Source organism: Amycolatopsis sp. NPDC049252, from assembly GCF_043197175.1.
Lineage (GTDB): Bacteria > Actinomycetota > Actinomycetes > Mycobacteriales > Pseudonocardiaceae > Amycolatopsis.
On record NZ_JBICSQ010000007.1, the window covers coordinates 114,562 to 169,323 of the forward strand.

The 54,762-nt window shown below is 71.2% G+C and carries 57 protein-coding genes and 1 pseudogene (2 of these 58 cut by a window edge); 28 read left to right on the top strand and 30 right to left on the bottom strand.

From position 1 onward, the window contains the following. Together ACGFMK_RS12485 and ACGFMK_RS12490 are read left to right on the top strand one after the other, a co-directional pair. Positions 1–6, top strand: the end of a protein-coding gene (locus ACGFMK_RS12485; RefSeq protein WP_392761253.1) for a glutathione peroxidase. The gene continues 483 nt to the left of window position 1, outside the view; the window shows 6 of its 489 coding nt (coding positions 484–489); its start codon lies beyond the left edge, outside the window; its stop codon occupies positions 4–6. 215 nt (positions 7–221) lie between these two features. Then, positions 222–434: a hypothetical protein gene (locus ACGFMK_RS12490; RefSeq protein WP_392761256.1), complete on the top strand. Its 213-nt coding sequence runs from the start codon at positions 222–224 to the stop codon at positions 432–434. A 46-nt stretch (positions 435–480) separates the two neighbouring features. Here the strand turns inward: ACGFMK_RS12490 and ACGFMK_RS12495 are convergent, their stop codons facing one another. Continuing rightward, positions 481–1,710, bottom strand: a complete 1,230-nt coding sequence (locus tag ACGFMK_RS12495; protein ID WP_392761259.1) for a YbiU family protein — start codon at positions 1,708–1,710, stop codon at positions 481–483. An 89-nt stretch (positions 1,711–1,799) separates the two neighbouring features. On the opposite strand from ACGFMK_RS12495, the gene ACGFMK_RS12500 reads away from it, so the two are divergent. Beyond that, positions 1,800–2,918 (top strand): ROK family protein, encoded by a 1,119-nt coding sequence (locus ACGFMK_RS12500; protein ID WP_392761261.1) that lies wholly within the window; start codon positions 1,800–1,802, stop codon positions 2,916–2,918. Positions 2,919–3,010: 92 nt separating this feature from the next. Here the strand turns inward: ACGFMK_RS12500 and ACGFMK_RS12505 are convergent, their stop codons facing one another. Continuing rightward, positions 3,011–4,774: a glycoside hydrolase family 2 protein gene (locus ACGFMK_RS12505; RefSeq protein ID WP_392761263.1), complete on the bottom strand. Its 1,764-nt coding sequence runs from the start codon at positions 4,772–4,774 to the stop codon at positions 3,011–3,013. Positions 4,775–4,898: 124 nt separating this feature from the next. Here ACGFMK_RS12505 and ACGFMK_RS12510 point away from each other — a divergent pair, with 124 nt between their 5' ends. Beyond that, positions 4,899–6,176, top strand: a complete 1,278-nt coding sequence (locus ACGFMK_RS12510) for a glycosyltransferase family 4 protein (RefSeq protein ID WP_392761265.1) — start codon at positions 4,899–4,901, stop codon at positions 6,174–6,176. A 13-nt stretch (positions 6,177–6,189) separates the two neighbouring features. Here ACGFMK_RS12510 and ACGFMK_RS12515 read toward each other — a convergent pair whose 3' ends face one another. The 3 genes from ACGFMK_RS12515 to ACGFMK_RS12525 all read right to left on the bottom strand — a co-directional run bounded on the left by ACGFMK_RS12515 (position 6,190) and on the right by ACGFMK_RS12525 (position 7,742). Beyond that, positions 6,190–6,315 carry a hypothetical protein gene (locus ACGFMK_RS12515; protein WP_392761268.1) on the bottom strand — a complete coding sequence of 42 codons (126 nt, stop codon included), beginning with the start codon at positions 6,313–6,315 and terminating at the stop codon, positions 6,190–6,192. A gap of 127 nt (positions 6,316–6,442) precedes the next feature. Further along, positions 6,443–7,222, bottom strand: coding sequence for a class I SAM-dependent methyltransferase (locus ACGFMK_RS12520; protein WP_392761269.1), 780 nt, complete (start codon positions 7,220–7,222; stop codon positions 6,443–6,445). Between the two features lie 61 nt (positions 7,223–7,283). Beyond that, positions 7,284–7,742, bottom strand: coding sequence for a nuclear transport factor 2 family protein (locus ACGFMK_RS12525; protein ID WP_392761272.1), 459 nt, complete (start codon positions 7,740–7,742; stop codon positions 7,284–7,286). Between the two features lie 92 nt (positions 7,743–7,834). On the opposite strand from ACGFMK_RS12525, the gene ACGFMK_RS12530 reads away from it, so the two are divergent. Continuing rightward, positions 7,835–8,368, top strand: coding sequence for a TetR/AcrR family transcriptional regulator (locus tag ACGFMK_RS12530; protein ID WP_392761274.1), 534 nt, complete (start codon positions 7,835–7,837; stop codon positions 8,366–8,368). Positions 8,369–8,875: 507 nt separating this feature from the next. Here ACGFMK_RS12530 and ACGFMK_RS12535 read toward each other — a convergent pair. The 3 genes from ACGFMK_RS12535 to aceA form a co-directional block, all read right to left on the bottom strand. Further along, positions 8,876–9,598, bottom strand: a complete 723-nt coding sequence (locus ACGFMK_RS12535; protein ID WP_392761277.1) for a DUF899 family protein — start codon at positions 9,596–9,598, stop codon at positions 8,876–8,878. A gap of 139 nt (positions 9,599–9,737) precedes the next feature. Beyond that, positions 9,738–11,345, bottom strand: a complete 1,608-nt coding sequence (aceB, locus tag ACGFMK_RS12540) for a malate synthase A (RefSeq protein ID WP_392761280.1) — start codon at positions 11,343–11,345, stop codon at positions 9,738–9,740. An 89-nt stretch (positions 11,346–11,434) separates the two neighbouring features. After that, complete coding sequence (gene aceA, locus ACGFMK_RS12545) at positions 11,435–12,712, bottom strand: isocitrate lyase (RefSeq protein ID WP_392761283.1); 1,278 nt, start codon at positions 12,710–12,712, stop codon at positions 11,435–11,437. Between the two features lie 229 nt (positions 12,713–12,941). Between aceA and ACGFMK_RS12550 the strand changes: the two genes are divergently transcribed. Genes ACGFMK_RS12550 through ACGFMK_RS12560 form a run of 3 tightly spaced genes read left to right on the top strand, consistent with a single transcriptional unit; the run spans position 12,942 to position 16,253 of the window. Then, positions 12,942–14,366, top strand: a complete 1,425-nt coding sequence (locus ACGFMK_RS12550) for a short-chain fatty acyl-CoA regulator family protein (protein WP_392761286.1) — start codon at positions 12,942–12,944, stop codon at positions 14,364–14,366. Positions 14,367–14,405: 39 nt separating this feature from the next. After that, a complete protein-coding gene (ilvA, locus tag ACGFMK_RS12555; protein ID WP_392761288.1) occupies positions 14,406–15,662 on the top strand; it encodes a threonine ammonia-lyase IlvA in 1,257 nt (418 codons plus the stop codon). Between the two features lie 21 nt (positions 15,663–15,683). Further along, positions 15,684–16,253 carry an NADAR family protein gene (locus ACGFMK_RS12560; protein ID WP_392761289.1) on the top strand — a complete coding sequence of 190 codons (570 nt, stop codon included), beginning with the start codon at positions 15,684–15,686 and terminating at the stop codon, positions 16,251–16,253. Positions 16,254–16,405: 152 nt separating this feature from the next. Here the strand turns inward: ACGFMK_RS12560 and ACGFMK_RS12565 are convergent, their stop codons facing one another. Then, on the bottom strand, positions 16,406–17,110 hold the full coding sequence (locus tag ACGFMK_RS12565; RefSeq protein WP_392761292.1) for a FadR/GntR family transcriptional regulator: 705 nt from the start codon (positions 17,108–17,110) through the stop codon (positions 16,406–16,408). A 75-nt stretch (positions 17,111–17,185) separates the two neighbouring features. Between ACGFMK_RS12565 and ACGFMK_RS12570 the strand changes: the two genes are divergently transcribed. Further along, positions 17,186–18,067, top strand: coding sequence for a carbon-nitrogen hydrolase family protein (locus ACGFMK_RS12570; RefSeq protein WP_392761295.1), 882 nt, complete (start codon positions 17,186–17,188; stop codon positions 18,065–18,067). Further along, the gene (locus tag ACGFMK_RS12575; RefSeq protein WP_392761297.1) at positions 18,064–19,389 is read left to right on the top strand and encodes an APC family permease; all 1,326 of its coding nucleotides are present in this window, start codon (positions 18,064–18,066) and stop codon (positions 19,387–19,389) included. The genes ACGFMK_RS12570 and ACGFMK_RS12575 overlap by 4 nt, the downstream gene beginning before the upstream one ends. Before the next feature lies 1 nt (position 19,390). Here ACGFMK_RS12575 and ACGFMK_RS12580 read toward each other — a convergent pair whose 3' ends face one another. After that, the gene (locus tag ACGFMK_RS12580; RefSeq protein ID WP_392761300.1) at positions 19,391–19,768 is read right to left on the bottom strand and encodes a hypothetical protein; all 378 of its coding nucleotides are present in this window, start codon (positions 19,766–19,768) and stop codon (positions 19,391–19,393) included. 43 nt (positions 19,769–19,811) lie between these two features. Further along, the gene (locus ACGFMK_RS12585) at positions 19,812–20,567 is read right to left on the bottom strand and encodes an acyltransferase (RefSeq protein ID WP_392761303.1); all 756 of its coding nucleotides are present in this window, start codon (positions 20,565–20,567) and stop codon (positions 19,812–19,814) included. 52 nt (positions 20,568–20,619) lie between these two features. Between ACGFMK_RS12585 and ACGFMK_RS12590 the strand changes: the two genes are divergently transcribed. The 3 genes from ACGFMK_RS12590 (at position 20,620) to rox (ending at position 24,394) form a co-directional block, all read left to right on the top strand. Continuing rightward, complete coding sequence (locus ACGFMK_RS12590; RefSeq protein WP_392761305.1) at positions 20,620–21,582, top strand: nucleoside hydrolase; 963 nt, start codon at positions 20,620–20,622, stop codon at positions 21,580–21,582. 56 nt (positions 21,583–21,638) lie between these two features. Next, positions 21,639–22,763, top strand: a complete 1,125-nt coding sequence (locus ACGFMK_RS12595) for an NlpC/P60 family protein (protein ID WP_392761497.1) — start codon at positions 21,639–21,641, stop codon at positions 22,761–22,763. A gap of 191 nt (positions 22,764–22,954) precedes the next feature. Further along, positions 22,955–24,394, top strand: coding sequence for a rifampin monooxygenase (rox, locus tag ACGFMK_RS12600; RefSeq protein WP_392761308.1), 1,440 nt, complete (start codon positions 22,955–22,957; stop codon positions 24,392–24,394). 170 nt (positions 24,395–24,564) lie between these two features. Here the strand turns inward: rox and ACGFMK_RS12605 are convergent, their stop codons facing one another. The 4 genes from ACGFMK_RS12605 to ACGFMK_RS12620 form a co-directional block, all read right to left on the bottom strand. Then, on the bottom strand, positions 24,565–24,714 hold the full coding sequence (locus ACGFMK_RS12605; RefSeq protein WP_392761310.1) for a hypothetical protein: 150 nt from the start codon (positions 24,712–24,714) through the stop codon (positions 24,565–24,567). Positions 24,715–24,758: 44 nt separating this feature from the next. Further along, positions 24,759–25,973 (bottom strand): glycosyltransferase, encoded by a 1,215-nt coding sequence (locus tag ACGFMK_RS12610; RefSeq protein ID WP_392761313.1) that lies wholly within the window; start codon positions 25,971–25,973, stop codon positions 24,759–24,761. 119 nt (positions 25,974–26,092) lie between these two features. After that, on the bottom strand, positions 26,093–26,914 hold the full coding sequence (locus tag ACGFMK_RS12615) for a hydrolase (RefSeq protein ID WP_392761316.1): 822 nt from the start codon (positions 26,912–26,914) through the stop codon (positions 26,093–26,095). Beyond that, complete coding sequence (locus tag ACGFMK_RS12620; protein ID WP_392761319.1) at positions 26,911–27,768, bottom strand: alpha/beta fold hydrolase; 858 nt, start codon at positions 27,766–27,768, stop codon at positions 26,911–26,913. The genes ACGFMK_RS12615 and ACGFMK_RS12620 overlap by 4 nt, the downstream gene beginning before the upstream one ends. 98 nt (positions 27,769–27,866) lie before the next feature. Here ACGFMK_RS12620 and ACGFMK_RS12625 point away from each other — a divergent pair, with 98 nt between their 5' ends. Genes ACGFMK_RS12625 through ACGFMK_RS12635 form a run of 3 tightly spaced genes read left to right on the top strand, consistent with a single transcriptional unit; the run spans position 27,867 to position 29,962 of the window. Then, on the top strand, positions 27,867–28,238 hold the full coding sequence (locus tag ACGFMK_RS12625; protein ID WP_392761322.1) for a winged helix-turn-helix transcriptional regulator: 372 nt from the start codon (positions 27,867–27,869) through the stop codon (positions 28,236–28,238). A gap of 40 nt (positions 28,239–28,278) precedes the next feature. Then, the gene (locus ACGFMK_RS12630) at positions 28,279–29,418 is read left to right on the top strand and encodes a serine hydrolase domain-containing protein (RefSeq protein WP_392761325.1); all 1,140 of its coding nucleotides are present in this window, start codon (positions 28,279–28,281) and stop codon (positions 29,416–29,418) included. Between the two features lie 7 nt (positions 29,419–29,425). After that, positions 29,426–29,962, top strand: coding sequence for a hypothetical protein (locus tag ACGFMK_RS12635; protein ID WP_392761328.1), 537 nt, complete (start codon positions 29,426–29,428; stop codon positions 29,960–29,962). A gap of 7 nt (positions 29,963–29,969) precedes the next feature. Here ACGFMK_RS12635 and ACGFMK_RS12640 read toward each other — a convergent pair whose 3' ends face one another. Beyond that, a complete protein-coding gene (locus ACGFMK_RS12640) occupies positions 29,970–30,338 on the bottom strand; it encodes a VOC family protein (protein WP_392761331.1) in 369 nt (122 codons plus the stop codon). Positions 30,339–30,424: 86 nt separating this feature from the next. Between ACGFMK_RS12640 and ACGFMK_RS12645 the strand changes: the two genes are divergently transcribed. Beyond that, on the top strand, positions 30,425–31,054 hold the full coding sequence (locus ACGFMK_RS12645; protein ID WP_392761334.1) for a winged helix-turn-helix transcriptional regulator: 630 nt from the start codon (positions 30,425–30,427) through the stop codon (positions 31,052–31,054). Positions 31,055–31,058: 4 nt separating this feature from the next. Here ACGFMK_RS12645 and ACGFMK_RS12650 read toward each other — a convergent pair whose 3' ends face one another. Next, positions 31,059–31,910, bottom strand: a complete 852-nt coding sequence (locus ACGFMK_RS12650; protein WP_392761337.1) for an SDR family oxidoreductase — start codon at positions 31,908–31,910, stop codon at positions 31,059–31,061. An 87-nt stretch (positions 31,911–31,997) separates the two neighbouring features. Between ACGFMK_RS12650 and ACGFMK_RS12655 the strand changes: the two are divergent. Continuing rightward, positions 31,998–32,711, top strand: a pseudogene (locus tag ACGFMK_RS12655) (helix-turn-helix transcriptional regulator); the annotation flags it as partial. Between the two features lie 11 nt (positions 32,712–32,722). Here ACGFMK_RS12655 and ACGFMK_RS12660 read toward each other — a convergent pair. Further along, positions 32,723–33,904: an MFS transporter gene (locus tag ACGFMK_RS12660; RefSeq protein WP_392761338.1), complete on the bottom strand. Its 1,182-nt coding sequence runs from the start codon at positions 33,902–33,904 to the stop codon at positions 32,723–32,725. A 30-nt stretch (positions 33,905–33,934) separates the two neighbouring features. Between ACGFMK_RS12660 and ACGFMK_RS12665 the strand changes: the two genes are divergently transcribed. The 4 genes from ACGFMK_RS12665 (at position 33,935) to ACGFMK_RS12680 (ending at position 37,285) form a co-directional block, all read left to right on the top strand. Continuing rightward, positions 33,935–34,321 (top strand): MmcQ/YjbR family DNA-binding protein, encoded by a 387-nt coding sequence (locus ACGFMK_RS12665; RefSeq protein WP_392761341.1) that lies wholly within the window; start codon positions 33,935–33,937, stop codon positions 34,319–34,321. A 42-nt stretch (positions 34,322–34,363) separates the two neighbouring features. Then, positions 34,364–35,185, top strand: coding sequence for a hypothetical protein (locus ACGFMK_RS12670; RefSeq protein ID WP_392761343.1), 822 nt, complete (start codon positions 34,364–34,366; stop codon positions 35,183–35,185). Between the two features lie 83 nt (positions 35,186–35,268). Beyond that, positions 35,269–35,844, top strand: coding sequence for a PadR family transcriptional regulator (locus ACGFMK_RS12675; protein WP_392761345.1), 576 nt, complete (start codon positions 35,269–35,271; stop codon positions 35,842–35,844). Between the two features lie 10 nt (positions 35,845–35,854). Beyond that, entirely contained in the window at positions 35,855–37,285 is a 1,431-nt protein-coding gene (locus tag ACGFMK_RS12680) for an FAD-dependent monooxygenase (protein ID WP_392761348.1), read from the top strand. 6 nt (positions 37,286–37,291) lie between these two features. Here ACGFMK_RS12680 and ACGFMK_RS12685 read toward each other — a convergent pair whose 3' ends face one another. Further along, positions 37,292–37,810, bottom strand: coding sequence for a GNAT family N-acetyltransferase (locus tag ACGFMK_RS12685; protein WP_392761350.1), 519 nt, complete (start codon positions 37,808–37,810; stop codon positions 37,292–37,294). Positions 37,811–37,820: 10 nt separating this feature from the next. Continuing rightward, complete coding sequence (locus ACGFMK_RS12690) at positions 37,821–38,717, bottom strand: TetR/AcrR family transcriptional regulator C-terminal domain-containing protein (RefSeq protein ID WP_392761353.1); 897 nt, start codon at positions 38,715–38,717, stop codon at positions 37,821–37,823. 137 nt (positions 38,718–38,854) lie between these two features. On the opposite strand from ACGFMK_RS12690, the gene ACGFMK_RS12695 reads away from it, so the two are divergent. Both ACGFMK_RS12695 and ACGFMK_RS12700 read left to right on the top strand, forming a co-directional pair. Then, on the top strand, positions 38,855–39,565 hold the full coding sequence (locus ACGFMK_RS12695; protein WP_392761356.1) for a DUF2306 domain-containing protein: 711 nt from the start codon (positions 38,855–38,857) through the stop codon (positions 39,563–39,565). 148 nt (positions 39,566–39,713) lie between these two features. Further along, the gene (locus ACGFMK_RS12700) at positions 39,714–40,688 is read left to right on the top strand and encodes a chitinase (protein ID WP_392761358.1); all 975 of its coding nucleotides are present in this window, start codon (positions 39,714–39,716) and stop codon (positions 40,686–40,688) included. A gap of 1 nt (position 40,689) precedes the next feature. On the opposite strand, the gene ACGFMK_RS12705 is transcribed toward ACGFMK_RS12700, so the two are convergent. The 7 genes from ACGFMK_RS12705 to ACGFMK_RS12735 all read right to left on the bottom strand — a co-directional run bounded on the left by ACGFMK_RS12705 (position 40,690) and on the right by ACGFMK_RS12735 (position 46,617). Then, positions 40,690–41,532 (bottom strand): LysR family transcriptional regulator, encoded by an 843-nt coding sequence (locus ACGFMK_RS12705; protein WP_392761500.1) that lies wholly within the window; start codon positions 41,530–41,532, stop codon positions 40,690–40,692. 1 nt (position 41,533) lies between these two features. Beyond that, positions 41,534–41,914, bottom strand: a complete 381-nt coding sequence (locus ACGFMK_RS12710) for a DUF427 domain-containing protein (RefSeq protein ID WP_392761361.1) — start codon at positions 41,912–41,914, stop codon at positions 41,534–41,536. Positions 41,915–41,975: 61 nt separating this feature from the next. Then, entirely contained in the window at positions 41,976–42,740 is a 765-nt protein-coding gene (locus ACGFMK_RS12715; protein ID WP_392761364.1) for an HAD family acid phosphatase, read from the bottom strand. A gap of 86 nt (positions 42,741–42,826) precedes the next feature. Next, complete coding sequence (locus tag ACGFMK_RS12720) at positions 42,827–43,990, bottom strand: class I SAM-dependent methyltransferase (RefSeq protein WP_392761367.1); 1,164 nt, start codon at positions 43,988–43,990, stop codon at positions 42,827–42,829. Further along, positions 43,991–44,956: a class I SAM-dependent methyltransferase gene (locus tag ACGFMK_RS12725; protein WP_392761370.1), complete on the bottom strand. Its 966-nt coding sequence runs from the start codon at positions 44,954–44,956 to the stop codon at positions 43,991–43,993. 4 nt (positions 44,957–44,960) lie between these two features. Beyond that, a complete protein-coding gene (locus tag ACGFMK_RS12730; protein WP_392761372.1) occupies positions 44,961–45,740 on the bottom strand; it encodes an enoyl-CoA hydratase/isomerase family protein in 780 nt (259 codons plus the stop codon). 55 nt (positions 45,741–45,795) lie between these two features. Then, a complete protein-coding gene (locus tag ACGFMK_RS12735; RefSeq protein WP_323337447.1) occupies positions 45,796–46,617 on the bottom strand; it encodes an ABC transporter ATP-binding protein in 822 nt (273 codons plus the stop codon). A 332-nt stretch (positions 46,618–46,949) separates the two neighbouring features. Here ACGFMK_RS12735 and ACGFMK_RS12740 point away from each other — a divergent pair, with 332 nt between their 5' ends. Next, a complete protein-coding gene (locus ACGFMK_RS12740; RefSeq protein WP_392761375.1) occupies positions 46,950–47,495 on the top strand; it encodes a cysteine dioxygenase in 546 nt (181 codons plus the stop codon). Then, positions 47,492–47,887, top strand: coding sequence for a rhodanese-like domain-containing protein (locus ACGFMK_RS12745; RefSeq protein ID WP_392761378.1), 396 nt, complete (start codon positions 47,492–47,494; stop codon positions 47,885–47,887). The genes ACGFMK_RS12740 and ACGFMK_RS12745 overlap by 4 nt, the downstream gene beginning before the upstream one ends. 9 nt (positions 47,888–47,896) lie before the next feature. Here ACGFMK_RS12745 and ACGFMK_RS12750 read toward each other — a convergent pair whose 3' ends face one another. Both ACGFMK_RS12750 and glgP read right to left on the bottom strand, forming a co-directional pair. Then, positions 47,897–48,883, bottom strand: a complete 987-nt coding sequence (locus ACGFMK_RS12750; protein WP_392761380.1) for an LLM class F420-dependent oxidoreductase — start codon at positions 48,881–48,883, stop codon at positions 47,897–47,899. 171 nt (positions 48,884–49,054) lie between these two features. Next, positions 49,055–51,583 (bottom strand): alpha-glucan family phosphorylase, encoded by a 2,529-nt coding sequence (gene glgP, locus ACGFMK_RS12755; protein ID WP_392761383.1) that lies wholly within the window; start codon positions 51,581–51,583, stop codon positions 49,055–49,057. A gap of 133 nt (positions 51,584–51,716) precedes the next feature. Here glgP and ACGFMK_RS12760 point away from each other — a divergent pair, with 133 nt between their 5' ends. Continuing rightward, positions 51,717–53,141: a neutral zinc metallopeptidase gene (locus tag ACGFMK_RS12760; protein WP_392761503.1), complete on the top strand. Its 1,425-nt coding sequence runs from the start codon at positions 51,717–51,719 to the stop codon at positions 53,139–53,141. Positions 53,142–53,635: 494 nt separating this feature from the next. On the opposite strand, the gene ACGFMK_RS12765 is transcribed toward ACGFMK_RS12760, so the two are convergent. Continuing rightward, entirely contained in the window at positions 53,636–54,622 is a 987-nt protein-coding gene (locus tag ACGFMK_RS12765) for a tetratricopeptide repeat protein (RefSeq protein WP_392761386.1), read from the bottom strand. A gap of 91 nt (positions 54,623–54,713) precedes the next feature. Here ACGFMK_RS12765 and ACGFMK_RS12770 point away from each other — a divergent pair, with 91 nt between their 5' ends. After that, a protein-coding gene (locus ACGFMK_RS12770) for a hypothetical protein (protein ID WP_392761388.1) crosses the window boundary here: on the top strand, positions 54,714–54,762 show its 5' portion. 359 nt of this gene lie beyond the right edge of the window; only the first 49 of its 408 coding nucleotides appear in the window; the start codon lies at positions 54,714–54,716; its stop codon lies beyond the right edge, outside the window.

The window sequence follows — 54,762 nt, forward strand, 5'->3', positions numbered from 1 at the left end:
GCGTAACCACGGCCCGGGGGCGCACTCCCCCGGCGTCCCCGGATTTCACCGGATCGACGGGTTCCAGCGGCCGTTCGGGTATCACGGAAACGCGCCTGAAAACCGTTTTCGTGATCCGGACGGTCGAACCCCGGGTGATCAGCCTGCCGTTTTCCCCGCTCCGCACCGAATACTTTTCACGACGCCATTCCGGCGTCGTCGCGTGCGAGAAGGGATCACCGATGAGCACCTCCAGACGCCGGGCCGCGCTGGCCGCGTTCCCCGTGGCACTCGGGCTGCTGCTGGCCGGACCGGCGGCGGGTACGGCCTCGGCCGCGCCGCAGTCCGACGTGGCCGGCCAGGCTCGACACTGCTTGCTGTGCGTCGGCCACCACCATCACCACGGACACATCAACATCCTGGGTCTCCACCTGGGACTCTGGCTGCACCTGTAGATCCCGCTCCGCCGTGCCGGGGCGGTGGCCTCCCGCCCCGGCACGTTCACAGCCCGAGTTGAGCGCGTCCGACGTCGTTGAGGTCGTCGGCCGTGGCGCGACCGGTCCAGTTCACTTCGTAGTCTTCCGGCGCGAAATCGCCCGGGCTCTTGCCGGCCAGGAATGCCCGGCCGCATTTTTCGGCGTACGCGGCGTTCTTCGCGCAGTGCGGGCTCGCCGGGATGTACATGACGTTTCCCCAGCGGTCCGGATTGGTGCCGTCGGCGACGGCGTGGATGACGTCGCCGTGCCACCAGACCGTGTCGCCCGGTTCGACGGCGGGAATCGAGGTCAGCGCCGGCAGCAGGTCGTCGTGGTACTTGTCGCTGACCGGCAGCGCCTGGCCGTTGGCGGCGCCGCAGAGGTCGTCGTCGGGGATGTCGTCCTGAAGCGCGCGAAGCAGGACGTACGCGATCGCGGACGGGATCGGCACCACCTGCAGGACGCCGTCGCCCGGTCGCATTTCCGACAACGCCGTCCAGCCCTGGAAGGTGCGGAAGGCCGAGCACATGACGGTGGACGGGAATTCGTCCACTTCGGTGCGGTGAGCGCCGTCCCACGGGTCGTACTGTTGCCAGTTTCCGGCGAAGACGTTCCGGAACACCTGCTGGTAGGCGGGCAGCAGCCAGCGTTCGACCGAGCCGGAGTCGGTGTGCGCGGACAGCCCGAGCGACGCCGACCCGGGAGCGCGACGCCGGATGCGGTCGGGGTAGGCCGTGTCGCGGTCGGGGTCGAACCAGACGCGGCCCTCGGACTCGTGCCGCCAGAAGGAGTTGAGGAATCGCCGGACGGCGACCATGTGCTCGTGCTGGCGCGCCTGGATCTGCGGCTTCGACCAGTAGACCGGGTAGATCTGCGGCTGGCCGGACGCGAGCCCGGCGAAGACGTCGTCGGCCGACCCTTGGTAAGTCCCCGCGAAGTCGTTGTCGGCCAGGTAGGCGGCGAGTTCGGCGTCCCAGCCCTCGGCCGTTTCGCGCGCGAAGGTGCCCTTGACGACGGCGCAGCCTCGCCGCCGGACGGCGTCGACGGTCCTCTGGGAAACGGTCCCGTCGGCGATGTCGCGGAATCGGACCACGGGGAAAGCGTCCTGGTCGGCGGCGACGGTGTCGACCTCCCGTCGCATCCAGTCCCGGACTTCGGCGAACGCGCCCGCGACGTCGCCGATCCTGGCCCGCAGCTCGCTCTTGGTCCGCGTGACGGCCTCGGACATGTTCGCCGACAGTTCTGTGGTGGTCATCGGTGTCCTCCGCGATCTTTTGGTTAGGACTCCTTACTAGAATGTCCTCGCTACGGTAACCCCGTCCGTTCCCGGCCACAAGAGGTGCGATGTCCGACCCCGACCGGCCGCTCCCGCGCCTGGCGATGCTGCGGGCCATGACCGACCGCGCGGTGCTCGACCACGTCTTCGTCCACAACCGGACCACACGCGCCGAGCTGGCCGCGACCACCGGGATCTCGAAGCCGACGATTTCCGAGTCCGTCCGGCGGCTCGAGACGGCAGGCGCGCTGAGGGCAACCGGCACCGACCAGACCGGCCGCCGCGGCCGGATCGCCACGTTCTACGAACTGGCCGCGAATGCCGGCCGGGTCGTCGCCGCGGAGGTCAACCAGCAGGGCATCCGCACCGTGACGACGGATCTGACCGGCGCGGTCCTGGCCGCCGATCACCACGCGCCGGATGGTCGCCCGATGACCACAGCGGTCCGTGCCGCCGTCGCCGCTGCGAGCGCCGACGGATCGGGACCGATCCGCGCGACGGCCGTCTCGGTGGCCAACCCGGTCGATTCGGTGACACACGAGGTGGTCGCGCTCCCCGGGTCACCGTTCCCCGAGGGCACGATCCGGGCCGGCGAAATCGGCCGGGACGTCCTGCTCGACAACGACGTCAATCTTTCGGCACTCGCCGAACGCAGGGAAGGCGCGGCGCGGGACGCGAAGAGCTTCGCTTACGTCTACGTCGGCGCCGGGCTCGGCGTGAGTCTCTACGTCGGCGACCAGTTGATCCGCGGTGCGCACGGCCTGGCGGGCGAGATTGGTTATCTCGACAGCTCGGGCGCGACGCTCGCCGAGGCACTGGCAGGCCAGGGTTTCGGCAGGTCGGACGCGCCGTCGCTGGACGTGGACGCGATTCTGACCACGCTCTCACGCGCGGCCGAGGGTGACGCCGTGGCCGCCTCGCGGCTACGGCAGCTGGGCGCGACGCTCGGCCGGGCCGTGGCCGCGATCTGCACCATCGTCGACCCGGACGTGGTCCTGCTGGGCGGCCCGGCCGGGAGCCGTCCGGAGCTGGTGGCCGAAATCCGGCGAACGGTCACTGCGGGGGCGCCGGGCCCGGTCCGGGTGGAGGCAGGCACGGTGACGGACTCGGCGGCCCTGCGAGGCGCGTTGTTGTCGGCACTCGACCACGGCCGCGATGCCCTGCTCACGGCGGTCGCCGAAAGCTAGCCACGGCCCGCCCGGGCCTCCGGAGGTTGCCAACCGGTCGCGAAGTCCGACGACAGCTTGGTGGAGGCACAGCGCGGGGGTGTTGCCGAAAATCAGCCGGAGCCCGCGTCGATCACCGCGCGGACGCACTTCGCCACGATCGCCGGGTCGACTTTCATGACCTCGCGGTCGTACGTCAGCAGGCCGTTGACCTCGTTTTCGACGTCCGTCGTCTGGGTGTAGATCGCGCCGGACAGGCCGCGCTCCACGATCACTCGCTCCAAGCGGGCGCTCACCTCCGCGTAGCGCTCGGTGAGCCGTTCCGACGTCGGGGTCATCTCGTACGCGTTCGGCGGGCCGGGCCAGCGGTGGTCGTCCAGGACCAGGCCGAGACCGCCGTACTCACCGTCGACGATCGCCCTGCCGTCGTGGACAGTCGGTTCGCCGGGGCCGACGTACGTGTGGTCGTCGTAGACGTCACCCGCACCCGTGTCAGGGCGGGAGAAGCAGCAGTTGACGCCACTGTTGGCGATCACCAGCCGCGTCGGGTCGAGCGACTTGACCAGTTCCGCGACACGGGCCGTGTCGTACTCGCCCCACCCCTCGTTGAACGGCACCCAGGCGACGATCGACGGGACCGCCCGAAGTTGGGTGATCATTTTGATCAGTTCGGCTTCGAACCGCTCGCGCGCCTGGGGAACCGGGTCCGGCGCGATGCCGGGCGGGCCGTCGAACGACACCGTCAGGGACGGCATGTCCTGCCAGACGACCAGGCCAAGTGTGTCGGCCCAGAAGTACCAGCGAGCCGGCTCGACCTTGACGTGTTTGCGGACGAAGTTGAAGCCCAGCTCCTTCGTCTTTTCGAGGTCGAACCGCAGGGCGTCGTCGGTCGGCGCGGTCGAGATGCCGTCGGGCCAGTAGCCCTGGTCGAGCGGGCCGTGGAGGAAGGTGATCCGGCCGTTGAGCGCGATCCGCGGACGTCCGTCGGCGTCGGGGATGAGGCCGACGGTCCGGAGGCCCGTGTAACTGCCGACCTCGTCCAGGACCGCGCCGTGGTGGTCGAGCAGCCGGACTTCCAGGGTGTAGAGGTGGGGGTCGTCGGGGGTCCAGAGGTGTGGTTCGGGAACGTCCACGCGCACCGACGTGCCGGCTCCGCCCGAGCCGCGCGCCACCTCGCCGTCGGTGGTCGAAAGCACGACCACGACTTCTTCGCCGCCTGTGACCTGTGGGAACACCGTCACGCCGGCTAGGTCCGGGGTCAGCTCCAGCTGCTCGATGCGGGACTCGGGTACCGGCTCCAGCCAGACCGTCTGCCAGATGCCCGACGACGCCGTGTAGCAAATTCCGTCTGGGGCGTTGCGCTGCTTCCCGACCGGGAAGGGCTCGATGTCGGTGCGGTCCTCGGCGCGGACGGTCAGCTCCTGCGGGCCCGCCGACCGCAGGACGTCGGTGATGTCCGCGCTGAACGCCGTGTAGCCGCCCTCGTGCGTCGCGACCAGCTGGTTGTTGACCCAGACCTGGACCTTCTGGTCGACCGCGCCGAAGTGCAGGACGACGCGGTCGCCGCGCCAGTCGTCCGGGGTCTCGACGAGGCGGCGGTACCAGAGGACCTCGTCGCGTCGTCCGATTCCGGACAACGCCGACTCCGGCGGGAACGGCACCAGGATCCACTCGGCGTAGCCGGACGGCCGGGGCTCGTCCGCGGCCGCCGGCCAGCCCGCGTACTCCCAGACGCCGTTGAGGTTCAGCCAGCGAGGCCGGGTCAGCTGAGGCCGCGGGTACTCGGGCAGCGCGTTGTCCGGGCCGACGTCGGCGGACCACGGGGTGGGCAGGACGGGGTCGAGCCGCCGCCAGCCGGTGTCTTCAGGAGGAGTCATCCCGGCCGATGGTGGCAGAGATCCCGGACCCGGCCAGTGACCGTCGTCACATTAGCGACATCCCTCGTGAGTCGGCTTCCCCGGGTGCCGCCGGGCACTTCCGACTCGCGAGTAACCTCTCCGCATGCGTGTGCTGATGCTGTCCTGGGAGTACCCGCCAGTGGCCATCGGCGGCCTGGCCAGGCACGTGCACGCGCTTGCCGGCCACCTGGTCCGGCAGGGTCACGAGGTTGTCGTCCTGTGCCGGCACGCCGCCGGCACCGACGCCGGGACGCACCCGCGCACCGACCGCGTCGTCGAAGGCGTGCGGATCATCCGGGTTGCCGAGGATCCGATGCACGTGACCTTCGAACGCGACCTCGTCGCCTGGACGCTGGCCATGGGGCACGCCATGGTCCGCGCCGCGCAGGACCTGCTTCGCAGCTGGCAGCCGGACGTCGTCCACGCGCACGACTGGCTGGTCGCGCACCCGGCCATCGCGATCGCCGAGGCCGCGCGGGTGCCGCTCGTCGGCACGATCCACGCCACGGAGGCCGGACGGCACTCCGGCTGGCTGTCGCACCCGCTGAACCAGCAAGTTCACTCGGTCGAGTGGTGGCTGGCCAACCGGGCCGACGCCCTGATCACGTGCTCGCAGGCCATGCGCCGCGAGGTCGCGCACCTCTTCGAGCTCGAGGCCGACGACGTGACGGTGATCCACAACGGCATCGAGGAACGCGGCTGGCAGGTGCCGGCCGACGAAATCGCCCACGCCCGCGAGGTCTACAGCCCGGCCGGTGCGCCGCTGTTGCTCTATTTCGGACGACTCGAGTGGGAGAAGGGTGTCCAGGACCTGCTGGCCGCGCTCCCCCGCATCCGGCGTCGGCACCCCGGCACGCGGGTGGTCGTGGCCGGAAAAGGACGACACTTCGACGAGCTCGTCGAGCAGTCGCGGAAGCTGCGGGTGCGGCGCGCGGTCGACTTCGTCGGGCACCTGTCCGACCGGGACCTGCGCGCGGCGCTGACCGCGGCCGACGCCGTGGTCCTGCCCAGCCGGTACGAGCCGTTCGGGATCGTCGCCCTGGAGGCCGCGGCCGCGAAGGCACCGCTCGTGGCGTCCACCGCCGGCGGGCTGGGTGAGGTCGTCGTCCACGGCGAGACCGGGCTGGCGTTCAGCCCGGGTGACGTCAGTGCCCTGGCCGACGCGGTGACCGCCGTGCTGAACGACGCGGACGCCGCGGCGCGGCGGGCCCAGGCGGCGCAGGCACGGCTGGCCGCCGACTTCGACTGGGGCCGGATCGCCGAGGCGACCGCCGCGGTCTACCGGCGTGCGAAGCCGGGTGAACCGGTGGAACTGCCGCGGCCGAAGATCGCCACCGGCAACGCGTTCGAGCCGGTCGCGGCCGGCATCCCGGAACTGTAGGTACCGGGACGCCTCAGAAGTGGCGGACCTGGACGCGGTCCGGATGCGCCGCCGAGGTGGCCATGGCCGCGGCGACGACGGACGCGCAGGCGAAAAGGGCGACAAGCGCAACAAGCACAGCGCTCAACTTGCTGGTCATCGGAACTCCTCGGGGGGCAGTGGCGCGACGAGCACCACGCAGCGAGCATCCGCGCCCCCTCCCGGCGAAACAATAGGGAGAACACCACGGGCGGCTACGTAATCGCCTACCGTGACCGATTCGCCCGTTAGCGAACCCCGGTCAAAATCCGGACACGGACGTGTTCGTGCAGCGGACCGCAGGGCTCGACCGCGCGCCGGACGCGCTCGGTGAACTCGGGCCTCGCCTCAGGGGCCGGCAGCTGGTCCGGGCTCATGGCCGAAAAGACTCCACCGACGATCTCCTCGACGGTGAGCGTGGCCGAGTATTCGACAACCCTCAGGTCGACGGCGTATCCGGCGGCCGAGAGAGCCTCGCGGTAGCGCTCCTGGCTTGCCGTGTCGGTGCCGCACGTCCGATGCAGCGGGACGCCGAGATGGTCGGACAGGACCTGTCGTAGCGCGGACGACCACGCGGTGTCCTGCAGCCACAGCGGCTCGCCGTTGGTCACCACCGCGACACCGCCGCCGGCGCGCAGGAGCGGGCGCGCCGCCGCGGACAGCTGCTCGTGGTCCATCCAGTGCAACGCCTGCGCCACCGTCACCGCGCCCAGCCGGCCGGGGCCGAGGGCTGTGGTCAGCGCGGGGACATCGGTGTCCGCGCCCAGGAGCCAGGTGACGTTCGGCTCGGTCGTCGCCCGGCGGGCCTCGGACAGCATGTCCGGTTCCGGGTCCATGCCCAGCACGGCGCCGGCCCGCGGCGCCAGGACCCGGGTGAGCTGGCCGGTGCCGCAGCCGAGGTCGAGCACGACGTCGTCGCGTGTGAGACCACACGCGCTGACCAGGGCGTCCGCGACTTCGGGCGGGTAGCCGCGGCGGAACCGCTGGTAGTACTCGCTCACTTCGCCGCCGAACGCCGGTGCCGTCATGCCTCCGAGGGTGCCGACGGAAATACGCGGGCGGGCGAGGTTCCGCTGCAAGCGGAAGCAGCTAGAAGACCGGCAGCAGGACGCCGTGCTCGGACTCGGGGCGCGGGCCGAAGATGCGGCGGTCGGCCTCGGTGATCGCGACGTCGTTGATGCTCGCCTCGCGGCGGCGCATCAGGCCTTCGTCGCTGAACTCCCACAGCTCGTTGCCGTAGCTGCGGAACCACTGGCCGTCGGCGTTGCGGGACTCGTACTGGAAACGGACGCCGATGCGGTTGCCGCGAAAACCCCACAGCTCCTTGCGCAGCGCGTAGTCCAGTTCGCGCTCCCATTTCGCGGTCAGGAACTTGACGATCCGCGTGCGGCCGACGACGTGCTGGTCGCGATTGCGCCACACCGAATCCTCCGTGTAGGCCAGCGAGACCCGCTCCGGATCGCGGGTGTTCCACGCGTCCTCGGCGGCCTGGACCTTCTGGCGGGCGGTGTCCTCGTCGAACGGCGGGAACGGCGGGCGCGGGGTCATGGACGGCTCCTTCCGAACGCCAGAGAACGTTCGTTCTCCAGGTCTGCCGCTAGAGTAGAGAACGCTCATTCTCCGCACTAGAGGCAGGTGACATGAATCCCACGGAGGCGACCGACCGGCTGCTGGAGGCCGCCGAGGAGCTCTTCTACGCCCACGGCGTGCAGGCCGTCGGGATGGACGCCGTCCGCGCGCGGTCCGGCGTCTCGCTCAAACGGCTCTACCAATGCTTCCCGGCCAAGAACGACCTGGTCGAGGCCTACCTCCTGCGCCGCGACGAACGCTGGCGGCGGTCGTTGCGCGAATTCGTCCACGCCCGCGGCGACGACCCGCTGGCCGTGTTCGACTGGCTGCACGACTGGTTCCGCGAGCCCGGCTTCCGCGGCTGCGCGTTCGTCAACTCCTTCGGCGAGTTCGGCGAACCGGCGCCTGGGATCGCCGCCGCGATCCGCAAGCACAAGGACGAGCTGCGGGCCTACCTGCGTGGTCTGGTTCCCGACCACGGCGTCGCCGACCAGCTGTTCTCCCTGGTGGAGGGCGCGACCGTGCTCGCCGCGATCACCGGCGACCCGGGCGAGGCGAGCACGGCCCGTGCGGCCGCGAAGGTCCTCCTGGCCGCTCAGGGGTAGAGCGTCAGCCCCGGGTCGAGCGCCACCTCCGTCAGTTAGGCGAGGCTCAGCGGCGGCGCCGGCCTCTCGGGAGCGCCGTACTGCTTCGCGCTTCCGGCGACGCTCTGCGCTTCCACGATGACGCCGGTGCCGTCCGGCCGTTGACACTGCCGAGCCGGGTCACCGGGGCCCAGACGTTGCCCCTTGCGCGGCCCGTCGGCCGTCGTCGCCGCTGCTGACCGCGCGGTTCGATCCGGACGTCGACCTGCGGAACTCGGCACCGGGCGGCCGGCTGGTTTCCGTTCCTGGCCTACGTCGAGCGACAGGACGGCGGGCCGACGACGGCCACACGTGGCAGCCCGCCGCGGTCACGCGCACGGGTGACCACTGGACGGTCTGCTTGCGGAACCCGACGAAGGGTTTCGCCACGGCGTCCGACGACGGCAGGAATACGGTGCGGCAACCCGTGCTCCGGGCGTACGCGGTGAGCTGACGTCGTGAGCGGTGCGCCCGGACAGGTCGCACCGCTCACTCGTGGCAGTAGCTGAGCTGTTCGTCCCAATCCGGACCACGGCCGTGCGGGGTGAGGTCGAACAGGTTCCACACCGGTTCGATCGTTCCGACGTGGCGCGGGTCCTGGCCTGGTTCGGCCGGCTCGTACAGCAGCTCGGAGCCCCAGAAATGGCGGATCCCGTCGTCGCCGCGGTGGAAGACGTTGAGCATCGGGCGAGGGCTGCCGTCGGTCTCTTCGCCGTGGTAGTCCCGGCTGAACGTGGTGCCCGCGCACGAGAACAGCCGCAGCCGGCGCCAGCCTCGTTCGGCGGCGAACGTCAGCAGGTGCTCGATGGGCGCTCGCGCGACGACGGCGAAATCGGCGTGTGGCGCAAAATGCTCCATCGCGCCGTCGAGCTGATCGAGCAACGCCGTGCAGGACGGGCACGGGCCCTGCGCGAGGGTCAGTCGCGCGCTTTCTCCCGATGCCGGACCGGGCCGGTCGTCGGTGGGATCGCGCGGGAACATGTAGTGGTAGACGACCAGGGTGTCGTTGCCCGGCGAGAACAAATCGGACAGTCGCACTTCGCCGTTGTCGCTCTGGAGGACATAGTCCTCGGGGACGAGACCGCCGGGTGGCAGCTCGCGGCGCTGCTCGGCGGCCGCTTCGAGTTCGCGCCGCAGCCTGACTTCGCGTTCCAGCAGGTTGGCACGCGCGGCGCGGTACTCGGGCGTCTCGCCCGGGAAGCTCAGGCTCATGCCCGGGAAGGTACGCCGAAAAAATGAAACTGGTCCGACGGCGGGGAGCCACCGCCGTCGGACCAGTTCCGGACCACACCATCCCAACAAGGGTGTGGTGCCGACGGTCCCTCGTCAGGTAGGGACCGTCGGAGCCCTGCTACCGGGCGTCTGTGAGGTACCGCGCGTAGGCACCCGTGGTGAGGAAGCTCGGCAGCTTCTCGCCGAGCGCGGTCTCGGTGAAGATCTCGTACGCGTCGCCGAGGCGGTTGCCGTCGCCGAGTTCCGCGCGGACCGACGCCAGTTCGTCGTCCAGGAACTCGACCGTCAGCTCACGGGTCAGCGCGGTGCCGTCCTCGAGCTTCGTGCCGTTGCGGATCCACTGCCAGATCTGGCAGCGCGCGATCTCCGCGGTGGCCGCGTCCTCCATCAGGTTGTGGATCGCCGCCGCGCCGGTGCCGCGCAGCCACGCGTCGACGTAGCGCAGCGCGACGTTGATGTTCGCGCGGACACCCGCCTCGGTGACCTCGCCGCCGGCGCTCGCGACGTCCAGCAGGTCTTCGGCCGTGACGTCGACGTCCTCGCGGAGCTTGCCGAGCTGGTTCGGCCAGCCGCCGAGCACGCCGTCGAAGACCTCGCGGCAGACCGGGACCAGACCGGGGTGCGCGACCCAGGAGCCGTCGAAACCATCGCCGGCCTCGCGTTCCTTGTCGGCACGGACCTTCTCCAGCGCCGTCGCGTTGATCTCGGGGTCCTTGCTCGGGATGAACGCCGCCATGCCGCCGATGGCGTGCGCGCCGCGCTTGTGGCACGTCCGCACCAGCAGCTCGGTGTAGGCGCGCATGAACGGCACGGTCATCGTGACCTGCGCGCGGTCCGGCAGCACGAAGTCGGCGCCGTGCGCGGCGAAGTTCTTGATCATGCTGAAGATGTAGTCCCAGCGACCGGCGTTGAGACCCGCCGCGTGCTCGCGCAGTTCGTAGAGGATCTCGTCCATCTCGAACGCGGCGGTGATCGTCTCGATCAGCACGGTGGCGCGGATCGTGCCGCGCGGGACGCCGAGCTCGCGCTGCGCCAGCAGGAAGACGTCGTTCCACAGCCGCGCTTCGAGGTGGTTCTCGAGCTTCGGCAGGTAGAAGTACGGGCCGACACCGCGGGCGAGCAGCTGGCGGGCGTTGTGGAAGAAGAACAGCCCGAAGTCGACCAGGCTCGCCGACACCGGACGGCCGTCGATGCGGATGTGCTTCTCCACCAGGTGCCAGCCGCGGGGGCGCGCGACGATCGTCGCCGGGTCGTCCCCGATCGTGTACCGCTTGCCGGCCTCGGTGGTGAAGTCGATGTTGCGGCGGATCGCGTCGAACAGGTTGAGCTGGCCGTCGATCACGTTGTGCCACGTCGGCGACGTCGCGTCCTCGAAGTCCGCCAGCCAGACCTTCGCGCCGGAGTTCAACGCGTTGACCGTCATCTTGCGGTCGGTCGGGCCGGTGATCTCGACGCGGCGGTCCTCCAGGCCCGGCGCCGTCGGCGCAACGTTCCAGGACTCGTCGTCGCGGATCCGGCGGGTCTCGGGCAGGAAGCCGAGCGGCTTCTCCCCCGACTGCAGCTCCTCGCGTCGCACGCGGCGGGCGTCGAGCAGCTCGCGCCGGCGGCCGGCGAACGTGTTGTCGAGCTTGGCCAGGAAGTCGAGTGCCGCCGGGGTGAGGATTTCGGCGAACCGGCCCTCGACCGGCCCGGTGACCTCGATGCGGTAGTTCAGTCGATCAACCATGGGGTGCCTCCGCGAGCAGAGCTGTGCAGGGAAGGGAAGTGGGGTCGCGGGCCGGCGGCGCAGGGGTCGCCGCCGGCCCGCGAAGTGCGTCAGAACTGGGCTTCCTCCGTGGAACCCTTCAGCGCCGTGGTGGAGCTGGCCGGGTTCAGCGCGGTCGCGACCTGGTCGAAGAAACCGGTGCCGACCTCGCGCTGGTGCTTCGTGGCGGTGTAACCACGGGCCTCCGACGCGAACTCGCGCTCCTGCAGGTCGACGTAGGCGGTCATGCCCTCGCGGGCGTAACCGTGCGCCAGGTCGAACATCGAGTAGTTCAGGGCGTGGAAGCCGGCCAGCGTGATGAACTGGAACTTGTAACCCATGTGGCCGAGCTCGCGCTGGAACTTCGCGATCGTGGCGTCGTCCAGGTGCTTCTTCCAGTTGAACGACGGCGAGCAGTTGTAGGCGAGCATCTGGTCCGGGAACTTCGCCTTGATCGCCTCGGCGTACTTGCGCGCCACCTCGAGGTCGGGCTCCGAGGTCTCCATCCAGAGGAGGTCGGCGTACTGGGCGTAGGCCAGGCCGCGCTCGATGCACGGGTCGATGCCGTTGGTGACCTCGTAGAAGCCCTCGGCGGTGCGGCCGCCGGTGAGGAACTTCTGGTCGCGCTCGTCGACGTCGCTGGTCAGCAGCGTCGCGGCCTGCGCGTCGGTGCGGGCGACCACGAGGGTCGGCACGTCGAGCACGTCGGAGGCGAGACGCGCGGCGTTCAGCGTGCGCTCGTGCTGCTTGGTCGGGATCAGCACCTTGCCGCCGAGGTGACCGCACTTCTTCTCGGACGCGAGCTGGTCTTCCCAGTGCACACCCGCGGCGCCGGCCGCGATCATGCCCTTCATCAGCTCGAACGCGTTGAGCGGGCCACCGAAGCCGGCCTCCGCGTCGGCGACGATCGGGGCGTACCAGTCGATGTCGGTGTTGCCCTCGGCCCAGTTGATCTGGTCGGCGCGGCCCAGCGCGTTGTTGATCCGGCGGACCACGGCCGGCACGGAGTTGGCCGGGTAGAGGCTCTGGTCGGGGTAGGTCTGGCCGGCCAGGTTCGCGTCGGCCGCGACCTGCCAGCCGGACAGGTAGATCGCTTGCAGGCCCGCGCGGACCTGCTGGACGGCCTGGTTGCCGGTGAGCGCGCCCAGCGCGTGGATGTAGTCCTCGGTGCGCAGGAGGTCCCACAGCTTCTCCGCGCCGCGGCGGGCCAGGGTGTGCTCTTCGACGACGCTGCCGCGCAGCTTGACGACGTCCTCGGCCGAGTAGGAGCGCTGCACGCCCGCCCAGCGGGGATCGTTCGCCCACTTCGCGGTCAGCTCCGCGGCCGCCTGCTTGGCCTGTTCGGTCATCGGACTCTCCCGGTGTTGCGAAGTTTGCGATTGCTCGCCTTGCTTGGCTTGAACCTTGCACGCCAGGGGAAATCCGATCCAGTCGTCCAATTTGCCAATTTGTGCGAAGAGTACGTACGCTCTTTGCAAAGGTTGCGAATCGCCGGTTCGCAACGGCCACGAAAATCCGCGTTCTTGACCGTTCACGTAACCGTTCAGGACCGGAAACCTTCCGGAAAGGCGGGCTCGGATGGAGAAGACTTTCGCCGGAGCGCGGCTGCGGCACCTCCGCGAAAGCCGGGCGATGAGCCAGGCCGACCTCGCCCGTGTGCTGGAGATCTCACCCAGTTACCTCAACCAGATCGAGCACAACTCGCGCCCGCTGACCGTCCCCGTGCTGATGCGGATCACGCAGGCGTTCGGCGTGGACACCGAGTTCTTCGCCAACAACGACACGTCCCGGCTGGTGGCCGACGTCAAGGAGGCGCTGCTCGACGAGGCCCTCGGCGTCGACGTGACGACGAGCGAGCTCAACGAGCTGGCGACGAACCTGCCGGCGATCGCCCAGGCCCTGGTCAAGCTGCACCGCAGCTACCGCCACGCCGTCGAGAACACCGCCGCGCTGACCACCGAAAACGGCCTGGGCCTGCACGGCAGCGCGGCCTCGGCGTTGCCGCACGAGGAGGTCCGCGACTTCTTCTACGAGCGCGAGAACTACGTCGCCGAACTGGACGAGCGCGCCGAGAAGATGGCGGCCGACATCCCACTGCAGCGCGGCCAGGTGCTCGGGGCGTTGAAGGACTGCCTTTCCCAGCGCTACGGCGTCGAAGTGACCAGCGCCGGCATCGACGAAGCCGCAGGTCAGCAGCACCGTTACGAGCCGCTGAGCCGGACGTTGCGGCTCGCGCCGAGCCTGCGCGTCGGGCAGCAGGCGTTCCGGATGGCTTCGCAGATCGCCCTGCTCGAGTACGACGACCTGATCACCGAACTGGCCGACTCGTGGGCGTTTTCCGGCCCCGCGGCGAGGTCCTTGGCCCGCGTCGGCCTGGCGAACTACTTCGCGGGGGCACTGATCCTCCCGTATGGACCGTTCCTGGCCGCGGCCGAGCGCTTCCGCTACGACATCGAGCGGCTGTGCGACCACTACGGCGTCGGCTTCGAGACCGTCTGCCACCGGCTGTCCACCTTGCAACGTCCCAAGCACCGCGCGGTGCCGTTCTCGTTCGTGCGCGTGGACCGGGCCGGGAACATGTCGAAGCGGCAGTCCGCGGCGGGGTTCCACTTCTCCCGAGTCGGCGGCGCCTGTCCATTGTGGAACATCTACGAGGCCTTCACCCAGCCGGGCAAGATCCTGACGCAGATCGCGACGCTGCCCGACGGCAAGAGCTACTTCTGGATCGCGCGGACGGTGTCGCGCAACATCGGCGGTTACGGCAGCCCGGGAAAGACGTTCACGGTCGGCCTGGGCTGCGAACTCCGGCACGCGGGGCGGCTCGTCTATTCGACAGGCCTGGACCTGGACGAGCCCGCGGCGGCCACCCCGATCGGGATGGGCTGCAAAGTCTGCGAACGCCCGGCCTGCTCGCAGCGCGCGTTCCCGACGATCGGCAAGCAGCTCACGGTCGACGAGAACACCAGCACGTTCGTGCCGTACCCGGCGGTGCCCAAGGGGTAGCCGGATCGGGTACGACGCCGGAGTCGTAGATTCACCCAGGTGCACGACATCGACACGGTGACCGCGGCGACCATCGAAACGGCCGCCGAGCGGCTGGCCGGGGTGGTGACCCGCACGCCGCTGGAGCCGAGCGCGCGGCTGTCGTCCCGGGTGGACGCCCAGGTCTGGGTGAAGCGCGAGGACCTGCAGACCGTCCGGTCGTACAAGATCCGCGGCGCCTACAACTTCATCGTCCAGCTCGACGCCCCGACGCGCGCGCTCGGCGTCGTCTGCGCCAGCGCCGGCAACCACGCGCAGGGCGTCGCGTATGCGTGCCGCCGGCTCGGCGCGAACGGGCGCGTGTACGTCCCAGGGACTACGCCGCGGCAGAAGCGTGAGCGCATCGCGGCGCTCGGCGGCGCGCACATCGAGGTCATCGTCGTCGGCGAGACGTACGAAGACGCCTTCGCGGCCGCCAACGAGGACGCCCAGCGCACCGGCGCGACGCTGGTGCCCGCGTTCGACGACGTCCGGACCGTCGCCGGCCAGGGCACGGTCGCGCTGGAGGTGATCGAGCAGCTCGGCTTCGTCCCCGACGTCGTGGTCGTGCCGGTCGGCGGGGGCGGGCTGCTCGCGGGCGTCGGCAGCTTCCTGCGGGAGCGGCACCCCGAAGTCCGGATCGTCGGCGTCGAACCGGCGGGCGCGGCCTGCATGGCGGCGGCGCTTGCCGCCGGGCACCCGGTGCGGCTGCCCGAGCTCGACTCGTTCGTCGACGGCGCCGCCGTGCGCATCGCCGGCAGCGTCACCTACCCGCTGATCCGTGAGAGCGGCGCCGAGCTGACGTCGGTCGTCGAGGGCGCGATCTGCACCGAGATGCTGGCGATGTACCAGTCCGACGGCATCATCGCCGAGCCGGCGGGCGCGCTCGCCGCGGCCGCGCTCGGCACGGTCGTCGACGTCGAGCCCGGCCAGACCGTCGTGGTCGTGGTCTCCGGCGGCAACAACGACGTCAGCCGCTACAGCGAGATCCTCGAACGCTCGCTGATGCACGAAGGGCTGAAGCACTACTTCCTGGTCGGATTCCCGCAAGAGCCGGGCGCGCTGCGGCGGTTCCTGGAGCAGGTGCTCGGCCCGGAGGACGACATCACGCGTTTCGAGTACGTCAAGCGCACCAACCGTGAGATGGGCCCGGCGCTGGTCGGCATCGAAATCCCGCGCGCGGCCGACCTGCCGGGACTGCTCGCCAGGATGGACGCGAGCCCGCTGCAGGTGGAGCGGATCGAGCCCGGGAGCCCCCTCTTCCACTTCCTGCTGTGAGCGCTGTGGTCCACTAGGCGGATGGTTGTGAAGGTCGACGGAGTCCGCAGTGTCGAAGCGTTGCGCGAAAAGGTCCACGAGGGTGCGGAGCCCGAGTACCTGCTGTTCTACGGCCACGCGCCGTCCAAGACGGGTCGGGCGACGGCGAGCTGCCTGAGCCAGTGGTGGGTGGACCCGTTCGAGGTCGACGGTGTCCGCTACCCGTCCGCCGAGCACTACATGATGGCGGGCAAGGCCGAGCTGTTCGGTGACCACGAGAAGGCCGAGCTGATCCGGCAGGCACCCGACCCGAAGACGGCGAAGGTGCTCGGCCGCGAGGTCACCGGGTACGACAACGAGACGTGGGAGCGGCACCGCTACGACATCGTCGTGGACGGCAACCTCGCCAAGTTCGGCGCGCACCGCGACCTGCGCCGGTTCCTGCTCGGCACCGGTGACGCCGTGCTCGTCGAGGCGTCGAAGAAGGACCTGGTCTGGGGCAGCGGCCTCGCCCGCGAAGAGAAGAACGCGGACCGGCCGGACTACTGGCGCGGCTTGAACCTGCTCGGCTTCGCGCTGATGGAGGTTCGCGAGCAGCTGCGCAACCGCTGACCTGTTCTTATGGCGTCGGTGCTCCGGCGCACGGCGCCGACGCCGGTCTTGTCTGTGGGGCTTCGCCCGGATCCGGACCACTCTCGGGTCGGTCGGCTTCGTTTCCAGCCCGGAGCGGTGGTCGAGAACTCGACCACGGGCGAAACCGCAGGTCAGGACAGGGCGACGAACATCGTCTGGTGCAGGCCGCCCACGTGGTCGCGGGTTATGCGGGTCGCCGCGTCTCGGTTTCCGGAGGCCAGGGCCTTCACCAGCTTTGCGTGCTCGCCGTTGGACTCGCGCAGTTTCTGCAACGGGTACGGCAGGTAGAACCGGTACAGCTCCGCCAGCACCGTCTCGTACTGGCGGACCGCGGCCGGTGGGCCGGGTGCGGCTACCGTCCGGTGGAACTCCGCGTCCAGCTCGTGGAACTCCGCCCAGCCCGTTGCCGTGTCCATTCGGGCGACCAGCTCCTTGAGGCGCTCGACGTCCAGGCGGCGTCTGGCCACCAGCTGGACCAAGCCCGTCTCCAGGACCAGGCGGTGGTCGATCAGCTCGCGGACCTCCGCGGCCGACTCGAAGTAGGCGACGACCTCGTTGACTCGCTTGCCCGGGGGGTGCTCGGCGACCAGGGTGCCGCCGCCGCGGCCGCGGCGTCGCTCGATCAGGCCGTCTTCGGCCAGGGTCTCCAGGGCGCGGCGGACCGTGATCTCGGCGACGCCCAGGGCTCGGGCGATGTCGCCGTTCGGTGGCAGGCGCTCCCCCGGCTTCAGCAGGCCCAGCTCGACGGCGAGGGCGATCCGGGCGCGGACCGTGTCCAATGCCGACAGCCGCCGAATGCCGGTTAGGGACGGGGCGTCCAGGTCTGCCGTGGCCATGAACCGACCGTACCGCACAAATTGCTCATCCTGATCACTCTTGTTTAAGTGTTCAAGATGGACTATTTTTCGTCCATGCCGCGACCGCTGCCCATCGCTCTGGTGCAAGCGCCGCCGAGGCCGGCCGGAAGGGCCCTCGCCGAGTATGCGGGTGAGGTCGAGACCGTGCTTCGCCGGTTTCCGGAAACACGTCTGGCTGCTTTCCCGGAGCTGCACCTCTGCGGCGTCGACGGCGAGGGGGACGACCGCACCGAGCAGCTGCGGGCCGCCGCCCAACCGCTGCACGGGCCGCGGACCAAGCAGCTCGGCGAGCTGGCCGGTGACCTGGGGATCTGGCTCGCGCCGGGCACCGTTTGCGAAGAAGGTGACCACGGCGAGCTGTTCAACACGGCCCTGGTCTTTTCCCCGCGAGGCGAGCTGGCGGGCTGGTACCGGAAGGTCTTCCCGTGGCGGCCGCACGAGCCGTACGACCCCGGTACGGAATTCGTCGTCGCCGATCTGGCCGACGCGGGGCGGGTCGGCTTCTCGATCTGCTACGACGCGTGGTTCCCCGAGGTGACACGGCACCTTGCCTGGATGGGCGCCGAGGTCGTGCTCAATCCCGTCCAGACCACCACCCCCGACCGTGTTCAGGAACTGGTGCTGGCCCGGGCGAACGCGATCGTCAACCAGGTGTTCGTCGCCAGCGTGAACACGGCCGGGCCGTTCGGCATGGGCGACAGCCTGCTCGTCGGGCCGGAGGGGGACGTCCTCGGCGCGCTGCCCGGGCCCGGTGAGGGCGTCCTCGCGCACACGATCGACCTCGACGAGGTGGCGCGCGTTCGCCGTGAGGGCACCGCGGGCACCAACCGGATGTGGGAGCAGTTCACCCCGGCCGACGCGCCGCTGCCCCTGCCGCTCTACCAGGGCCGGATCGACCCGGACCGCTGGCGTCCACGAGAAGGAGACGACCGATGACCTCCACGGCCGCGGCCCCGGCCGCCCTGCAGCGCCGGCTCGGCCTGCCCGGCGTCGTCCTGTTCGGGCTCGCCTACATGGCGCCGCTGATCGTGCTCGGCACCTTCGGCATCGTCGCGACGACGACCGAGGGCACCGTGCCCTCGGCGTACCTGCTCGCCCTGGTCGCGATGCTGTTCACCGCGGCCAGCTACGGGAAGATGGCCGCCACGCACCCCGTCGCCGGCTCGGCCTACACCTACGCCCGGAAAGCGGTCGACGCGCGCGCCGGGTTCCTCGTCGGCTGGGCGGTGCTGCTCGACTACTTCTTCCTGCCGATGGTGATCTGGCTGATCGGCGGCGCCTACCTGTCGGCCGAGTTCCCCAGCGTGCCCAATTGGCTCTGGTTGATCACTTTTATCCTGCTGACGACCATCCTCAACGTCCTCGGCATCAAGATCGCCGAAAAGGCGAACTTCGTGCTGATGGCGTTCCAGATCCTGGTGATCGGCTTCTTCGTCGTTCTTTCGATCAAGCAGGTGCTGCACGTCGGGGACCCGCTGGCCAGCACGCAGCCGTTCTTCCACCCCGGCGCCACGCTGGGCACGATCTCAGGCGGCGCCGCGCTCGCGACGTACTCCTTCCTCGGGTTCGACGCCGTGACGACGTTGACCGAAGAGACGACCGAGCCGCGCAAGACGATCCCCCGGGCCATCCTGCTCACCGCCCTGATCGGCGGTGGCATCTTCATCGTGCTGGCGTACTTCACCCAGCTCGCGCACCCGGGCAGCACGTTCACGGACGAGTCGTCGGCCGCGTTCGAAATCGCGACCACGATCGGCGGCAACCTCTTCGCGTCGTTCTTCCTCGCCGGGCTGGTCGTGGCCCAGTTCGCCTCGGGGATCGCCGCGCAGGCGAGCGCGTCGCGGCTGATGTTCGCGATGGGCCGTGACGGCGTCCTGCCGCGGATCTTCGGCAAGTTGCAGCCGAAGTTCGCGACGCCGGTGTTCGGCATCGTCCTGACCGGGCTCGTCGGCCTGGTCGCGCTGGCCTTGGACGTCAGCACGTCGACGTCGTTCATCAACTTCGGCGCGTTCACCGCGTTCACGTTCGTCAACGTCAGCGTGATCGCGACCTGGCTGCGTGACCGGTCCGGGAAACGTGTGCTGACCTGGGTGGTCTTCCCCGCGATCGGTGCCGTGGTCGATCTGTGGCTACTGGTCAACCTGGACGGCATCGCGCTGGTCTTCGGCCTGGTCTGGCTGGCGATCGGCATCGTCGTGCTGGCGGCCATCACCCGCGGCTTCCGCCGGCCGCCGCCGGAGATGACCTTCGAGGAGTAGGTCAGGGGCAGTCGCTCTCGCCGCCACTCCACTCGACGCAGTGGGTCGGCGCCGGCGGAGGCGGCGGGGTGTGGCGAGCCTCGGAGGCCAGCTTCAGCATGGTCACCGCGGCGACCACGACCAGGCAGATCCCGAAGAACCAGCTCCAGCCGCGGCGGCGCGTCGTCGCCGAAACCACCACGCCGACCAGCGGGATGCCGACGCCGAGCCAGGAGGCCCAGGTGTAGCTGACCTGGGCTCCAGCGAGGTCACCCGACGCGCCTCCCCAGCCGGCGGCCTGGAACGCGCCCCGGATGAACAGCAACGGGACGACGACCAGCCAGACCACGGCGGACAAGGCCAGCACGAGCGACACCGCGACAGTCCGGAACTCCCCCACCCGGTCAGTATGGCCGGATCGACGTCGGCGGTCCTGAGTAGATCTACTGCTCGCCGAGGGTTTTCTGCAGGGCCTTGTTCGCCTTTCGGGCCATGTCCGCGACGGCCTCGCGGCGGGCGGCGTCGGCGGCGTAGTCGTCTTCGCGGTTACGCACGACGCGGGCCGGCGTGCCGACGGCGATCGAGTAGTCCGGGATGTCACCACGGACGACCGCGTGGGCGCCGAGCACGCAACCACGGCCGATGCGGGTGCCCTTCAGCACGCTGACCTTGGTGCCGAGCCACGTGTCCGGGCCGATGCGCACCGGCGTCTTCACGATGCCCTGGTCCTTGATCGGGACGTGGATGTCCGAAATGACGTGGTCGAAGTCACAGATGTACACCCAGTCGGCGACCAGCGTGGCCGCGCCGAGCTCGATGTCGAGGTAGCAGTTGATGACGTTCTGGCGGCCGAACACGGACTTGTCGCCGATCCGCAGCGAACCCTCGTGGCAGCGGATGGCGTTACCGTCGCCGATGTGCACCCAACGGCCGATCTCCAGCCGCCCGTAACCGGGGCGGCAGTGGATCTCGACGTCCTTCCCGAGGAAGAGCATCCCGCGCAGGACGATGTGCGGGTTGGCGAGGCGGAACTTGAGCAGCCGGTAGTACCGGACCAGGTACCAGGGCGTGTACGCGCGGTTGCGCAGGACCCAGCGCAGCGAGTCGGCGGTCAGGAACTTCGCCTGCCGCGGGTCGCGGCGCGCCTGCCGCCAGGCCCGCACCCGCGAAAGAGCGGGCGCACCCCACATCGACGTCATGCCGGTGACCGTAACCTGTGTACGGGACGGGTTCACAGGCAAGGGGAGCTGGATGGGCACGAAGCTGATCATCGACACCGACCCGGGCGTCGACGACGCGCTGGCGATCGCGCTCGCCGCGGTCTCGCCGGACGTCGACCTGCTGGGCGTGACGACCGTGTTCGGCAACGTACCCCTGGACAAGACCACCGCGAACGCCCGGCGGCTGCTCGAGCTGTTCGGCCGCACCGATGTACCGGTCGCGGCCGGCGCGGCCCGCCCGTTGGTGTACTCCAAGCCGCGTGACGCGAAAGAGGTCCACGGCGGTGACGGCCTGTCCGGTCACGGCGGCACGCTGCCCGACGCGACCCGGCCGCTCGACGAGCAGGACGCCGTCAGCCTGATGCTCGCGCTGCTCGAGGCGGCCGACGAGCCGGTGACGATCGCGCCGATCGGGCCGCTGACGAACATCGCCGCGCTGCTGGCCGCCCACCCGGGCGCGCGGGAGAAGATCGCGCGGCTGGTGATCATGGGCGGTGGTGTCACTTTCGGCAACAGCACCACGGCGGCCGAGTTCAACATCTGGAGCGACCCCGAAGCGGCCCGGCGGGTGCTGGTCGAGGAGGACGTCCCGGTGGTGCTGGTGCCGCTGGACCTGACGCACCGCTGCGCCGTCGACGCCGAGTGGCTGGCGAAGCTCGCCGCGTCCGGGCCGGTCGGCGCGACGCTCGAAGGCCTCACCTCCACCTACCGCCGGCACTACACGCGGGTCTTCGGTGAAGACCGGATGGTCATGCATGACGCCGTCGCCGTCGCCGAAGCGATCTCGCCCGGGATCCTGCACACCGAGACCTACCGCGTCGACGTCGACTGCGGGCTGGGCCCGGCGCGCGGCCAGACCCTGGTCGACCGGCGACGGCTCGGCGAAGACGATCCGCAGTTCTCCCCCGGCCGGCTGATCGACGTCGCGATGGACACCGACCTCGACGGCCTCCGCGGCTTCGTGCTCGACCGGCTGACCGGGGCCGCGCGGTGAGCGACGAGCCCGTGGTCGTCCCGGAGAACACAGAGGACCCGAAGGACGCCGAGGACCTGAAGACCACCGAAGCGAGAGCGCCCCACCGGCGGAAGGCCGGGATCGTGGTGGCCGCGGTGGTCGTGATCGCGGTCGCGCTCGTGGTCGCGATCCAGTTCGCGCCCAAGCAGGAGACCGCCGAGAACGCCGCCGCGACGGCCGCGCCGACGCCGTCCACGACCGTGGTCCCGAAGACGACCACGCCGACGCCGACCCAGCCGAAGGTGCCGCAGGCGAGCGAGTTCGACGGGTGGGCGTCCAAGACCAGCCAGTGGCTCGACATCCCGCTGCGCGCGATGACCGGCTACGCCAAGGCCACGGTCACGCTCACCAAGGAGATCCCGGGCTGCCACCTGTCGTGGGTGACGCTGGCGGCGGTCGGGAAGGTCACCTCCGACCACGGCCGCGCCCAGGGCGGGCACATCGCCGACACCGGCGCGATGGACAAGGCGCTCGGCACGGTCGAGGTGCGCGATTTCTACAACAAGGTCGTCTCGACGGCGAACGCGGCCGGGCCGATGCAGCTGTCGCCGTCGATCTGGGGCAAGTACAAGGCGAGCGCGAACGGGAGCAGCCCGGACGTGCAGAACATCGACGACGCCGCGCTGACCACCGGCCGCGCGCTGTGCGCCGACGGCCACGACCTCTCCCAGGGCCAGACCTGGTGGGACTCGGTGAGCGGGCTGCAGTCGGCGCCGCTGTTCCTGCACCGCACGCTGGCCACGGTCAACGTCTACGGCACGGTCGGCCAGGGCTCGGCCGCGCCGAACGCGGCCGTGCTGAGCGCGGTCAACTTCGCCATCGACAAGATCGGCCTCCCCTACATCTGGGGCGGCAACGGCACCGGCGGCAACGACCCGGGCTTCGACTGCTCGGGCCTGACGACGGCGGCGTACGCGAGCGCGGGCGTCAAGCTGATGCGGACGGCCGACACGCAGTACCGCAGCGTCTCGCACGTGACCGAGCCGCAGCTGGGCGACCTGATCTTCTACGGCGAGCCGACGACGAAGATCCACCACGTCGGGCTGTACATCGGCAACCAGCAGATGATCGACGCGCCGCAAACCGGGCAGGCCGTGCAGGTCCACAGCTACCGCAAGGACGGCGACGACTACGCCGGCGCGGGCCGTCCGACCGCCTGATCCGCCACGGCCGGGAAAGCGTTGGACGGCGTGCGGCCCGGGCGGTAGCTTGCACTCGACCGTGACACCGCCCGAGGAGGTGAGACCCATGAACGCAGTAGCGATGTGGGTGCTCCCCCTGGCGTCACGGCCGGGCGACTGACGCAGGTGTCGCCGGGAGCGCCGATCAGGCACTTCCGAAAGGCACCACCATGGACTCTTCGCCTCTCACCTTCGACGTGATCATCGCCGGGTGCGGGCCGGCCGGCGCGATGCTGGCCGCCGAACTGCGGCTGCACGAGGTACGGGTACTCGTCCTGGAGAAGGAAACCGAGCCCGTTTCGTTCGTCCGCATCGTCGGCCTGCACATCCGCAGCCTCGAGCTGATGGCCATGCGCGGGCTGCTGGATCGCCTTCTCGAGCACGGAAGAAAGCGTCCGGCCGCCGGATTCTTCGCGGCCATCGGCAAACCCGTGCCGCCGGGCCTGGATTCCGCGCACGCCTACCTGCTGGGCATCCCGCAGCCGGTCATCGTCCGGCTCCTCGAAGAACACGCGATCGAACTCGGTGCGCAGGTCCGACGCGGGTTTGCGGTGACCGGGTTCGAGCAGGACGACGAGGGTGTGACCGTCGAGCTGGACACCGGCGAGCAGCTGCGTTCGCGGTATCTCGTCGGCTGTGACGGCGCGCGCAGCACGGTACGCAAACTGCTCGGCGTCGGCTTTCCCGGCGAACCCTCGCGGACCGACACCCTTATGGGTGAACTCAAAGCGGAGGCACCGCCGGAGGAGATCGCCGCCAAGGTGGCCGAAATCGGCGAGACCCGCAAGCCGTTCTGGCTCAGGCCCTTCGGTGAAGGGGTCTACAGCGTCGTGGTCCCCGCCGCTGGTGTCAGCGATCGCGCGGAACCGCCCACCCTCGACGATTTCAAGCAGCAGTTGCGCGCCATCGCCGGCACCGATTTCGGCGTGCATTCGCCGCGCTGGTTGTCGCGTTTCGGCGATGCCACCCGGCTGGCCGAGCGGTATCGGGTCGGGCGGGTGTTCCTGGCCGGCGACGCGGCGCACATCCACCCGCCGACCGGCGGGCAGGGCCTGAACCTGGGCGTGCAGGATGCCTTCAACCTCGGCTGGAAATTGGCCGCGCAGGTCCGCGGCTGGGCGCCGGAACCGCTGTTGGACACGTATGAGACCGAACGTCATCCGGTCGCCGCCGACGTCCTGGACAACACCCGGGCCCAGATGGAGCTGATGTCCGACGAGCCGGGCGCGCAGGCCGTGCGCCGGCTGCTCACCGAACTGATGGACTTCGACGAGGTGAACCGCTATTTGATCGAAAAGATCACTTCGATCGACATCCGCTACGACTTCGGCGAAGGCCCCGACCTGCTCGGCCGGCGTCTGCGCGACATCGACGTGAAGCAGGGCCGCCTCTACGACCTGCTGCACCGCGGCCGTGGTCTGCTGCTGGACCGCACCGAACGCCTGACCGTCGGCGGTTGGCCGGACCGGGTCGACCACCTCGCGGATCCCACCGCGGCGCTGGACGTTCCGGGCGTCCTGCTGCGGCCCGACGGTCACGTCGCCTGGATCGGCGACGATCAGCGGGACCTGGACGACCACCTCGCCCGCTGGTTCGGCGAGCCCGCCTGAGCCAGTGCCGCGGGGCCCCCGGGGCGGGGCCCGGGCCCGCGCCGCTGGTGCCCAGCCCCCCCCCGCGCGGGGCCCCGGCGCGGCCCCCCCCCCCCCCCCGGGGGGGGGCCCCCCCCGCCGGCCCCGGGGCGGGGCGCGGGGGGGGGGGGCCCGCGCCACGGCTCGTCTGGTCACGAGCCGGCGACGTCGAGGAGCAGCTTCGCGGCCACCGTCGCCCCGTCGTCGCGGATCGTGCTAGCCATGGCCTGAGCCCCCGTACGGGTCTCGGGGGCCAGGGCCGTGGCGAACGCGGGCGACAGGGACTCTGCGGTCGGCGTCAAGTCCTGGTGCGCCCCACCACCGGCGTGCCGCACGACTCACGTGGTCACGTGCCGGCGACGTCCAGGAGCAGCTTCGCGGCCACCGTCGCCCCGTCGTCGCGGATCGTGCCGGCCACCGCCTGGGCCCGCGTACGGAACTCCGGGGCCAACGCCGTGGCGAACGCGGACGACAGGGACTCGGCGGTCGGCGCCGGGTTCTCGTGCGCCACGCCGATGCCCAGCTCGGCCACCCTCGCGGCCCAGTACGGCTGGTCCGCGATGCGGGGCACCACGACCTGGGGCACGCCGGCTCGCGCGGCCGTCGTCGTGGTGCCCGCGCCGCCGTGGTGCACTACCGCGGCCACCCGACGGAAGAGCGCCTGCTGGTTGACCTCGCCGACGACGAAACAGTCGCCGGCGTCGTCGATCGCCTCCAGTCCGGCCCAGCCGCGGCCGAGCACGACGCGGCGGCCCTGCGCGCGGACCGCCTCGGTGGCTTCGCGGGCGATGCCCGCCGGGGCGTACGCGGCCATGCTGCCGAAGCTCACGTACACCGGCGGTTCGCCGGCGTCCAGGAACGCCTCCAGGCCGTTCGGCAGCGGCCGGTCGTCGGGCAGGATCCATGCCCCGGTCTGCACCAGGTCGAAGTTCGTCATGCCCTCGGACGGGCACAGCGCCGGGTCCGCCGCCAGCCACGGCCGCTCGGTAAAGACGTGGTCGCGGACGTTGTCCACCGGCGGCAGGCCGATCGCCGCCCGGTGGCTGTTCAGCGCCGCGCCGTACAACCCGTTGACGGCCTTGGCGTCCTGCTCCCACCGCTCCTCGATGCCGGTGTCCTCCCCCGCGGGCGGCGTGCCCGGCCGCATCCCCGGGGCGAACCGCCGCGACGGCAACCCGAAGATGTGAAAACACGCGTACACGTACGGGATGCCCCGCTTTTCGGCCACGTCCCTGGCTCCGGCCGGCAGCAGGCCGGTCGCCAGGACGACGTCACATTCCCCGGCCGCCGCACCGAGCGTTTCGAACCGCGCGGCGACCAGTGCCGGAGCGAGTTTGAACGCGTCTTCCCCCGTCGGCGGTTTCGGGCCGGCGACCACCGAATGCACCGTCGGGCCGAGTGGCACCAGCGGCACGCCGGCCCGGTCCAGCAGCTTCACGAAATCCTCGTCCGGTGGCGCGGCCACCAGCGCTTCCGCACCCAGCCCGCGCAACGCCACCGCCAGCCCCACCAGCGGTTCGACGTCCCCGCGCGATCCCCACGTCGTCAGCAAAACACGCACCGCAGAATCCCCATTTCCCCTGTTTCCGGCTTACGGCGGGCAATTCTGCGGTATCACCCCGGCCTTGCCGCAAGCCCCGGGGTCGGCTATAAATTGAAGGGGGCGGAGAAATGGTCATTTCAAGCGAGGTGGTCGTTCGCCCCGCTCACCCAGGCGATGTAGCGCTCCGCGGAGCGGCGGACCGCGCCCTTGGCGTCGCCGAGCACCGTCCCGCCCAGCAAGCCGTACAGACGATCGAACTCGTACGGCTCGAGCCGCTCGACGATCCGCCGCACCAACCCCGGCGAAAGCGGGATCTTGTTGGGGTAGCTGCGCATGAACGTCACCCATCCGGCGTCCACCACGGGCACGATCGTGTCGCCGGTCAGGAGCACGCCGCCGGTGTCGTTGCCGACGTGGGCCACGGCGGCGCCAGGGAAATGGCCGCCCGCCTCGACGAGCGTCACGCCGGGCAGGATCCGCTCGGTGCCGGACCACTCCCGCAGCACCGGGTCCTCGCGTCGCACCCACCGCCGGTCGGCGGTGTGCACCAGCACCGGGACGCGGCCGAGGCGGTGGCTCCAGCTGACCTGCGAGCCGTACATGTGCGGGTGGCTGGCCACGATCACCGCGGCCCCGCCCAGCTCCTCGATCTTCGCGACCAGGCCCGCGTCGAGGTGGTTCGGCGGGTCCCACAACAGGTTGCCTTCGGTGGTCCGCACCAGGTGTGTCCACTGGCCGATGCCGAACGGCGGTTCGCGGTTGAACCGGTGCAGGCCGGGTTCCAGCTCTTCGTGCACGAATCCGCGACTGTCGGCCGCGAGCTTGTCCAGCGTCGTCCACACCTGGCCGGTGGCCGGCACCCATTGCCGTTCGTCCGCGCAGATCGCGCACGTGCCGGCCGGGGGCTGGTCGGTGTCGGGGTGCTCGACCCCGCAGGTTCCGCAGATCCAGATCGTCATGGGGCCAGTCTTGAAGCTCCAGTAAGGTCGAGGTCAAGGAACGACGTCAGCAGCGGCGCCAGGACGTCCGGACGGTCCAGCGGGATGATGTGGCCACAGTCCTGGACCAGGTGCGTCGTGAGGTCGTCGGCGATCGGCCGGAGCTGGCGCGCCAGGGTGTCACCGACCGGGTGGGCGCCGATCGCCAGGGCCGGCACCGTGAGACGGCCGGCCGCGACGGCGTCCGCGATTTGCGTCGCGCCGGCCGGCATGGCCCGGTAGTGGTCGAACGCGCACCGCAGGGACTCGCGGCCGCGGTAGGCGGCGATGAAGTGCTCACGGATCTCCGGCGGCACCCCGTGCCCCCGGGTGCCCACGTCGAGGAACCAGCCGAGGTACTCGGCCTCGTGCCCGGCCAGGACCGTCTCGGCGAGCCCCGGCACGGCGTGGAAGCCGAACCACCACGGCGGCCCGCCGTCGAGGAAGGCTTCGGCGCCGGGCAGCCGGCCCAGCAACGACTCCATCAGCACGAGCCGCCGGACGCGCTCGGGCCGGCGCATCGCCAGCAGGAACGCCGGCGGGGCGCCCGCGTCGATGCCGACGACGGACGCCGTCGGCACGTCCAGCGCGTCGAGGAGGGCTTCGGCGTCCGCGGCGAGGTTCCCGGCGTCGTAGCCGCCGGTCGCGCGCGTGGTCGCGCCGAGACCACGCAGGTCCGGCGCGAGGACGCGGTGGTCGCGGGCCAGGTGCGGGATGACCGCGGACCAGAGCCGCCAGGTGTGCGGAAAGCCGTGCAGCAGCAGGACCGCAGGCCCTTCGCCAACGTCGGCCACGGCGATCTTGATGCCGTTCGCCTCGACCCGATACTCGCGCACACTGCCTCCTGAGCGGTTACCATTGGTTACCAGCAAACGGTAGGTAACAGCTCCCGAAGAGCCAAGACGGCACTTTCACGACAGGTGGTGAGCTCCAGGTGACCCCCTCCGGCCGAGGCGACCTGTTCGACCCGAAGTGCCCGACGCGCCGGCTGCTGGACCGGATCGGCACGAAGTGGACGTCGATGGCGGTCAAGGTGCTGGCCGAGGCCGACCCGGGCGAGGTGCGGTTCGCCGAGCTGCAACGGCGAATGCCGGGCGTCTCCCAGAAGATGCTGTCGGTGACGCTGCAGAGCCTGACGCGCGACGGCCTGGTCGCGCGCCGGGTGGAGCCGACGGTGCCGCCGAAGGTCCACTACCGGCTGACCGACCTCGGCCGGTCGCTCGAAGTGCCGCTCGCCGCCTTGCGGAACTGGGCCGAGGAGAACATGGCGGCCATCGACCGGTCGCGTGACGTCAGCCCGGAATAGCTTGCCCCTGACATTGACGTCAGGTTTTAGCGTAGCTCGCATGACCGGAATCCGCGGAAAGCACGACAGCCGCTTCGACGACGTCCGCGCCGCGCTCGAGAAGAACGTGACCTCCGGTGACGAACTGGGCGCGTCCCTCGTCGTCGACCTCGACGGCGAGGTCGTCGCCGATCTCTGGGGCGGCTTCCGCGACCCGGCCCGGACCGTCGCGTGGGACGAGCACACCATCACCAACGTCTGGTCGACGACGAAGACCGTGACCAGCCTGGCCGCCCTGATGCTCGTCGACCGCGGCGACCTCGACGTCCACGCGCCGGTCGCGAAGTACTGGCCGGAGTTCGCCGCCAACGGCAAGGAGAGCGTGGAGGTCCGGCACCTGCTCTCGCACACCTCCGGTGTCTCCGGCCTCGATCAGCCCGCGGTCGTCGAGGACCTCTACGACCTGAAGACGTCGACGACCCGGCTGGCCGCGCAGGCACCGTGGTGGACGCCCGGGACGGCTTCCGGCTACCACGCGTCGAACTTCGGGCACCTGGTCGGCGAGGTCGTCCGCCGGGTGAGCGGGAAGCCACTGAAGGCGTTCGTCGCCGAGGAGATCGCCGGGCCGCTGGGGGCGGACTTCCGGATCGGTGCCGCCGAAGCGGACTGGGGCCGGATCGCGGACGTCGTCCCGCCGCCGCCGGCGCAGTTCGACCTCGAAGCGCTGGGTGCGGACAACGTGATCGTCAAGACGCTGACCGGACCGGCCATCGACGCGGGTGTCGCCAACACGCCCGCGTGGCGCCACGCGGCCCTCGGCGCGGTGAACGGGCACGGCAACGCGCGCTCGGTCGCGCGGATCCTCTCGGCGCTCGCGCTGGGCGGCACGGTGGGCGGCGTCCGCCTGCTCGGCCCGGACACGATCGGCCTGATCTTCGAGGAGCAGGCCAACGGCGTCGACCTCGGGCTCGGCATCCCGCTGCGCTGGGGCATCGGCTACGGGCTGCCGCTGCGCGAAACGGTGCCGTGGATCCCGGACGGCCGCGTCTGCTTCTGGGGCGGCTGGGGCGGTTCGATGATCATCACGGACCTCGACCGGCGCCTGACGATCTCGTACATGATGAACAAGATGGGCCCGGGCATCATCGGCTCCGACCGCAGCGCCACGTACGTCCAGGCGGTTTACGACGCGCTGGGATAATCCCGGTATGGACTCGGGGACGACCACGCAGCTGATCACCGTGGGCGCGACGCTCGGCGGGGTGGTGCTGACCCTGCTGACGAACACGTTCGTGGAGAGCCGGAAGCTGAAGGCGACCCAGCGGGTCGAAGCGCAGAAACGGGCCACGGACCAGGCCAACTGGCTGCGCGACGAGCGGGTCAAGGCCTATGCCGGCCTGTCGACGGCGAGCGAGGAAGCGTTCCAGCTGATCCGGTCGGAGTTCGTCGAGCTGCGGAAGGACCGCCCCGGGATCGAGGCCCGGTGGCGCGAACGCCGCAACGAGCTCCGCAAGGCGTACAACCAGGTGGAACTCTTCGGCACGGACGAGCCACGCCGTCGCGGCAAGGAGTTGTGGAAGGCGGCCCGCAACGGGGTGAACGGCGTCTTCGCCGAACTGGACGCCGGGGAACCGCTGGTGCGACGGGAAAGCCTCGACCGGGTGCTGACGGGGATCAGCGAAGCGGGTGAACGGTTCCTGGAGGCGTGCCGCGCCGACGTCCAGAGCACGGCCGAAGAACGTTGACGCTTCGTCAGGCTGGGCCGGCGAGGCCGATCAGGTTGCCCTCCGGGTCGGTGAAGTGGGCGACCACCAGGTCGCGGCCGGGCGCGCGGTCCGGGCCCATCCGGCGCTGGCCGCCGAGACGTTCGGCCTGCTCCAGCGCCGCCGCGACGTCCGGGACGCCCACGTAGAACACGTTCTGCGGCGCGAAAGACGCGCCGCCGCCCACGCCGCCGGGGATGCCGCCCGTCTCCACGAAGCCGTAGTCGCCCGGCTCAGACACCTGGTCCGACACCGGGCCGGACGTGTCGTACTCCCAGCCGAACAGCTCGCCGTAGTACCCGCGCAGGCGCGCCGGGTCGGTGCCGATGATCTCGAAGTGCACGACAGGGGCGGCCATGGCCGGTTCCTTCCGTTCGACGTCCGGACCTTCACCGTAGGCCACTCTAGTTGTTAAAAGCAACCTCGGAGTTGTAAATTGGCTCCATGCCGACCACTCGCACCTACGGGGACGCGTGTGCCACCGCCCGCGCGCTCGACGTCGTCGGAGAGCGGTGGGCCCTGCTCGTCGTGCGCGAGCTTCTGCTGGGGCCGCAACGGTTTTCCGACGTCCGCCGTGCACTGCCGGGCGCCAGTTCGAACCTGGTCACCGACCGGCTCCGGGAGCTGGAAGGCCGGGGTGTCGTGAGCCGCCGGACGCTGCCGCCGCCCGCGGGTTCGACGGTCTACGAGCTGACCGCGTGGGGCCGCGAGCTGGAGCCGATCGTGCTCGCGCTGGGCGCGTGGGCCGCGCACGTCCCGCTCCCCGAGCCCGCGACGCTCGGCGCGACGTCGGTGCTGCTGTTCCTCCGCGGTTCCGCCCGCCCGCGCGGTTTCGCTTGCTACCGCGTCGAACTGGACAGTCGCGTGTGGACGGTCCGCACCGAACCCGGCCGGCTGACGGTCCAGCCGGGCGAACCCGCGGCGCCGGACGCCGTCGTCCGGACCGACCCCGTCACGTTGAACGCCCTCCTCGAGAACCCGGCCGATCTCGACGCGGCGGTCGCCGACGGCCGCGTCGAGATCGAGGGCAGCAGGAAGGCCGTCGTGAGGCTGCTGCGCGAGCACGAAGGCTGAACGCTCAGGCGAAATCGGCGGCGTGGTCCGCGGCCCATTCGGCGAAGCCGCGAGCCGGCCGGCCGGTCACCTCCAGGACCGTCTCCGTGGTCGGCTGCGGCCGGTCCACCAGCGCCGCCAGCCTCCGGATCCGCGACTCGATGACGTCCGCGGAGCCGACCGTGCCCAGGCCCCGGGCCGCGAACGCCGTCGTCAGCTCGCGGCGGTAGTCGTCGAGGTCCTGGCGTTCGACGCGCACCGGACGGCCGATGGCGCGACCGATCAGCTCGACGTGGCGCCGCACGGTCAGCGACGCGGGCCCGGTCAGCGTGTACTCCGCACCGAGATGCCCGGACGACGTCAGCGCACACGCGGCGACGGCGGCGATGTCCGCTTCGTGGATCAGCGCCGAATGCGAGTCCGGGAACGGGTCGCGCACCACGCCGGCCGACCGGATCGGCTCGGCCCACAGCAGCCGGTTGGCCGCGAACCCGACGGGACGCAGGAAGGTCCACGGGATTCCCGCGTCGCGCACGGCCTGTTCGGCTTCGCCGTGGGCGCGGGTGATGGCGTCCGCCGACGCGGGATCGGCGCCCGCCGCGGACAGCAGGACCACCTGCGCCAGGCCGCCCGCGTGGGCGAGGAACCCGCCGAGCCCGGCCGTCCCGGCGTAGAGGAACACCTTCGTGACGCCCGCCAGCGCCGCCTCCCAGCTCTCGGGCCGGGCCAGGTCGGCCGCGACCACCTCGACGCCGGCGGGCAGCCGGGCGCGGCCCGGGTCCCGCCCGGCCGCCCGTACGTCCTGCCCCGCGTCGAGCAGCTGTCCGGTCAGCGTGCGGGCGACGTTCCCGCGGGCTCCGGTCACCAGAATCGTCATGCGTCCCAGGCTCGTCCCGTTCCGGCCGGCCGGGGTAGGCCAACCGGTACCACCCCGGGCCGGGGTGATGATGGCACCGTGGACAGGGTGGAACTGAGCGGTTTCCTGCGCAGCCGCCGGGACCGGCTGCGGCCGGCCGACGTCGGGCTGGTGCCCGGCCCGCGGCGGCAGACGCCGGGGTTGCGGCGCGCGGAGGTCGCGCTGCTGGCCGGGATCTCCGTCGACTACTACGTGCGCCTCGAGCAGGGTCGCGGGCCACGGCCGTCGGAGCAGGTCCTGGCCGCGCTCGGGCGGGCGCTGCGGCTGACCGGCGACGAGCACGCCTACCTCCGGCGGCTGGCCCACCCGGCGCCGGTGCCCCCGCCGCGCGAGGTGCCCGGCAACGTCCTGCGCCTGCTGGAGCGCCTCGGCGACGTGCCGGCGATGGTGATCGACGCCGGTTTCGACATGGTCGCCTGGAACCGGATGCTCGTCGCGCTGATCGGCGACCCGGCCGCGTGGCCGCCGCGGCGCCGCAACCGGCTGCGACGGCTGTTCGACGACGGCGACACGATCACCGGCAACCGGCTGGACCTGGCCCGGTTGTGCGTCGCGGACCTGCGCGCCGGCGGGCGGTACCCGGCCGATCCGGCGGTCCGGTCCCTTGTGGACGAACTGCGGGAAGAGAGCCCGGAGTTCGCCCGGCTGTGGGCCGAGCGGGAGGTCGAAGTGCAGCGGACGCTGACCAAGCGGACCGTCCACCCGGTGGCCGGCGCGCTGGAACTGGACTGCGAGATCCTCGCGGTGCCCGGCCACGAGCACCGGCTGCTCGTCTACACCGCGGCGCCGGGCACTTCGTCGGCCGAAGGGCTGCGGCGGCTGGCCTCCCTCAGCGAGGGCGCCAGCACGAAGATCCCGAGCGTCACCACGACCGCCGACGACAACGCCCAGTGCAGCCCGACCCGCGTCGCCAGCGCCCCGACCAGGCCCGGCTCGACGAGGAACCCGAGGTAACCGCAGGCGGCGACCGCCGCCACCGCCTGGCCCGGCTTGTCCGCCTGCTTGCGGCTCGCCACGCTCCACGCGATCGGCACGATCCCGGCCACCCCCAGCCCGACCACCGCGAAGCCCAGCACCACCGCGACCGGCCACGGCGCGAGCAGGACCACGGCGAAGCCCAGTATCGCGACCGCCGTCGCCACTCGGGCGAAGCGCACCGCGCCCGTCCGCGCGACGATCCGGTCGGCGACCAGCCGGATCGCGATCATGGTCGTCGAGAAGGCGAAATAGCCCAGGGACGCCAACGCCGGTGCCGCGCCCGTGACGTCGGCCAGGTACACCGCGCTCCAGCTGTTGACCGCGCCCTCGGCGACGAACCCGCAGAACGCGATCACGCCGAGCGGCACCAGCGCCCGGCTCGGCCACGCGAACGCCGCCTCACCCTGACCGCGGTCCGCGCCGGTGAGGAACCGCGTGCGCGCGGCCCACAACGCGAGCGCCAGCAGCACCGCGCCGGCGATCGGGAAGTGCACCGACACCGGGACGTGCGTGGCCTCCATCAGCGCGTCGGCACCGGAGCCCGCGAGGCCGCCGATGTTCCAGAAGGCGTGGAACCCGGCGAAGATCGGCCGGCCGTACCCGTCCTCGACGCGCGCCGCGTGCGCGTTCATCGCGACGTCGAGCAGGCTGTTGCCGACACCGAGCACGACCAGCGCGGCGACGAACACCGGCGCCGACCAGGCGAACGCGACCAGTGGCAGGCCGCCGCACAGCACGACCGCGCCGAGCACGACGGCCGCGCGGCTGCCGATCCGGGCGAGCAGCGCGCCGACACCGAGCAGGGCCAGCACCGAGCCGGCGGCCAGCCCGAACAACCCCGTGGCCAGCTGACCGGTGCTCAACCCCAGCTGCGCCTGCACCGCCGGCACCCGGGCCAGCCAGGTCGCGAACGCCGCGCCGCAGACCGCGAACACGACCGAGACCCCCAGCCGGGCGCGCCTCAGCTCCCCCGTCATCCGGCCACCCTACGGATTACCCTGACGTCCATGGCGAGCTGGGAAGACGTCGGCCGGATCGCGCGCGGGCTCCCTGACGTGACCGAGGAAAATGGCCGCGGATACCTGGCCTGGTCGGTCGGGAAGAAGGGTTTCGCCTGGGAGCGCCCGCTGCGGAAGGGCGACCTCGAGGCGCTCGGCGAGCGCGCGCCCGCCGGGCCGGTCCTCTGCGCGTACGTGCCGGACGTCGGTGTGAAGGACGTGCTGATCGCCGACGACCCGGCCGTCTTCTTCACGACTCCGCACTTCACCGGCTTCCCGGCGATCCTCGTCGAGCTCGACCGCATCGACGTGCCGACGCTCGACGAGGTGCTGACCGAAGCCTGGTTGTGCCGGGCGCCGAAACGGCTCGCCAAGGAATGGCTCGAAAGCGGCTAAACTTCGGCTTTCGCTCCGCATCTGCGGATCCCGGGAGGTCGGATGCTGTTCCGCGTACTCGCCCTGTCGACCGTGCTGCTCGCCGGGACGACGACCGCCGCCGAGGCGTCGCCCCGGACGCTCACCGTCGAAGGCGCGGTCACGTCTCCGGCGTCGTACACCAGCGCCCAGCTGAAAGACCTCGGCGAGACGACGTATCCGCAGGTCACCGGCGTCGACCTGACCAAGGTGGTGGCCGCCGCGGCGCCCGTCCTGCCGCCGGGCAAGAACACCGCGCTGCGCGTGACCGTGACGGTCACCGGCGCGGCGCACCGCGCGGTCACCTTCGCCCTCGCGGAACTCGACCCGGCCTTCGGCGACCACCCCGCCGTGCTCACCACCGGCCGCGACGTCGACCTCGTCGTCCCCGGCGACCGGGACCGCAGCCGCCGGGTGGACGACGTCCGTTCCGTCCGGGTCGCCGTGTCCGATGCCGGGCCGGCCGAGCGGGCGGTGCGGATCACGACCGCGCACCGGGCGGTCACGCTGCCGCCGTCGCTGCTGAGGCTGCTGCCCTCCCGCACGGTCACCGCGACCTTCTCGTCGGGCACCGGCCGGCAGACGCACACCGAAACCGGGCCGTCGCTCCGGCTGGTCCTGCTGGTCGCCGGGGTGCTGCCGCGGCCGGACACGCCGGTGGTCGCGGTCGGCGACGACGGGTACGGCGCCGCGGTCACGCTCGCCGAGGAGTCCACGGGCGGCCGTCCGCTGCTGCTGTCCACCGTGGAGGACGGCGTCGCGCTCACGCTGCCGCGGCTCGTCCCGCTCGGCGACGTCAAGGGCGGGCGATACGTCTCCGGGGTGACGGCGCTCGACGTGCGCTGACCTCAAACAGTCCGACGCACGAGCCGACCTGCTTGACCGCACCCGTATAGTCGGAACCGACTAATAGGGAGCGACTGACGACCATGGCAGCCCGCAAGATCCGCAACACCCTGGCGCTGGCCCTGCTGGGCCTGCTGCTCGAACGCCCGATGCACCCGTACGAAATGGCGTCCACGCTGCGCGAACGCAACAAGGACACCAGCTTCAAGATCAACCCCGGCTCGCTCTACGACACCGTGGAGTCCCTGGCCAAGCACCGCTGGATCGAGCCCGTCGAGACGGTCCGGGAGGGCAACCGGCCGGAGCGGACCGTGTACGCCCACACCGAGCTCGGCCGGCAGGAGTTCGTCGCGTGGCTCGACGAGCTGGTGCGCGTGCCGGTCGACGAGTACCCGAAGTTCGTCGCAGCCGTGGCCTACCTCGGCGCGCTCGGCCCGGAGCGGGCCGCCGACGCCCTGGAGGAACGCGCCCGCCACCTCGCTGAACGTGTCGAGGGCGCGGAGACGGCGTTGGCCGGCACGGTCGGCAAAGGGGCGCCGCGGCTGTTCATGATCGAGGTCGAGTACGTCAAGCACGCGTGGCAGGCCGAACTCCATTGGGCGCGCCACACCGCCGCCGAAATCCGCAGTGGCTCCCTGCCCTGGCCCGAACACTTCTGAGGGGAAGACCGTGCCCGCACTCGAAACCGACGTCCTCGTCGCCGGCGCCGGCCCCGCCGGCCTGCTGCTCGCCGCGGAGCTCGCGCTCGCCGGCGTGCGCACCACCATCGTCGAACGGAACCCGGAAAAGCCGCCGTACTGCCGTGGGTTCAACCTGAACTCGCGTTCGCTGGACCTGCTGGCCCGGCGCGGCCTGGCCGAAGGCCTGGTCGCCGAAGGACACCAGGTGCCGCACGCACCGGCCACCGGGATGCCCGGGCCGCTGCTGCTCGACGGCACCACCACCGACCACCCGTTCTCGCTCGGCATCCCGCAGACCCGCGTCGAGGAGGTCCTGGAGGCGCGAGCACGGGAACTGGGCGCGCAGCTGCTGCCCGGTCATGACCTGAAGAGCTTCACGCAGGACGAGGACGGCGTCACCGCGTCCATCCACAACGGACGGACGATCCGCGCTCAGTACCTCGCGGGGTGCGACGGTGGGCGCAGCACCGTGCGCAAACAGGCCGGAATCGGCTTTGCCGGCGTCGACGCCCGGTGGTTCGCGCTGCTCGGCGACGTCGAATGCGAGCTGCCGTACGGGGTTTCGGCCGGGCCGGACGGCCGGACGCTGTTCGTCATCCCGCGGCCGGGGTACGTCCGGATCGTCGTGCGGGAGGACGATCCGCCCGCGGACAAGGACACGCCGGTGACGCTCGACCGGCTCCAGTCCCAAGTGGACGGCGTGCTCGGCCGGCACGTCGAGCTGCGCGCACCGCGCTGGCTGACGCGGTTCGGCGACGCGGCGCGGCTGGCCGAGCGCTACCGCGAGGGCCGCGTCCTGCTGGCCGGCGACGCCGCGCACATCCACCCGCCGGCCGGGGCGATCGGCGTCAACGTCGCCCTCGACGACGCGTTCAACCTCGGCTGGAAGCTCGCCGCGACGGTCCGCGGAACCGCGCCGGACGGCCTGCTCGACAGCTACCACACCGAGCGGCACGCGGCGGGAGAGCGCATTCTGGCCAACACCCGCGCGCAGGTCGCGCTCCAAGAAGCCGGGCCGGAACCGCTGGCCGACCTGATGCGCCGCGTCGCCGCGCACCCGGGTGGCAACCGCGCGCTGGCCGAGATCATCACGGGCCTCGACGCCCGCTACGAACCCGGGGACCACCCGTGGCTCGGCCGCCTCGCCCCGGACATCCCGTTGCGGGGCACCGAAACGCACCTCGCCGCCCTGCTGCACCCGGGACGTCCGGTGCTGCTGGACCTGACTTCGGATCACGCTTTCGCCGCATGGTCACCGGGGATCGACGTCGTCGCCGCACAGTCCACTTCGGACGTCCAGGCTCTGCTGCTGCGGCCGGACGGGCACGTCGCCTGGCTGGCGACCGGCTCGGAAGACACCGGCCTGGCGGCGGCGATCCACCGGTGGGTCGGCGACGTTCCGATTCCCGCGAGGGCGTAGGACGGGTCAGCGCGGGCGGTCCAGCACCGCCCGCCGCTCCCGCCGTCCGTCGAGGGTGCGGGTGCTGTGCGTCGTGAACCCCAGCTTCTCCACGACCCGGCCCGACGCCTCGTTCGCCGGCTCGTAGACCGCCAGCAGCCGGTCCGCGAAACCGGACGCGAAGACGTGGTCACGTACCGCTTCCGTCGCCTCCGTCGCATAACCGCGGCCCCAGCACGGCCGGGCGATCCACCAGCCCATCTCCACCGCCGGATGCCCGATGCCCGACTCGGCGGCGTCGCGGCACACCAGCGCGACCACACCGTCGAACGAGCCGGGCGCCGCCGACACGGCGAACCAGCCGAAGCCGTGCTCGGCCCAGTGCTCGAGCGTCGCGCGGTGCTTGGCGAGGGTGTACTCGCGGGTCCACGGCTCGCCGGTGCCGACGTACCGGACCGTCTCGGGCACCTGGGCCAGCGCGAACAGGTCGTCGAAGAAGGCCTCGGACCAGGGGTGCAGCGTGAGCCGTTCCGTGGTGATGCGCACCGCGCCGAGTCTAGGACTCCTTGAGCAGCACGGCGATCCCGTCGAGCTGCACCCGCAGGCCGAACTCGAACGCCTCGTCGAGGTCGACGTCGCTCAGCCCGGTGATCGTTTCGGCGAGCGCCGGGAACCGGCCCGACTCCAGGTGCCCGACCAGCTGCGCCATGTCCGCCTCGAGCCGCTGGGCGCCGGTGATGCCGGTGTCCAGCTCGGCCTCGACCTCGAACGCGTGGCTCACGGCGAGGCCGCCGACCCAGCCGTTGAGCGTCATGATCACCTGCAGCCGCGTGCGGCGGTGCAGCCCGGTGCCGGCCAGTGCCCGCAGCATCCAGTCGACGAGCCGCAGCCCGCTCGCCACGATCGGCGGCCGCACCAGCGAGTGCAGCATCACCGGCGCCAGCCACGGGTGCCGCCGGTACGCACGCCACTGCGTCCGCGCGGCCAGCTCCAGTCGCGGGCGCCATTCGGCCGGCCCCGGTTCGGGCAGTTCTTCGGCGCCGAGCGCGGTGTCGGCCATCAGCCGCACCAGCTCCTCCTTGTCCGGTACGTGCCGGTACAACGCCATCGGGCCGACCCCGAGCTCGGCCGCGAGCCGGCGCATCGACAGCGCCCCGCGGCCCTCGGCGTCCGCCAGCGCGATGGCCGCGCGGACCAGCCGCGCGCGACCCAACGGCGGTTTCTGCGGGGTCCGGTCGCGCACCACCGTGCCGCTGCCCGGCACCGCGCGCACCCAGCCCTGCTCGCCCAGCACGGTCAGCGCCTTCGCCGCGGTCGCCATGGCCACGCCCCACTCGCGGACCAGCGACCGGGTGGAGGGCACGCGCTCGCCGGGCCGCAGCTCACCGGCGGTGATCCGGCGGCGCAGGTCCGCCGCGATCCGCAGGTACGGCGCCTGCTCGGCCACGAACACCCCGATCCGTACTAGAACACTTCTCCTGCACACCTAGAACGGTTTCAGGGTACTCCCCCATTGTCGTCAGCACGGACTGTCGTGTCGTCCCGGTGGTCAATACGGTGCGGATACACCGTAAGAGACAGGGGGACGGCATGACCACGACCGAGAAGCCGGCGTCGATCGGGGGAGCCCGGCGGAGCACCCCGTGGTGGCGGCGCCCGTGGGTGTTCCCGCTGGGGCTGCTGGTCACCGTGTTCCTGGTGTACTCGCTCCCGCCCTACCTCGGACTGGACCCGGCCGAGTCGCGGATCCCGCCGCCGGAGGGGACCGGCTGGTACTACCCGGTGCTGGTGACGCACATCGGCTTCGCGACCATCGCGATGGTGACCTGCTCGCTGCAGATCTGGCCGTGGCTGCGGCAGAAGCACCCGGTGGCGCACCGGCGCGTGGGCCGCGTGTACGTCTTCGCGGGCGCCATCCCGGCGTCCATCGCCGGGTTCGCGATCGCGGTCGCCGCGGCGTTCGGGCCGGTCGGGGCGGTGTCGAACGTCCTGCTCGCGACGCTCTGGTTCGGCTGCACCGTGCAGGGCTACCGGATGGCGCGGGCGCGGCGCTTCGGCGACCACCGGCGCTGGATGATCCGCAGCTTCGTGCTGTGCATGTCCATCATCAGCAACCGGATCTGGGGCGTGCTGTGGGCGATCGTGTTCGCGCCGCAGCTGGACACGACGTTCGGCGGCAGCGAACCGGCGATGGGCCAGGCGATCGCCGGGGTCACGACGTGGACGGGCTGGGTGATCCCCCTCCTGATCGCCCAGTGGTGGCTGGAGCGGCGACGTCGTCGCACGACGTCTGCGGCGTGAGCACGGGCGGAACCGGTCGTGGGGGTCGGTTCCGCCCGTCACCGGCGGTCATGCCCCCGAACGGCCTATGGTCCGGACCACATTAATGGTCTATACCAATTAGGACAGGAATTCCCGCCGCCGCGTTCGTCGTCGTGGAGGTCCCCCCATGCGTGTCCCCCGTCTCCGTCCGATCCTGGCCGCCTTGGGCGGTCTGGCCGTGCTGGCCACCGGGTTCGCGGCACCCGCCGGCGCCGCGGCCGGCTCACCCATCCCGGTCGGCCCGTACGTCGACATGGGGGCGTGGCCGACACCCAGCCTGTCGGCGATGTCCGCCGCGAGCGGCGTCAAGAGCTTCACCCTCGCCTTCGTCAACTCCTACGGCTGCAAGGCCAGCTGGTTCGGCGCCTACGACCCGCGCACGGCGTGGCAGAAGGACGAGATCACCAAGATCCGCAACGCCGGCGGCGACGTCAAGATCTCCTTCGGCGGCGCGTCCGGCATCGAGCTGGCCCAGGCGTGCAGCACGGCCGCCCAGGTCGCGGCCGAGTACGACGCGGTCGTCAAGGCGTACGGCCTGAAGTACGCCGACTTCGACATCGAGGGCGCGGCCGTCGCCGACCCGGCGTCGATCACCCGCCGCTCACAGGCCCTGAAGACGTTGCAGAACAACAACCCGGGGCTGAAGATCTCGCTGACCCTGCCGGCGCTCCCGACCGGCCTCGACGCGAACGGGCTCACCGTCGTCAAGGCCGCCAAGGACGCCGGGGTGAACCTCGACCTGGTCAACATCATGGCGATGGACTACTACCAGGGCGCGGGCGACCAGGGCGCGAAGGCGATTTCCGCGGCCAAGGCCACGCAGGCGCAGCTGAAGTCGCTGTACGGCCTGAGCGACGCCGCGGCGTGGAAGAAGGTCGGCGTCACCCCGATGATCGGCGTCAACGACTCGCAGAACGAGATCTTCTACCAGAAGGACGCGAAGGCGCTGGTGGCGTTCGCCAAGACGGTCCACCTGGGCATGCTGTCGTTCTGGGAAGCGGGTCGTGACGCCAACGCGTGCACGGGCGCGCTGTACAAGTGCACCAACGTGCCGCAGGCGAAGTACGAGTTCGCGAAGATCTTCGCGGGCTACACGGGCTGAGTCACCACCGGGCGGCGTCCGCGAGCAGTGCGTCCCGCACCGCCGCGGGCCCCGCCCGGCACGGCTCGGTCCTCGTCACCACGAACAACGTGTTGATCGGGGGCTCCGCCGGGTCCAGAAGGGCGACCAGCGCACCCGACGTCAGCTCGGCCGCGCACAGGTAGCGCGGCAGCACGCTGACGCCGAAGCCCGCGAGCACGCACGCCAGCACGCCTCGCAGGTCCGGGACGACCACCGCGGGCCCGGGCGGCGGGCGTACGCCCAGCACCGAACGCCAGTAACGGCGGATGATCGGCAGGTCCTCGGCGTACGCCACCAGCGGCGCGGTACGAGGGTCGCCGGAAAAGCCCTGCGGGCCGACCAGGACGAACTCCTCGTCGGTCAGCGGGGTCGCCGTGAAGCCACGGCCACGCGGGCGGATCGTCGAGACGACCAGGTCGAACCGGCGCTGGGAGAGACCCGCCAGCAGCTCGTCGGCCAGGCCGAACGTCACCCGCAGCTTCAGCCCGGACACGACCAGGCCGGCCAGTGCGGGCAGGACCCGCAGCGTCGTCAATTCGGCGGGCCCGGCCAGGTGCACCGGCGCCGCGAACGGGTCGTCACCGACCGCCACCGCGGCCAGGGCGTCGACGTGCGGGGCGACGCGGGCCGCCAGTTCGTCGGCCACCGAGGTCGGCGTCACGCCACGCGCGCGCCGGACGAACAGCTGCTGCCCGAGGTGCTCCTCGAGGGCCCTGACCTGCGCGGTCACCGTCGGCTGGGACAAGCCCAGCGACGGTGCCGCACCGGTCAGCGAGCCCGCGCGGTGGACCGCGAGGAACGTGCGCAGCAGGTCGAGGTCCAGCTCAGTCCTCGATCAGCTCGATCGAGTCCACGACGTTCGGGTAGAACGCGACGTGGTCCTTGATCGGCGCGACCGCGTCGTACGGCTTCTCGTACGTCCAGATCGCGTTCTCCGCCTGCACGTCACCGACGTTCAGGCTGTAGTAGCTGCTGTCGCCCTTGTACGGGCAGTACGTCTCGTGGTCGGTCCGCTCCAGCACGCTGAAGTCGACGTCCTCCCGCGGGATGTACTGCGCCGCCGGGTAGTTCGACTCCTGCAGCGTCAGCGCGTTGCGGCTGTCGGCCACCACGCGCCCGCCCGCCTTGACCACCACGCGGGCCTTGGTCGGCTCGACGGTGATCGGGTGGTCCGGGCCCGGGACCAGCACCTTCTTCTCCGGCATGTCAGCTCCTCGAAAAGTCGCGTACTGGGAGCAGCACCCGGGACCCGGTGGTTATTCCGGGTCAGGGCAGGTAGTACATCGGGTTCGGCAGCTTGACCGGACGCAGCCCGTAGCCGCCTTCGAGGTCGCTGAACTGGTCACCGACGTTCAGCACGATCTTCGCGCCGGTCGCCTCGATGTGCGCCCGCGTGCCGGACTTGTACTGGACGGTGTTGCAGGTCAGGCCGCACGGCAGGTAGTCCGGCGCGGTCACCTTCGGCTTGAAGAACGCAGCCGTCGGCGCCGGGTAACCCTCGTTGGCGAGGTTCTTCAGCGACTGCGGTCCCTGCAGCTCGTTGCGGCCGGTCAGGAAGTACACCTTCACGCCGTGCTGGGCGGCCCAGTTGCTCAGCTCCAGCACCGGCTTGTTCACCACGAAGGTGCCGTTGTCGATGGCCTGCTGCTGCTTGACCGGGTCGAAGCCGAAGTCGTTGTCGGCCTCCCAGCCGTAGGTGACCTCGGAGGTGTCGTCGACGTCCAGCACGATCGCCGGGTTCTTCACCCGGCCCAGCTGCTGCTGCAGGTAGCGCTTCGCGTCGGCGACGACGTTCTTGGTGTCCTTCACGAACCGGCTCGTGTCGGAGTAGTGGTGCTTGCCCGCGGCGTCGAGGTAGTCGCCGTAGTAGGCCTTGACGTCGTTCTTGACCTGGCCGATGTTGGCCGGCTCCTTGGCGCGGGCGGCGGTGGCGTCGTCCGAGCCGGCCAGCGCGGTGGCCCCCGAAGCGACGGTGGCACCGATCGCCGCGGCGGCGGCGAGCTTGACGAGACCTGACCATTTTCCGGACACGGGCGACCCTCCAGTGCAGACTTGACGACGGAGGGAACCTACGTCACGTTCACCCGGAGTTCCACCCTACGTTGGTTCCTGTTCACCTAGACGCGCTCGGCGCGGCACACGAAAGCCACCGGCGCGCGGCCGATCCGCGTCAACACCACGGAAGCTTCCGCCGAACCGCGTGGTTTGAGCCTGCGACGCAACGCGTCCGGATCGACGTCCAGGCCGCGGATCAGGATCTCCAGCCGCCCGACGTCGTGTCGCTTGAGGACGGCCTTCAGCGCCTTTTCGCTGTACGGGCCCTGCTCCAGCACGCGGAACGCCCGCACCCCCGGTGGCGGCGTGTCCCCGGTCAGGTAGGCGATGCGCTCGTCCAGCTGCCACAACCCGTGCCGCGCCGCGTAGTGGCGGACCAGCCCGGCCCGCACGACGGCACCGTCCGGGTCGACGATCCACTCCCCCGGCGCCCGCGCCGGCAGGTCGTCCGGTTCGGCGTCGGTGACCGTCCACTGTGTTCCGTCCGAGCGCAGCACGCTCGCCCGCCGGGTGACGCCCGTGCCGAGGCCGCGCCACAGGCAGGACTCGCGCACCTGGCCGTCGAGGGACACCAGCTCGACCTCGTCCGCCCACGGCGCGATCGCGAAATCGAGCCCTGGCGCGCACTTCACGGACAGCGGACGGCCCGGGTACGCCTCGACCAGGCCGTCGAGCGGCGGCGTGAAGTCGGCGGGCTTCCAGGCCCGGCGTCCCGCGGAGTCACGGCGAGCCGGATCCGCGACGACGACGGCGTCGCGGCTCACCGGCCGCAGCGCGTCGGCTCGCGCGAGCCCGAACGAGACACCCGCGGAAGCGCCGTTGTGCCGGGCCATCGCCAGCCGCACCGGGTCCACATCGGACCCGAGCGCACGCTTGGCGACCCGGGCGATCTCGACCAGGTCGGCCCCGACCGAGCAGGTGACGTCGTGGACGTCGAGACCGGCCAGGCGCCGAGCCCGGTGCCGCGCGACCACGGAAGCACTCGCCTGCTGAAGGGCGTCCGAGGTGAACAGCCAGTCCACGCCGGACAGCTTCCCGGCGGCTTTCCGGCGCAGCAGCACGGTTTCCAGCACCGCGGCCGCGCGTTCTTCACCGACGATGCGGCGCACGGCGGCGACGTCGGCGATGTGGTCGGTCAGCGGCCGCGCCGCGACCTCGGCGAGCGCCGCCTCACCCGCGCCGGAGCGCAGGTGGGCGACGTCGCCGAGGGTGAACGAATAGGCCACTCAGGACGGCCGCTTGGTCCCGGTGATCATCACGTTGTAGAACAGCTCGCGCGGCAGCACCTTCGCCAGCAGGTTCTTGTCCACAGCGGACAGCCGCAGCCACAGCTTGTAGGCGAACAGCCGCCAGCGGACGGTCAGCTTCTCCTGCGGCACCGCGGCTTCGAACGTCCGGATCGGCCAGCCGGCCAGCGCCGCGGCGAACTCCTCGGTCACCGCGCGGACGTCCTGGGCGCCGGCGCCGCGAGCCATCGTCTCCAGCTCCGACGGGTCGAAGGTGTGGATGTCCACGACCGCTTCGAGGGCGGCGGCGCGCGAGGACTCGTCGAGCTCCTCCTGCGGACGCCGCCAGCCGCTCAGCGCGGGCAGCTTCGTCACCCGGGTGGTCAGGAACCAGGTGAACTGGCCGAGCTTGCGGGCGTAGAAGTCGCCGATCTTGGTCGGCTCACCGGCGAACACGAACCGGCCGCCCGGCTTGAGCACGCGCAGCACCTCGCGGAACGCCGCCTGGACGTCCGGGATGTGGTGCAGCACCGCGTGCCCGACGACCAGGTCGAACGTGTTGTCCTCGTACGGGATCCGCTCGGCGTCGGCGACCCGGCCGTCGACGTCGAGGCCGAGGCTCTCGGCGTTGCGCAGCGCGACCTGCACCATGCCGGGCGAGAGGTCGGTGACCGAGCCCTTCTTGGCGACGCCGCCCTGCATCAGGTTCAACAGGAAGAAACCGGTGCCGCTGCCCAGTTCCATCGCGTGCTGGTACGGCTGGCCGTCATCACCGGCGACGGCGTTGAACACGTCCGTCGCGTACGAGATGCAGCGCTCGTCGTAGGAGATGGACCACTTCTCGTCGTAGGTGCCGGCTTCCCAGTCGTGGTACAGCACGTTCGCGAGCTTCGGGTCGGCCCAGGCGGCCTGGACCTCTTCCGCGGTGGCGTGCGGGTGCGGGGCCGGGTCGTTCACGTCGGTCAAGGCGTCATTTCCCTTCGAAAGTGGCCTTGCCGGGGCCGTTCTCGATGAACGACTTCATGCCGTTCTTCTGGTCTTCGGTCGCCCAGAGCGCGGCGAACAGGTGCGATTCGAGCTTGAGCCCGTTCGCGAGGTCGGTGTCGAGGCCGCCGTCGATCGCCGCCTTGGCCGCGCGCAGCGCGACGGCCGGCCCGTTGACGAACCGGGACGCCCACTGGTGGGCGGTGGCGTAGACGTCGTCAGGGGCGACGACCTCGTCGACGATCCCCAGCGCCAGCGCCTCTTCGGCCTTGACGAACCGGCCGGTGAAGACGATGTCCTTGGTCTTGCTCGGCCCGATCAGCCGGGCCAGGCGCTGGGTGCCGCCCGCGCCGGGGATGACACCGAGCTGGATCTCCGGCTGGCCGACCTTCACGTTGTCGCCGGCGACCCGGCGGTCCGCGGTCAGCGCGAGCTCGAGGCCGCCGCCGAGGGCGTACCCGGTGATCGCGGCGACGACCGGCTTCGGGATGTTCGCGATCGCGGCGAGCGTCCCGGTGAGGGTGGCGCCGAACTTCGCGATCTCCGGGTAGGTGCGGGTGGCCATCTCCTTGATGTCCGCGCCGCCGGCGAAGGTCTTCTCACCGCCGTAGAGGATCACCGCGCGGACGTCGTCACGCTCGGAAACCTCTTTGGCCAGCTCCGCCAGTTCGGCGGTGACCTGGGCGTTCAGGGCGTTGACCGGCGGCCGGTCGAGCCGGATCGTGCCGACCCCGTCCTTGACCTCCAGCGATACGAACTCTCCCACGCCCAACCTCCTCGTTGACCAACTGCCAGCAGGCTACCGGCCGGTAAGCGTCAGCTTAGCGACGACGGGCGAAGAAGCGATCTCCGGAGCGTTCGAGAACCAGGTCCTGGTCGAACGTCTTGGAGAGGTTCTCGCTGGTCACGACGTCGTCGACGAGGCCGGACACGACCGCGTGACCGTCGCGGAGAAGCAGCGCGTGGGTGAACCCCGGCGGGATCTCCTCCACGTGGTGGGTGACGAGCACCATGGCCGGCGCGTCCGGGTCGAGGGCCAGCGCGGACAGCCGCGCGACGAGGTCCTCGCGGCCGCCGAGGTCCAGCCCGGCCGCGGGCTCGTCGAGCAGCAGCATCTCGGGGTCGGTCATCAGCGACCGGGCGATCAGGGCCCGCTTGCGCTCGCCTTCGGACAGCGTGCCGAACGTGCGGTCGGCGAGGTGCCCGATGCCCATCGCGCCCAGCAGCTCGGTCGCGCGCTCGGTGTCGAGCTTGTCGTACTCCTCGCGCCAGCGACCGACGACCGCGTAGCCGGCGCTCACCACGACGTCCTTCACCAGCTCGTCGCCCGGGACGCGCTGGGCGATCGCGGCGGAGGTGAAGCCGATGCGGGGGCGCAGCTCGAAGATGTTGACCTTGCCGATGCGCTCGCCGAGCAGGTCGAGCTCGCCGGTGCTCGGGTGCAGCTCGGCCGCGGCCAGGCGCAGCAGGGTGGTCTTGCCCGCGCCGTTCGGGCCGAGCACCACCCAGCGTTCGTCCAGTTCGACGTTCCAGTCGAGGCCGGCGAGGAGGTCGTTGGTCCCGCGGCGGACGCCGACACCGGCCATCCGGACCACGAGGTCGTCAAGTTCGCTGGGCTGGATCGGCTCGCTCACGAACCCCATTCTGTCTGCCGTCGCGCGCGCGTGCGCACCCGCCCGGGTGAGACGGCGAACCGGCAGGTCGGAGACGTCCACGACGTGGAACGGCGCAGTCCGGAAGTGTAGGTCGCCGCGCCGTTGTGGCAGGATCGGCAGCATGTCGGCAGCCGCGCCCGTGCCCCCGGTCACCCGGGGCTCGTTCTGGCGCCGCCGCGCGATCGACCTGCTTCTCGTCGCTTCCGCCGGGTGTACCCCGGCACGGCTCCGCTGACCCGTCGCGTCCTCCTCCGGACGCGTACGGCCGGTGCCGTGCTGCCCCCGCGTCCCGATCACTTCGCGTCCGAGGAGCACCCGCGTTGACCACTTCGATCGTCCGTCCCGCCGTCGAAATCCACCCGCAGCTGACCGACCCGCTGCTGCCCGAGCTGCTGCACCCGTCGCGGCTGCTCTGGACGCCGCGTGAGCTGGCGGAGCTGACCGCCACCGTGACCACCGAGCTGACCGCCGGCCTGCGGGGCATCCTGCGGTTCGACGAGGACCACCGCTGGTGGGCCCGGCTGGCCCTGACCGACGGCGTCGAGCTGTGGCTGCTGTCGTGGCTGCCCGGCCAGCAGACGAAGCCGCACGACCACGGCGGCGCGTCCGGCTCGTTCACCGTGCTGCAGGGCGAGGTCGGCGAGGAGTACCGCTACCCCGGCGGCCCGGTCCGGCGCCGCACGCACGTCGCGGGCGAGGGCCTCGGCTTCGGCGCCGGGCGCGCGCACCAGGTCACCGGCATCGGCGACACGCCGGCGGCGACGGTCCACGCGTACTCGCCGCCGCTGGTGCCGACCCGGGAGTACGCGACGCTCGCCGACGTCCCGGCCGAAATCCCGCCGCTGCCCGCTATCGTCGGGCGATGAGCGCCATCGACTCGTTCCTGGAGAAGGCCCGGTCCGGCCTGGACCGGGTCACCCCGGCCCGGGCCCGCGAGCTGCAGGAGGCGGGTGCGCTGCTCGTCGACATCCGGCCGCACGCGAACCGGGAGGCCGAGGGCGAAATCCCCGGCGCGGTGATCGTCGAGCGAATCCACCTGGAGTGGCGGCTGGCCCCGGACAGCGAGTGGCGGCTGCCCGCGGTGACGCCGGACTCGACGGTGATCGTGCTGTGCAACGAGGGTTACTCGTCGAGCCTGGCGGCGGCCGACCTGCAACGGCTGGGCCTGCCGCGCGCGACGGACCTCGACGGCGGCTTCCGGGCCTGGGCGTCCGCCGGCCTGCCCGTGCAGACCGGCGGAAGCCCGGCGATTCCCTAGGTTCGTCGGTCAGGCCAGCGCGGGCGCGACCTGCGAGGTGAACAGGTCGATGCCGGCGCGGTCGTACGCGGCTTCGGGGAAGTTGAAGATCGCGTAGGACATGCCGAGCGCCCCCATCTCGGCGAGCTTCTCGGTGACCTGCTCCGGCGTGCCGGTGGTCGGGCTGTTCACGAAGTTGCCGTGCCAGCGTTCGGCGGCGTCGGCCGGGGCGTACTTGCCGAGGTGGGACTTCAGCCAGGCCAGCTTGTCCTGGACGTCCTTCTCGGTCTCCCCGAGCACGACGTTGTGGTTGACCGAGCGCACGATCGCGTCGTAGTCGGTGCCGACGTCCTTGCAGTGCTGCGCGAGGATGTCCGACTTGCGGGTGAACGTCTCCGGGTCGCCGGCGAAGTTGGTGTACTTCGCGTACTTCGCCGCGATCCGCAGCGTCTTCTTCTCACCGCCACCGGCGATCCACAGCGGGATCCCGCCTTCCTGCGGCGGCAACGGGCGCAGGATCGCGCCGTCCGTCCGGTAGTGCTTGCCGTCCAGTGTGGACGTTCCGGTGGTCCAGAGGTCCCGCATGATCTGCACGCCCTCGTCGAGCTGACCGAGCCGCTCGCCGGCACCCGGGAAGCCGTAGCCGTAGGCCCGCCACTCGTGCTCGTACCAGCCGGCGCCGATGCCCATCTCGACGCGGCCGCCGGCGATGGTGTCCGCGGTCGCGGCGACCTTCGCCAGGTAGGCGGGGTTGCGGTAGCCCATGCAGGTGCACATCTGCCCGAGCCGGATGGTGTCGGTCGCGGCGGCGAAGGCCGAGATCAGCGACCACGCCTCGTGCGTGGCCTCCTCCGTCGGCACCGGCACGGTGTGGAAGTGGTCGTAGACCCAGATCGATTCGAAGGGCCCGGCCTCCGCGTGCTTCGCGAGGCCGAGCATGGTCTTCCAGTGGTCCGCGGGGTCGATGCCGGCCAGGTCCAGCCGCCAGCCCTGCGGGACGAAGAGTCCGAAGCGCATGCCCCCAACCTAACGCGGGCAGCGGCTGCGCGCGGTGTGGTTTTCGGGGGCCGAGCTGGAGCAACTCCAGGTCAGACCCGGCTTCCGGCCGGTGCGGCGAGCGTGGGCGCAAAGCCGTGAAGGCCTCCTTCCCGGCTCTTATGGCCGGGAAGGAGGCCTTCACGGCTTTCGTCAGGCGAGGACGACCCGAGCCAGTTCGGCCGGGGTCGCCAGCAGGCCGTGCTTCGGCAGCACACGCACCGTGTACCCGATCGCCCCCGGTTGCGGCAGCTTCAGCCGGGCCGCGAACGCGCCGATGCCGTCGCCGGTCATCGGGACCGTGACCGGGTCGCGCAGCTCGTCGTCGTCGCCCACCCGGCCGACCACCGCCTGGATGTCCACTTCGGACGGATCGAGGCCGGCCAGGTCGATGCGCGCGCGGATCGTCACCTCGGTGCCGACCACCAGCGGCTCGGCCGCCTCGATCTGCAGCTCCGAGTCGAAGATCCGCACCCGCGGCCACGACACCTCGAGCTTCGTGCGGTAGTCCGCCAGCGACAGCGCGCCGCGGTAGCCGTCACCGGTGGCCGCCGCAACCGTCCGGGACGCGGGCAGGTAGCCGTTGTCGACGTACTCGCGGACCATCCGTGACGCCTGGACCCGGGGGCCGAGCGTCTCCAGCGTGTGCCACACCATCGACAGCCAGCCGGCCGGGACGCCGCCCGCGTCGCCGTCGTAGAACAGCGGCGCGATCTGCTGGCCGAGCAGGTCGTAGAGGGCCGCGGCCTCGAGGTCGTCGCGGCGCAGCGGGTCGGCGACGCCGTCGGCGGTCGGGATGGCCCAGCCGTTGCTGCCGTCGTAGCACTCGTCCCACCAGCCGTCGCGGATCGACAGGTTGAGGCCGCCGTTGAGCGCCGACTTCATCCCCGACGTCCCGCACGCCTCCAGCGGCCGCACCGGGTTGTTCAGCCAGACGTCGCAACCGCGGTAGAGGTACCGGGCCATCGACATGTCGTAGTCCGGCAGGAAGACGATCCGGTGCCGCACGTCCGCGCCGTCGACGAACCGGACGATCTGCTGGATCAGCTGCTTGCCGTTCTCGTCGGCCGGGTGCGACTTCCCGGCGACGACGACCTGGATCGGCCGCCGTTCGTCGAGCAGGAGCGTGCGCAGCCGGTCCGGGTCGCGCAGCATCAGCGTGAGCCGCTTGTACGTCGGGACGCGGCGGGCGAACCCGACGGTCAGCACGTCCGGGTCGAACACCGAGTCCACCCAGCCCAGCTCCAGCGGGGACGCGCCGCGCTGCAGCCACGCCGCGCGCACCCGGCGCCGCACCTCGAACACCAGCTTCTCGCGCAGCTCGCGCCGCAGCGCCCACAGCTGGGCGTCCGAAACGCCGTCGCGCAGCGGCCCTTCGCCGGTGTCGAGGCCCCACTCGCGGCCGAGCAGCGTGCTCAGCTCGCGCGCCACCCACGTCGGGCCGTGGACGCCGTTGGTCACCGAGGAGATCGGCACCTCGTCGTGGTCGAACCCGGGCCACAGCCGGGAGAACATCTTGCGCGTGACGCGTCCGTGCAGCTGGGAGACGCCGTTCGCGCGCTGCGCCAGCCGCAGGCCCATGTGCGCCATGTTGAACAGGCCGGGGTTGTCCTCGGCACCGAGCGCGAGCACGCGCCGCGGGTCGATGTCGGGCACCAGGCGACCGTCGCTGAAGTAGCGCTGCACCAGGTCCACCGGGAACCGGTCGATGCCCGCGCTGACCGGGGTGTGCGTGGTGAACAGCGTCCCGGCGCGGACCGCCGGCATGGCCTCGTCGAACGCGAGGCCGTCGGCCTGCACGATCTCGCGGGCCCGCTCCAGCCCGAGGAACCCGGCGTGGCCCTCGTTGGTGTGGAACACCATCGGCTGCGGGTGGCCGGTGATCTCGCAGTACTTGCGGACGGCGCGGAAACCGCCGATCCCGGCGAGGATCTCCTGCCGCAGCCGGTGGTCGGCGTCGCCGCCGTAGAGCCGGTCGGTGACGCCGCGCAGGTCTTCGTCGTTGGCCTCGGTGTCGGTGTCGAGCAGCAGCAGCGGCACCCGCCCGACGCGGGCCTGCCAGATCTGCGCGCACAGCTCGCGCCCGCCCGGCATCGCGACGCCGATCAGCACCGGCCGCCCGCCGACGGTCAGCAGCTCCAGCGGGAAGGCGTTCGGGTCGATCACCGGGTAGTGCTCGACCTGCCAGCCGTCGAGCGACAGCGACTGCCGGAAGTAGCCGTTGCGGTAGAGCAGCCCGACGCCGACCATCGGCACGCCCAGGTCGGACGCGGCCTTGAGGTGGTCGCCGGCGAGCACGCCGAGGCCGCCGGAGTAGTTCGGCAGGGCTTCGGTGACACCGAACTCCATCGAGAAGTAGGCGACCGCGGGCGGCAGGTCGGCGTCGTCACGCTGCTGGTACCAGCGCGGCTCCGACAGGTAGTTCTCCAGGTCGGCGGCGGCGACGCGGGCGCGTTCGAGGAAGTCGGCGTCGACCGCGAGCTCGTCGAGCCGGGCCGGCGGCAGCGCGGTGAGCATCCGCAGCGGGTCGCGGACGGCGTTGAACAGCTCGGCGTCCATCGACGCGAAGAGGTCGCGCGTCGGCGGATGCCACGTCCAGCGCAGGTTGGTGGCGAGCGCACCGAGTCCCGACAGCGACTCCGGCAGGCTGGCGCGGACGGTGAACCGGCGGACTGCACGCATGGACAGCGACGATATCGGGCCGCCGCCCGCGCTGCGCGGGGAGTACTTCGGGGATTACGCGCACACGCCCCGTAAGCCCTGGGTATGGTCCTGGCCGTCGGGTACGCGCAGGTCGGGAGTGGAGCACGTGAAGATGATCCGAGGGGGACGCGGGCTGGTCGCCCTGCTCGCCGTCGCGGCGGTCGCCGTGAGCGGGTGCAGTGGCAAGAGCGGTGGCTCCGGGCCGGTCGCGGACACCGGCGCCGGCTCGGTCGCCGGGCTGCCGGTGACGCACTTCGAGAGCGGGCTCAAGCCGGACGCGCCGACCCCGGGCCTCGACGTCCGCAACGCCGACGGCGGCGAGGACGACAAGCTCGCCACCGCCGCGATCGACGACGTCCAGACGTACTGGGGCCAGATGCTGCAGTCGGACTTCGGCGTGCGGTTCGAGCCGGTGAAGTCGCTGCTGTCCTACGACGCGCAGACCGACACCGAGCAGACCGGCTGCGGCAGCGTGAAGAAGCTCGTGAACGCGTTCTACTGCCCGACCGACGACTCGGTGGCGTGGGACCGCGGGGTGCTGCTGCCGATGCTGCGCAAGCGGTTCGGCCCGATGTCGGTCGTCGTCGTGCTCGCGCACGAGTTCGGCCACGCCGTCCAGTACCGGCTCGGCGACAAGGCCGGGATCACCAAAAGCACCCCGACCGTCGTGAAGGAGCAGCAGGCCGACTGCTTCGCCGGCGGTTACTTCCGCTGGGTCGCCGAGGACAAGAGCAAGTACTACCAGGTGTCGACGTCCGAAGGCCTCAACCAGGTGATGGCGTCGATGTTCCTGATCCGCGACCAGGCGGGCACCAGCGCCGCCGACCGCGGCGCGCACGGCACGGCGTTCGACCGCACGTTCGCGTTCCAGGCCGGGTTCGAGAAGGGCCCGAAGGAGTGCGCGGCGATGAACACGGAGAACGTCAAGGCCCGGCTCACCGAGCGCCCGTTCGACAAGGGCGACACCGGCAAGGGTGACGCGAAGTTCAACGCCCAGGCCGTCGAGCTGCTGAAGAAGAGCCTGGACGAGGCGTTCAAGGGCGCGGGCGTGGCCGCCCCGGAGATCAACGACGGCGGCAGTTGCAACACCACGGCCCCGGCGTCCTACTGCCCGGGCGACAACACGGTGAGCATCGACCTCGCCAAGCTGTCCGAGCTGGCCCAGCCGATCGACCGCGACGCCGAGATGAAGGGCGAGGACCCGGGCGGCATGGGCGACTTCGCGGCCTTCGCGGAGGTGGCGTCGCGGTACGCGCTGGGCATCCAGAAGGGCGTGGGGGCGTCGATCGACAACCCGAACGCGGGGTTGCGGACGTCGTGCCTGGTGGGCGCGTGGGCGGCGTTCACGAACCGGCCTGGTGACCTGCGGCTGTCGGCGGGTGACCTGGACGAGGCGATCGCGGACCTGCTGCAGCCGGAGAGCCTGGTGTCCGCAGACGTCAACGGCAAGCGCCCGGACAGCGGTTTCGACCGGGTGGAGTCGCTGCGTCGTGGGTATCTCGAGGGGTCGTCAGTCTGCTCGAAGCAGTACGGCTGAGCTTCATCGCTGAAGGCCCCCACTCGCGAGGTGGGGGCCTTTTGTGTCCGGGGGCTTGGTCGGTCGGTTTCGGTGCGAACGGTCCACTCGCGCGCGCCACGGCGCGAACGGTCCACTCGCGCCCTCGCTCGCCGGCACCAACGGTCCACTCGTGCCCGTAGCAGCACGAACGGTCCAACCGCGCGGCCCGCACGAACGGTCCACTCGTGCTCACCGCGGCACGAACGGTCCACTCGTGCCCCACGCGGCACCAACGGGCCGGGCGCGCCCCGCGCGGCACCAACGGCCCACTCGCTCCTCCGCACGAACGGTCCCCTCGCGCCCCCATGACACCAACGGTCCACTCGTGCTCACCGCGGCACGAACGGTCCACTCGCGCCTGCCATCAACGAAAAAATCCCCCACCGAGGTGGGGGCTTTTCGCGTGGTGCCCGAATGCCATGAGGGCACCCCCATGGCTCTTAAGTCCATGAAGGTGCCCTCACGACACCAGCTCAGAACAGGGCGGAAGCCAGATCCCGCCGCGCCTTCATGACCCGATCGTCAGCCGGGTCAAAAAGATCGAACAACGCCACCAGGTGCTCCCGCGCCTTGTTGCGGTCATCACCAGCCGTGCGGCGGACCACATCGATCAGGCGCTTGAAGCCCGCCTCGACGTCGTTCTCCGCGATGTCCAGGTCGGCCGCCGCGAGCTGGGCGTCCAGGTCCGACGGATCGGCGTCGGCCTTCGTGCGCGCCGACGGGTCCGCGGCCTCCGCGCGGGCGGTGAACTTGACCTGGGCCAGGGCGTTCTTCGCCAGCTCGTTGGCCGGTTCGACGTCCAGGATGCGCTCGTAAGCAGTCTGCGCGGCGGCGAAGTCGCCCCGCTCGAAGGCCTCCTCCGCCTCGGTGAAGCGCGGGTCCTCGGGCTCCTCCACCGGGCCGGCGCCACCCGCCTCCGCCTCGCGGATCGCCGGGAGCTTGTCGCGCAGGGCGTCGAGCAGGGCGTTGATCCACTTGCGGATCTCGGGCTCGGGCAGCGCGCCGGAGAACGCGTCGACCGGCTGGCCGCCGCCGATGGCGACGATCGTCGGGATCGACTGCGCGCCGAACAGCTGCGCGATCCTCGGGTTGGCGTCGACGTCGACCTTCGCGACGACCCAGGCGCCACCGGACTCGCCCGCCATCCGCTCCAGCACCGGGGACAGCTGCTTGCACGGGCCGCACCACTCGGCCCACAGGTCGACGATCACCAGCTGGTGCAGCGACCGCTCCACGACCTCGGTCTGGAAGGTGGCCTCGGTGACATCGATCACGGCCTCGGACGAGGACGGGGCGCGCGGCGGCGGGCCCTCGCCGCCGGGGCCGGCCGGGCCGGCGGGCGTGGCCGGCTGCGGGCGCGCCGTTTCGGCGCGGGCCTTGAGCGCGGACAGGTCGACCGCGCCGGACAGGGCGGCGGACAGGGCCGCTGACTTCGCTGCAGATCCGCGTGGTTGTGTCACGCTTCCATCCTGGCACGCGCGCCGGAGCGTTTCACCGGGTGGCCCGGCCCGTCCGCTTGGCAGGAACGCCCACCTGCGGCACGCTCGGCGGGTGCACATCCGGCGTGACATCAAAGTGGGACTGTCCGTCGCCGCCGCCG

Bases quoted from the DNA above. Each gene is read 5' to 3' on its own strand.
- ACGFMK_RS12670 (WP_392761343.1), top strand. From the start codon at position 34,364: ATGCTGTTCCGCGTACTCGCCCTGTCGACCGTGCTGCTCGCCGGGACG.
- glgP (WP_392761383.1), bottom strand. From the start codon at position 51,583: ATGCGTGCAGTCCGCCGGTTCACCGTCCGCGCCAGCCTGCCGGAGTCG.
- ACGFMK_RS12760 (WP_392761503.1), top strand. From the start codon at position 51,717: ATGATCCGAGGGGGACGCGGGCTGGTCGCCCTGCTCGCCGTCGCGGCG.
- ACGFMK_RS12585 (WP_392761303.1), bottom strand. From the start codon at position 20,567: ATGACGTCGATGTGGGGTGCGCCCGCTCTTTCGCGGGTGCGGGCCTGG.
- ACGFMK_RS12565 (WP_392761292.1), bottom strand. From the start codon at position 17,110: ATGGCCACGGCAGACCTGGACGCCCCGTCCCTAACCGGCATTCGGCGG.
- aceA (WP_392761283.1), bottom strand. From the start codon at position 12,712: ATGACCGAACAGGCCAAGCAGGCGGCCGCGGAGCTGACCGCGAAGTGG.
- ACGFMK_RS12640 (WP_392761331.1), bottom strand. From the start codon at position 30,338: ATGGCCGCCCCTGTCGTGCACTTCGAGATCATCGGCACCGACCCGGCG.
- ACGFMK_RS12660 (WP_392761338.1), bottom strand. From the start codon at position 33,904: ATGACGGGGGAGCTGAGGCGCGCCCGGCTGGGGGTCTCGGTCGTGTTC.
- ACGFMK_RS12665 (WP_392761341.1), top strand. From the start codon at position 33,935: ATGGCGAGCTGGGAAGACGTCGGCCGGATCGCGCGCGGGCTCCCTGAC.
- ACGFMK_RS12505 (WP_392761263.1), bottom strand. From the start codon at position 4,774: ATGACTCCTCCTGAAGACACCGGCTGGCGGCGGCTCGACCCCGTCCTG.
- ACGFMK_RS12590 (WP_392761305.1), top strand. From the start codon at position 20,620: ATGGGCACGAAGCTGATCATCGACACCGACCCGGGCGTCGACGACGCG.
- ACGFMK_RS12570 (WP_392761295.1), top strand. From the start codon at position 17,186: ATGCCGCGACCGCTGCCCATCGCTCTGGTGCAAGCGCCGCCGAGGCCG.
- ACGFMK_RS12550 (WP_392761286.1), top strand. From the start codon at position 12,942: ATGGAGAAGACTTTCGCCGGAGCGCGGCTGCGGCACCTCCGCGAAAGC.
- ACGFMK_RS12745 (WP_392761378.1), top strand. From the start codon at position 47,492: ATGAGCGCCATCGACTCGTTCCTGGAGAAGGCCCGGTCCGGCCTGGAC.
- ACGFMK_RS12510 (WP_392761265.1), top strand. From the start codon at position 4,899: ATGCGTGTGCTGATGCTGTCCTGGGAGTACCCGCCAGTGGCCATCGGC.
- ACGFMK_RS12520 (WP_392761269.1), bottom strand. From the start codon at position 7,222: ATGACGGCACCGGCGTTCGGCGGCGAAGTGAGCGAGTACTACCAGCGG.
- ACGFMK_RS12695 (WP_392761356.1), top strand. From the start codon at position 38,855: ATGACCACGACCGAGAAGCCGGCGTCGATCGGGGGAGCCCGGCGGAGC.
- ACGFMK_RS12630 (WP_392761325.1), top strand. From the start codon at position 28,279: ATGACCGGAATCCGCGGAAAGCACGACAGCCGCTTCGACGACGTCCGC.
- ACGFMK_RS12525 (WP_392761272.1), bottom strand. From the start codon at position 7,742: ATGACCCCGCGCCCGCCGTTCCCGCCGTTCGACGAGGACACCGCCCGC.
- ACGFMK_RS12700 (WP_392761358.1), top strand. From the start codon at position 39,714: ATGCGTGTCCCCCGTCTCCGTCCGATCCTGGCCGCCTTGGGCGGTCTG.
- ACGFMK_RS12645 (WP_392761334.1), top strand. From the start codon at position 30,425: ATGCCGACCACTCGCACCTACGGGGACGCGTGTGCCACCGCCCGCGCG.
- ACGFMK_RS12615 (WP_392761316.1), bottom strand. From the start codon at position 26,914: ATGACGATCTGGATCTGCGGAACCTGCGGGGTCGAGCACCCCGACACC.
- ACGFMK_RS12495 (WP_392761259.1), bottom strand. From the start codon at position 1,710: ATGACCACCACAGAACTGTCGGCGAACATGTCCGAGGCCGTCACGCGG.
- ACGFMK_RS12750 (WP_392761380.1), bottom strand. From the start codon at position 48,883: ATGCGCTTCGGACTCTTCGTCCCGCAGGGCTGGCGGCTGGACCTGGCC.
- rox (WP_392761308.1), top strand. From the start codon at position 22,955: ATGGACTCTTCGCCTCTCACCTTCGACGTGATCATCGCCGGGTGCGGG.
- ACGFMK_RS12675 (WP_392761345.1), top strand. From the start codon at position 35,269: ATGGCAGCCCGCAAGATCCGCAACACCCTGGCGCTGGCCCTGCTGGGC.
- ACGFMK_RS12735 (WP_323337447.1), bottom strand. From the start codon at position 46,617: ATGGGGTTCGTGAGCGAGCCGATCCAGCCCAGCGAACTTGACGACCTC.
- ACGFMK_RS12635 (WP_392761328.1), top strand. From the start codon at position 29,426: ATGGACTCGGGGACGACCACGCAGCTGATCACCGTGGGCGCGACGCTC.
- ACGFMK_RS12575 (WP_392761297.1), top strand. From the start codon at position 18,064: ATGACCTCCACGGCCGCGGCCCCGGCCGCCCTGCAGCGCCGGCTCGGC.
- ACGFMK_RS12560 (WP_392761289.1), top strand. From the start codon at position 15,684: ATGGTTGTGAAGGTCGACGGAGTCCGCAGTGTCGAAGCGTTGCGCGAA.
- ACGFMK_RS12490 (WP_392761256.1), top strand. From the start codon at position 222: ATGAGCACCTCCAGACGCCGGGCCGCGCTGGCCGCGTTCCCCGTGGCA.
- ACGFMK_RS12650 (WP_392761337.1), bottom strand. From the start codon at position 31,910: ATGACGATTCTGGTGACCGGAGCCCGCGGGAACGTCGCCCGCACGCTG.
- ACGFMK_RS12515 (WP_392761268.1), bottom strand. From the start codon at position 6,315: ATGACCAGCAAGTTGAGCGCTGTGCTTGTTGCGCTTGTCGCCCTTTTC.
- ACGFMK_RS12500 (WP_392761261.1), top strand. From the start codon at position 1,800: ATGTCCGACCCCGACCGGCCGCTCCCGCGCCTGGCGATGCTGCGGGCC.
- ACGFMK_RS12530 (WP_392761274.1), top strand. From the start codon at position 7,835: ATGAATCCCACGGAGGCGACCGACCGGCTGCTGGAGGCCGCCGAGGAG.
- aceB (WP_392761280.1), bottom strand. From the start codon at position 11,345: ATGGTTGATCGACTGAACTACCGCATCGAGGTCACCGGGCCGGTCGAG.
- ACGFMK_RS12535 (WP_392761277.1), bottom strand. From the start codon at position 9,598: ATGAGCCTGAGCTTCCCGGGCGAGACGCCCGAGTACCGCGCCGCGCGT.
- ACGFMK_RS12710 (WP_392761361.1), bottom strand. From the start codon at position 41,914: ATGCCGGAGAAGAAGGTGCTGGTCCCGGGCCCGGACCACCCGATCACC.